A 57671-nucleotide genomic window follows, 5' to 3' on the forward strand; every position below is an offset into this window, starting at 1 on the left:
GGCGGTGTCGATGATGACCACGTCGTGCTGCGCGCGGGTGGCGTGCGCGACGCCGTCCTTCGCGACCTTGACCGGGTCGCCGACCCCGTTGCCGGGCTCGGGCGCGTAGACGGGCACGCCCGCCTGGCCGCCGACGACCTGGAGCTGGTTCACGGCGTTCGGGCGTTGGAGGTCGCTCGCGACGAGGATCGGGGTGTGCCCCTCCTTCACGAGGTGCTTCGCGAGCTTGCCCGCGAGCGTGGTCTTGCCCGCCCCCTGGAGGCCGGCGAGCATGATGACCGTCGGCGGGTTCTTCGCGAACTGGAGGCGCCGCTGCTGACCGCCGAGGATGCCGACAAGCTCCTCGTTCACGATCTGGACGACCTGCTGCGCGGGGTTCAGCGCCTTGTTGACCTCGTCGCCGAGCGCCCGCTCGCGCACGCGAGCGGTGAACTGCTTGACGACGTCGAGCGAGACGTCGGCGTCGAGCAGCGCCCGACGGATCTCCCGAACGGTGCCGTCGACGTCGGAGGCCGACAGCTTGCCCTTCGTGCGGAGGTGCTTGAAGGTGTCGGCGAGGCGGTCAGACAGGGTTCCGAAGGTAGCCATAACAGGCCGATTCTATCGGGATGCCCTGAGGCTCGCGGGCCGGTGGCGCGGTGCGGCCGTCTCAGCCCTCGAAACGGACGTCGACGATCTCGCGAGCGACGTCGATGACGGCGACGAGCCGCTCATCGGTTTCGTCGGGAGCGAGACCGTACTCGAACTCGGCGAACGGCTCGCCGTCGCCATCGGCCTCCGGGCGGAGATCGACCCGCACGAGGCTCAGCGAGCGCAGCGCGTCGACCTGGCGGTCGCCGGACTCGCGGCCGATCGCGGCCTCGATGTCCTCCGCCTGCTCGAGGTCGGCGTCGAGCAGGGTGTCGAGGAACCGCACCACGGGCGAGGAGGACGAGTCGAGCTGGCCGACGAACGCACCGCGCAGCTCGTCGTCGACGAGCTCGAGCTCGCCGACGAGCGTGGCCGCCGCATCGAGGGCCGCCGTCGAGGCGGACTCGCCCTCGGCATCCAGGACGACCTCGACCCGCTGGTCGGCGTACTCGACGTCTTCCGACCAGTAATCTCCGACGACGCCGAAGTAGTCGTGCTCGGTGGCCATGTCGCGCCCCTCTTCTCTGCCTGCTCTGCTGCGCTTATCCGACGAGCTTCTGCGCGAAGACGTGCGGGGTGAATCCGGTCAGGTCGGCGATGCCCTCGCCCTGCCCGATGAGCTTGATCGGCAGGCCGGTCTTCTCCTGCACCGCGAGCACGAAGCCCCCCTTGGCGCTGCCGTCGAGCTTCGTCAGGACGAGCCCCGTGACCCCGCCGTGCTCGATGAACGCCTCGGCCTGCGCGAGCCCGTTCTGCCCGGTCGTGGCGTCGAGCACCAGCAGCACCTCGCTGATCGGCGCCTGCTTCTCGACGACGCGCCGGATCTTACCGAGCTCGTCCATGAGCCCGCCCTTCGTGTGCAGCCGGCCCGCGGTGTCGATGACGACGATCTCGGTGCCATCGCGCTTGGCCTGCTCGACGGTCTGGAACGCGACGGATGCCGGGTCCTGCCCCTCGCGCTCCGGGCGGACGATGCCGACGCCGGCGCGCTCGGCCCAGGTCGCGAGCTGGTCGACGGCCGCCGCGCGGAAGGTGTCGGCGGCGCCCACCACGACGCTGCGGTCGTAGCTGCGGAGGAAGCGGGCGAACTTGCCGATGGTGGTCGTCTTGCCGACGCCGTTGACGCCGACGACGAGGACGACCGCCGGTCGCTCGGTGAGCCGGAGGGTCGGGTCGTACTTCGCGAGGCGCTCCTCGACGACCTCGCGGAGCATCCGCTGGACATCGCGCGGATCGGTCGTGCGGTAGCGCTCGACCTGCGACTTGATCTGCTCGACGATCTCCTCGGTCACGCCCGGGCCGAAGTCCGCGGTGATGAGCGCCGCCTCGAGGTCGTCCCAGGTGTCGTCGTCGATCGTCTTCGCACCGAAGATGCCTCGGAGCGCCGAACCGAGCGACCAGGATGCGCGTTCTGCCATGCTTCGAGCTTATTCGTTCAGCGACGCCCGGCGGCGCACGCGCGGCGTCCGCTCAGGGCACCACCGCGATAGCGGAGAGCTCGTTGAGCCCGTCGAGCACGGCCTCGGGGTCCTGCCCCGTGCAGTCGATCGTGAGGGTGAAGCCGAGGCCGGGCTGCACGAGCGCACGGCCCGCGACGACCCACTGGACCGTGCCGTCGTCGCCGACGACGTAGCGGGTGGCGACGTCGTCGTTGCCCGGCACGCCGAGCGCGAAGCCGCCGTCGACGGCGACCTCGCCGACCTCGTCCGCCGTGGCGCCGAACACCACGGCGAGCATCTCGTCCGTGGCGATCCGGTCGTCGCCCGAGCTCGTGTCCACGTCGCCGATGAAGCCCTGCCGGTAGGCGGCCGTGCACGCCCCGTCGGCCGAGGTGTAGCCCCAGTTGCCGTTGCCGTCGTCCGGGCTCGTGAGCGTCCAGCCGTCGTCGAACATGAGCCCGTCGGCCCACTCGGCGGTCGAAGCGGAGGTGAGCAGCGCGCCGTCCTCGAAGGAGAGCCCGTCGAGCTCGGCGCCGTCGGTCTCGACGATCGGGTCGTCGCCCTCGCTCGTGCCGCCGCCGTCGATGCGCTGGGCGTTCGTCACGTCGATCGGGAAGCAGCCGCCGAGTGCGAGCGGCGCCGCGACGGCGGCGACGATCGCGAGGGCGCGGAGCGCGGAACGAGGTGCGGTGCTGACGGTGCTCATGCGGCCAGCCTAGCCATCCGCCGGGATGCGGCAATGGGGAGCGCTCCCCGTCGCAGCCTGCCGTTCAGCTCGCCGCGCGCTCCTCGCGGACGCGCTGCCCGACGACGGCGGAGACGCCGTCCTGACGCATCGAGACGCCGTAGAGGGCGTCGGCGATCTCCATCGTGCGCTTCTGGTGCGTGATGACGATGAGCTGGGATGCTTCGCGGAGCGATTCGAAGGTGGTCAGCAGCCGGCCGAGGTTCGCATCGTCGAGGGCCGCCTCGACCTCGTCCATGATGTAGAACGGGCTGGGACGCGCCTTGAAGATCGCCATCAGCAGCGCGACCGCGGCGAGCGAGCGCTCACCGCCGGACAGCAGCGAGAGGCGCTCGATCTTCTTGCCGGCCGGCTTCACGCTGACCTCGATGCCGGTGCTCAGCAGGTCGTCGGGGTTCGTCAGGAAGATGCTGCCGGTGCCGCCGGGGAAGAGCACCGGGAAGACCTCGGCGAACGCGTCCCTGGTGTCCTCGAAGGCGGCCCGGAAGATCGCCTCCATCTTGCCGTCGATCTCCTCGATGATCGTCAGCAGGTCCTTCCGGGTGTTCGCGAGGTCGGTGAGCTGCTCGGTGAGGAACTGGTGGCGCTGCTCGAGCGCCGCGAACTCCTCGAGCGCGAGCGGGTTCACCCGGCCGAGCTGGGCGAGCTTCCGCTCCGCCTGCGCGAGCCGCCGCTGCTGGACGTCGCGGGAGTACGGCGTCGCCTCGCCGTCCTCAGTGTCCGGGGGCACCTCCTGCTCGGGGCCGTACTCGGCGACGAGGACCTCCTCGGTGAGGCCGAGCTCGGACTCGGCGCGCTCGGCGAGCGAGGCCGCGTGCAGCTTCTTCTCGTAGATCCGCAGCTCGAGGCCGTGCACGTCCTCGGTGACCGACTGCAGGCGCTCGCGCACCTGAGCCTCCTCGCGGCGCACGGCCTGCAGCTGCTCGTTGCGGCTGGCCCGCTCGGCCTCGGCCCGGCCGAGCGCGACGCGCGCCTCGGCCACGGAGGCGTCGACGGACGCGAGCACCGCGGGCAGCGCCTCGGCGACCCGGCTCGCCGCCTCGAGCTGTGCCCGGCGGATGACGGCGCGGCGAGCGGCCTCGACGGCCTGCTGCTGCTCGGTGTCGAACTGCCGCTCGAGCTGGGCGATGCGCGCCTCCTCGGAGCGCACCCGCTCTCGGATCGTCTCCAGTGCGAGCTTGGCCTCGACCTCCCGCTCCCGCGCGGCGTCGAGCGCCGCCACCGCGCCGTCCCGCATCGAGGCGTCGAGCACGGGCCGCGGCACCGCCCGCGCGGCCTCGTACGCCGCCTTGCCGGCCTCGGCGGCGGCCTCGGCCTCGCCGACGCGACCCTCGGCGCTCGCGGCCGCCTGCCGCAGCCGCTCGAGCTCGGCATCGGCCGCTTCGAGCTGAACCCGGGCCCGGTTCAACCGTTCGGTGCGCTGGGCGAGCTGAGCGTCGAACTCGCGGAGCGCGGTGAGCGCCTGCTTGGAGACCTGCTTCGCCTGCTCGTGCGTCGTCCGCTCCTCGGCGAGGGCGGTGCGGCTGCGCTCGAGTGCGCCGCGCAGCTCGTCGAGGGCGTTCTGAGCTTCGTCGCGCTCGGCGACGAGCTCGATGCGACTCTGTTTGCGACCTGAGCCCCCGCGCAGCACGAAGCGGCCGACGACGGTTCCGTCGCGGGTGATGACCGTCACCGGACGATCGAGCGTCGCGAGGGCGGGCTCCGCGGCGCGGACCGCGTCGAGGTCGTCGGCCACGAGCACCTCCGCGAGCAGCGCGCGCACGCCCGACGGCGCCGTGACGACCTCGGCGGCCGGCGTGAGCCCCGGCACCTCGGGCGCCGCAGCGGCGGCCGGAACGCCGCCCGCGTCGGCGAGGGTGATCGACACGCGGCCGAGATCGCCGTCCGCCGCGGCGGCGACGGCGCGGAACGCGGCATCCCGGTCGTCCACCAGCACCGAGTCGGCGAGCGAGCCCAGCGCCGCGGCGATCGCGGCCTCGAAGCCGGGCCGCACCTGCATGCCCTCGGCGAGCAGCCCTCGCACACCGGGAACGCCGGCGGCCACGAGGGCGGCCGAGCCGTCGCGCTGATCGAGGGCGAGGGAGAGCGCCTGCGTGCGCGCCTGCAGGGCGCCCTGCTCGCGCTCGAGCCCGTGCAGCTCCTCGCGGAGGCGCTCGATCTCGGCTTCGGACTCGAACACGGCCGCCTGGGCGAGCTCGTACGCCTCATCGAGGTCGGTCTCGCCGGCGTCGTCGCTCGCGGCCTGCTGCTCGGCCTCGGCGAGCGCGGCGGCGGCCGCAGTGCGTCGGGCGTCGGCCGCCTCGAGGGCGTTGCCGTGCCTGAGGACCTCGCCGCGGGCGGAGGCGAGCTTCGACGCGGCCGCGTCGGCCTGGCCGGCGAGCTTGGAGAGCTCGAGATCGTAGGCGGAGACGAGGGCGCTCTGTTTCGCGATCTCGGCGTCGACCTCGTCGAGCGCGGCGCGGGCGACGCCCGTGGCCTCGTGGGCGAGATCGAGTTCGGCGGCGGCGGCGCCGATGCCGTCGCGGAGCGCCTCGAGGGCGTCGGTCGCCTGCACGATGTCCTGGCGGCTGACCGTCGGCACCGCGTCCTGGGTCTCGCCCTGACCGCCGAGCAGGGCGATGCGCTGCCTGGCGAGCGTGTCGACGGCGCGCAGCGCGCTCTGCGCCTGTTCGAGCTCGAAGCCGAGCGAGCGCGCCCGGTCGACCTCGTCGCCCTCGAAGGTCTGCTCGAGCGCGGCGACCCGGGCCTGGTGCTGCTCGAGCTTCTCCTGCAGGACGAGCCGCTCGGCGTGGCGCTCGTGCTCGCTGCGGCCGTGCTCCTCGAGCGCCCGGCGGAGGCCGGTGAGCTCGTCGGCGAGCAGGCGCGCCTTGGCGTCGCGGACGACGGCGGCGATGCCGGCGGCCTCGCGCGCGACCTCGGCCTGGCGCCCGAGCGGTTTCAGCTGCCGGCGGATCTCGCCCGCGAGGTCGGAGAGCCTGGTGAGGTTGGTCTGCATCGCCTCGAGCTTGCGGAGGGTCTTCTCCTTCCGGCGGCGGTGCTTCAGGATGCCGGCCGCCTCCTCGATGAAGCCGCGGCGGTCCTCCGGGCTGGCGTGCAGCACGGAGTCGAGTCGCCCCTGGCCGACGATGACGTGCATCTCGCGGCCGAGTCCCGAGTCGCTCAGCAGTTCCTGCACGTCGAGGAGTCGGCACTGCTCGCCGTTGATGGCGTACTCCGACTGCCCGCTGCGGAACAGGGTGCGCGAGATCGTGACCTCGCTGTATTCGATCGGCAGGGCGCCGTCGGCGTTGTCGATCGTGAGGCTCACCTCGGCGCGGCCGAGCGGGCCGCGGGTCGAGGTGCCGGCGAAGATGACGTCTTCCATCTTGCCGCCGCGGAGGGTCTTGGCCCCCTGCTCCCCCATCACCCAGGCCAGGGCGTCGACGACGTTGGACTTGCCCGAACCGTTCGGCCCGACGATGCAGGTCACCCCCGGCTCGAACGCGAAGCTCGTGGGCTGGGCGAAGGACTTGAAGCCTTTGAGCGTGAGGCTCTTGAGGTACACGTCCCACCTTCCTGCTCCGGGCGCTGCGGACTACCGTAGCCGAGTTCTCCCCCGCTGGCGCGGCGGAGCGCCGCAGGACGCGGGACGGGCGGGCCCCGCCCGAGGCCGCCCCGTACGCTGAAGTCATGGAGATCCGTCAGATCCCGGTGCCCGAGCGCCTCGGCGTCCCCGCCGCCCGCGACTTCGAGCAGGCGGCGCTGCTGCTCGCCGCGATCGAGCGCGAGACCTGGGGCGACGACGACTTCGCGCTCAGCGCGGCCGAGCTGCTCGCCGCCGCGCGCGGAACGCACCTGCGCCGCGTCGCGTTCGGCGCGTGGGACGGCGACGAGCTGCTCGGCCGCTCGTCGGCCGTGTGGGACGAGGATCCGGAGGCCGAGTCCGCCGAGGTGCACGTCGTCGTCGCCGCCGGGCACCGCCGTCGCGGCATCGCCCGCGCCCTCCTCGCGGTCGCGGAGCGCGCCGCCCTCGACGCCGGCAAGCTCGCGCTCGACTCCTTCTCCGACCACCCCGAGGCGAGCCTCGGCGAACGGGGCACCGGGCTCACGGCGCCCGCCGCGACGGCCGGCGACGCTGAGATCCCCGCGGACTCGGCCGCGGCCGGCTTCGCCGCCGCGACCGGCTACGCACTCGCCCAGATCGAGCGGGTGAGCCTGCTGGACACGCGCGGCCGCACCGGCGCGTTCCGGGCGCAGCTCGTCGAGGCCGAAGCCTCCGCGACCGCGGCCGGCTACCGGGTCGTCGGCTGGCGGGATGCCGCTCCGGATGCCCTCGTCGACGCCTACGCCGCGGCGCGGGAGCACATGAGCCGCGACATCCCGGCCGGGGCGCTGCAGATCGACGCCGAGCGCTGGGACCGCGCCCGCGTGCGCGCCTGGGAGTCGGAGCTGCTCGCGGGAGGGACGACGCTGCTGAGCTGCGCGGTGGTCGACGCCGCCGGGGATGTCGCCGGCTACACCGTGCTCGAACTGCCGCCCGGGCGCCCCGTCGCCTACCAGGACGACACCATCGTGCTCCGCGCGCACCGGGGCCACCGGCTCGGTCTGCTGCTGAAGCTCGCGAACCTCGTGGCGCTGCACGAGGCGGCGCCCGAACGCACCCGGGTGCACACCTGGAACGCCGACGAGAACGCGCACATGCTGCGCATCAACCTCGGACTCGGTTTCCGCCCCTCCGGGCTGTCGGCCGCGTGGGAGCGACGGGTGGCAGCAGACCACCGTCCCCCGTCGCTCAGCTGACGCGCGGCGGCGGTGGACGCGGCCGGTTCCCTGGGTAGAGTTGCGGACGTGACCGGAGCCCCCGACGACGAGGTGAACCCCGGCTTCGCGCAGACGCAGAACGCCGCTCCGTCCGCCTTCGGTGTTCCGCCCCATGCTGGCGCACCGCACTTGGGCGGGCCGGCCGCGCCACCCGCCCCACCGGGCCGCAGCGGACTCGGCTGGATCTTCGCCGGCTGCGGGTGCGTGACCCTCGTCGCGGTCATCGTGATCGCCGCCGTCGCGATCACCGGGTTCGCCACCTCGGTCGCAGCGGGTGGAGGGTCAGGCGGGAGCCGCCCCACCGCCTCGACGTTCGAGGACCAGCTCGCCGTCATCCGCACCGAGAGCGCGGAGTACGAGAAGCTCGCCGCCCAGCTCGACGGCAACCCCGTCGCTCCCCTCGTCACTCAGCCCACGAGGTTCCAGCGACTCCAGGCCGATCTGGAAGCGCTCACGGCGAGCACCGCCCTCGAATCGGTGAGAGCGGGGCAAGCACGGGTGCTCGCCGAGCGCGCAGCGCAGTACCGCTCCGATCTGCAGGCCCGCATCACGGCCGCGGAGGGTCGTCGCGCGAACGCATCCGGGACCGACGAGGAGCAGCTCGTCGACAGCGCGGGGAACGGCTTCATCGACATCCAGTGGAATGCGGACTCGAAGTGCAGCGCGTCGAAGAACCCGGAGCGCACCACGGCGGGCTGCGTGACCAACACCCCGGAGCAGCTGATCGTGCACATCCTCCCGCCGGAGCACCGACTCGGCGGCGGCGAGGCCGCCCGACTCACCACGCTGCACGAGCTGGCGCACCTGTACCAGAGCATCGACACGGCGACCACCTCCGGCGGCGAGGACGGGCCGGCGATGACGCTGAAGAACGCCGGGCTGTTCCGGGGCAGCAGCGAGGTCATGTCGGACTGCTACGCGCTGACCTACCTCGACCTGCACTCCCTCACCGTCGGAGACGCCACACTCGGGTACGGCTATGTCTGCAACGACACCGAGCGGCAGGCGATCCGGGACTGGGCGAAGGAGGTCCAGGCCCCGATGCCGGGCTGAGCAACGCGGTCAGCGCAGCCGTTGGCAGCGCGGGCAGCGGTGCGAGGAGCGGTTCATGAAGGGCTCGCGCACCATGAGCGTGCCGCAGCGCGGACAGGCCTTGCCCTCGCGCCCGTACGCGTTCAGCGAGTGCGCGAAGTAGCCGGAGGCGCCGTTGACGTTCACGTACTGGGCGTCGAAGCTCGTGCCGCCCTCGGCGAGGGCCTTCTGCAGCACTCCGCGCACGGCCGCGAGGAGCTCGCGCGCGCGCCGTGAGCTCACGCTCGACGCCGGCTGCTCGCCGTGCAGGCGCACCGCCCAGAGCGACTCGTCGGCGTAGATGTTGCCGATGCCGCTCACGAGGGTCTGGTCGAGCAGGACGCGCTTGACCGCGGAGTGCCGCTTCGCGAAGGCCGCAAGGAACGCCCGCTCGTCGAACGCCGGATCGAGCGGATCGCGCGCGATGTGGGCGACCTGGCCGGGCACGAAGCCGGCCCACTCCCCCGTGACGTCGGCCGAGAACCCGGCGGGGCGGCCGTCGGGCGTCGGGGTCATGCGGTCGATCGCCATCGAGCCGAAGATGCGCTGATCGACGAAGTCGACGCGGAGCTCGTCGTGCGCCTCGTGCTCGAGGTGGATGCGGATCCGGGCGTGCGCGTCACCGCCCGGATGGTCCGGGGTGCGCAGCAGCACCTGGCCGCTCATGCCGAGGTGCGCGACGAGCGCGCGCGGGGTGCTCGTCGCGGACGGCGCAGCCGGCTGGGCCGACTGGGCCGACTTCGCGGGCAGGATCGGCAGCCAGAGGAACTTGCCACGCCGCACTGCGGCGGCGAGACGGGCCCCGACGAGGCCGCGCTCGAAGTCGCCGCTCGCCGGGTCGTGGCGCTTCAGCGAGCGCTGGTCGAGCACCTCGACGCCGGTGACGAGGGCGCCGGTGACGGCGGGAGCGAGGCCGGCGCGGACGACCTCGACCTCGGGGAGCTCGGGCATCTCAGCCCGCGTTCAGCGAGGTCCAGGCCTCGAGCGCCGCGGCCATCTCGGCCTGCTTCTTGCTCGACCCTTCGCCGGATGCGCGGACGAGCTCGCCGACGGACACGGTGGCGAGGAAGTGCTTGCTGTGATCGGGGCCGCTCTCGGCGACCTCGTACACCGGCGGCGGGGCGCCGAGCCGGGCCGCGGCCTCCTGCAGACTCGTCTTCGGGTCCATCGCGGCGCCGAAGCGCGCGGGGTCGCTCATGAGGGGGCTGACGAGGCGCAGCACGAGGTCCGTCGCCGCGTCGTCGCCGGCGTCGAGATAGGTCGCGCCGATGATCGCCTCGACCGTGTCGGCGAGGATCGACGGCTTGTCGGCACCGCCGGTCATGGTCTCACCGCGGCCGAGCCGGATGAACGGGCCAAGGCCGATCGCCCGGCCGACCTCGGCGAGTGCCGCGCTCGAGACGAGGCTCGCCCGGCGCTTGGCCAGCTCGCCCTCGTCGAGCTCGGGGTGATCGCGGAACAACCGCACCGTGACCGCCTGCCCGAGGATGGAGTCGCCGAGGAACTCGAGCCGCTCGTTGGTCGGGATGCCGCCGTTCTCGTACGCGAACGACCGGTGCGTGAGCGCGAGCAGCAGCAGTTCGGGGTCGATCTCGATCTGGAGCGTCTCCTGGAGCGCTCCGAGGTCTCGATCCGCAGGTCCCGTCTGCCGCGTGCGCGCCACGACCGGTCGTTCGGAGTCCGAGGGCCGACTAGACGTCGGCGACCTTCCGGCCCTTGTACTCGAGGAAGAGCGGGGTGCCCGCCGAGTCCTCGACCACGCGAGCGCGGTGCGGGAGGCTGTAGGTCACCTTGCCGTTCTCGACGGTCTTGACGAGCGTGGGGACCTCGGCCTTCCACTGCGAACGGCGCGCGTGGGTGTTGGCGCGTGACTTCTTCCGCTTGGGAACAGCCATGTCTCTCTCTCAATCTCTCTCAGAATCAGCACTGCCCGCGGCAGCGCCCTGGTCTTCGGAAGCCTCGAACCCGGCGAGCGCGGCCCATCGCGGGTCGTGCTGCTCGGGGGTGACGAGTTCCGGATGATCAGCCAGACGCTGCCCGGTCACAGGGTCGAGACCCGGGCAATCAGGCCGGCACACCGGCTGGAAGGGCAGTGCCAGCACTACCGCATCTCGGATGAGCGGTTCAAGATCCACGTGGTCGTCTTGAACCTCATACTCGAAAGCTTCCCCAGAATGATACGCGAAAAGCTCTTGGAACTCGACTTCGACGGGCACGGCGATGTCGATGAGGCAGCGACTGCACTCGCCGTCGGCCACCGCGTCGAGCTCGACGCTCGTGAGAATCCCCTCGTGCACGGACTCGAGCCGGATATCGAGCTCGATCACGGAGCCTTCGCGGACGGCGACCAGGCCCTCGCCGAGCTGGGCGGGGGCGGCGACGTCGAGCTCGACCTCGCGCATCTCGCCCGGGCGGTGCATGAGGTCGCGCACGGTGATGCGGAACGGGGAATCGTGATGGGCCACGATCGGCCATTCTACGCGCGTGCAGCGGCCCGGCGGCCCGCCCGCGCCGTGTCGAGCAATGAGCGCGGCACGAGCCGGGCGCGCCATCTCGCGGCGGGCGTGGCCCCGGCGCGGAGCGCGGCGACGAGCTCGGCGAGCGCGGCCTCGGAGGCCGGAGCCGCGGCCCCCGGCGGGCCGTACCTCGCCCGCTCCACCGAGTCCCGCAGCGCGTGCAGGGCGCCGCGCGCCGCGTCGTCGAGACCTCCGACCTCTTCGAGGAGCGCGTCGGCGGCCTCCCTGGGGGTGAGCGCGTCCGCAGACCCGGCCGGGTAGCCGAGGTCGCTCGCGGTGGCCATGGCCTCCCGCCACGCGGCATCCGCCCCGCGATCGCCGCGGCGGATCCTGCGGATGCGCACCCGGCGCACCCAGATCCGAGCGGCCGCCGGCAGGAGCAGGATCAGCAGGAGCACGAGGGTGACGAGCGGCCAGACCGCCGGGTCCTCCGTCGCCGTGGCCGTCCGGCCGCTCGAGAGCTGGCGCTCCGGGTCGAGGTCGGGCCGGGCGCCGGGGGTCGGTGCGGGCGTCCCCGGCGCGCGCTCGGGAGTCGGGGCGGTCTCGCTCGCCCCCGGTCGCGAGTAGTCCGGCACCGTCCCGCGACCCGGCGTCGGCTCGAAGGGCACCCAGCCGATGCCCTGGAAGTAGAGCTCGGGCCAGGCGTGGAGGTCCTGGCTGTCGACCTGGACGACGGAGACGTTCTCGACCCGCTTCGTCGTCGGCGTGCCCGCGGTGTAGCCGACGGAGATGCGCGAGGGGATGCCGAGCTCTCGGGCGAGGACCGCCATCGTCGAGGCGAAGTGCACGCAGTAGCCTTCGCGCTGCTCCAGGAACTCCGCGATGACGTCGAGGCCGCCGCCGTCGTACCCCTCTTCCACCGGGGCCTCGACGGAGTACGTGAAATCCGAGCCGCGCAAGTACTCCTGGATGGCGACGGCCCGGTCGTAGGCCGTGCCGCCGCGCGCGCCGAGCTCGGCGGCGAGCTCGCGGACCGACTCGGGGACGCCCTCGGGCAGCTCGGTGAACTCCTGGATCGACTCGGGGATGCGGCCGCCCGCGGCCCGCAGCTGCTCGGCGGTGGGATCGATCTGGAGCATCGTCGCCCGGTACCGCTGTCCGCTCGTGTCGCTGTCGGCACTGCGCACCGTGAGGGCGCCGCGGTCCCAGAACCAGGACCCTTCGAGCCCCTCGACCGAGGACACCGGGTACGGCAGCGGCAGCCAGGTGGTGCGGAGCTGCTGCACGGTGACGTCGATCGGATGCTGCGAGCGCGCCACCTCGTCGCCGAGGCCCGTCGGCGTGGGGAACTCAGCGACCGCGTTGTCGCCGTCGATCCGCCGCTCGCCCGGCCCCCACACCTCGCCGTCGAACCGATCGATCGTGAGCAGTCGGAAGTACGGCCGGTCGCCGTCGCGCGCGACGTAGCTGAACGCGGGGACCGCGTCGGGTCGGCGCAGGTCCCGGCCGAGGTCGAGGAACGGACTCACGCCGCGCGCGAACAGGGCCCCCTGCCCGCCCGTCCCGAGCAGCAGGCTCGACGAGACGCTCGGCGTGGCGGCGGTGAGCACCGAGGCGGCGAGGAGGCCGGCCACGGCGAGCCCGACCGTCGGCAGCACGGTCGAGCCGACCGGCATCCGCCGCGGTGCGGTGATGCGCACCTCGTCGTCGTCCCGATGCGCGAGCGCGGCCCGTCGGCGCACCCGCACATCGATGCGGAGCAGCAGCAGGAAGGCGGCCGCCGTGAGCACGAGTGTGCCGACCTCGGCGCCGTCCTCGATGAGGAAGCCGGGAACAAGAATCGGCACCATGGCCGGCGCCGCAGCGAGCGCCGGCAGGCGGAGGCTCAGCACCAGCACGTCGGTGAGCACCGCGAGCAGGCCGGTGCCGAGCGCGAGCGCGAAGGCGAGCGCGGGCACGACGACCGCCGGCACGGACTGCTGCGCGATCGTGCGCTGGGCGCCGCCGAGCAGCTCGCCGAAGACCCCGAACGTCTCGGCGGTCGGGACGAACAGCAGGAGCGAGCTGGTGCCGCCGAAGAAAAGCGTCAGCACCGCGACGAGGATGGCCAGCTCCCCCACCGGCATCAAGGAGGCGGGCAGGCGGATGGCTCGGAGCCCGGCTCCGCCGAACAGGACGGCCGCCGCGGTGGCGGCGCAGAGCCACCACCACCCGCTGCCGGCGAGCAGCGGGCCGAGCGCCATCACGGCGACGACGAGGAGCAGGAACGCGGCCCCGCTCAGGGCGAGCGCCTGCAGCCGGCTGAGCGGGGCACGGTCACGGCGCATCGCGTTCACCCGCCAGGAATTCAGCCCAGCCCGGCTCCCGAGCCGCGGCGGCACCGGTGGTCATCGGGCGGGCCCCGAACGCCGTCGTCAGCTCGGTTGCGCGTCGGATGCGGACGATGCGCCAGTCCGCGTGCTCGAGCGTCTCGATCCAGCGTTCGGCGACGGTGGGCAGCACCACCGCGACGGCCGGGGCGAACGTCGCCCGGAGGGCCGCGAGCTCGGCGAGCCGTTCGTCGGACGGGCGCACCAGCACCGCGAAGCCCGGCATCGGCGCCCGCCGTTCCCGCGCCGCCGTCAGCCGGCCCGGGCTGCCCCCAGCCTCGCCGCGGCCCTGCTCGTCGCCGCGGTCGCGACGACGCCACGTGCCCGGCGTCGGCAGCCGGGCGAGGTCGTCGAGCAGGAGCGCTGCGCCGCCGCCCGGCTCGCGGTACTCGCCGCGTCCCGGCGCCCCCGCTTCGAGCGGTTGCAGCCGCACCCGGTAGCCGCGCTCGAGGAGATGCACGCCGAGCGAGGCGGCCGCCTCGACGGCGAGCTCGAACTCGAAGTCCGGGGCGTCGCCTCGATGGGCCTCGTCGCCTCGGCGGCCGGGCACGCTGTCGAGGAAGAGCCGCGCCTCGGGATCGCCGCGCTGCTCCTCTTCGCGGACCATCAGCTCGCCGCGGCGGGCGGTCGCCGCCCAGTTGACCCGCCGCAGCGGGTCGCCGTAGCGGTACTCGCGCGCGATCAGCTCGTCGGAGTTCGGCTGCATGCGACGCTGCAGACTGTGCCGGGTGCCGTCGACCGCCGCGGTGCGCGCGAGCGCGCCGTCGATGGCCGTCACCCGCGGCGTCACGAGCAGTTCGCGCTCGCCGCCGACCGCGCGGCGCATGACGGCGAGCCCGAACGGGTCGCCGAGCGAGAGCTGCAGCGGCCCGATCGGGTACGCGCCGCGGCGCGGAGTGCGCAGCAGATAGTCGAGTCGCACGGTGTCGTCGCCGCTCGGCAGCGCCCGCTCCCAGGGGCCGATGCCGGGGAGCACCTGCTCGGCGGGGACGAACAGCGGCGAGGGCACCTCGTCGCGCCACCTGGCCCCGTCGAACGGTCGCCGGGAACGGTTCTGCACGGTGAGCCGCACCCGGGTCGAGCCGCCGGCCGCGACCGTCACGGGAGCGAAGGCCCGGGTCACGGCGAGCTTCGGCATCCGCAGGGCCGCGTAGCCGAGCCCCACGACGGGCATCGCGATCGCGACGAAGGCGAGCAGCAGCACGTCGCGGAGGTCGAACCAGAGGCTCACCGCGGCGAGCACCACGCCGATGACGACGAGCGCGGCCCCACGTCGCGTCAGCCGCGGAACGGTGCGCGGCTGGCGGCGGGTGGATGCCGGCACGACTAGTCCCTTCGCGCGCTGCCGATCGGCACCGGCGTGTCTGCGACGATGCGGCGCACGATGGTGTCGATGAGCGGCCCGCTGTCGTGGTCGTGCGAACCGAGCGCGCGGCTCGTGGGCACGAGCCGGTGGGCGAGCACGGGCACGGCCAGGGCGTCGATGTCGTCGGGCAGCACGAAATCGCGGCCGTGCATCGCCGCGTGCGCCTTCGCGGCGCGCACGAGCTGCAGCGTCGCCCGGGGGCTCGCCCCGAGCCGCAGCTGCCGGTCCTCGCGCGTCGCCCGGGCGAGCTCGACGGCGTACTCCTTGACGGGGGCCGAGGTGAACACGCGCGACACGGTGCGGATCATGCCCTGCAGCTCGTCGAGCCCGACGACGGGATCGACGAGCTCGATGGGGCTCGCCGTCTCGCGCGTGGAGAGCATGGCGAGCTCGTCGGCCTGCGCCGGATAGCCCATCGAGATGCGCGCCATGAAGCGGTCGCGCTGCGCCTCGGGCAACGGGTAGGTGCCCTCCATCTCGACCGGGTTCTGCGTGGCGACGACGACGAAGGGGCGGCCGAGTCGGTGCGTGACGCCGTCGGCGGTGACCTGCCGCTCCTCCATGCACTCGAGGAGCGCGGACTGGGTCTTCGGGCTGGCGCGGTTGATCTCGTCGCCGATGACGAGGTTCGCGAACACCGGCCCGGGCTTGAAGGTGAAGCTCCGCGTGGACTGGTCGAACACCGAGACGCCGGTGACGTCGCTCGGCAGCAGGTCGGGGGTGAACTGGATGCGGCTCACCGTGAGGTCGACGGAGCGCGCGAGCGAGCGCGCCAGCATCGTCTTGCCGACGCCGGGCACGTCCTCGATCAGCAGGTGCCCCTCGGCGAGCAGCACGGTGAGCGCCGAGACGACCGCTTCACGCTTGCCGCTGATGACCGTCTCGACGTTGGCGACGATGGCCGCGGCGCGGGCGCCGACCTCGTCGATGCCCGGTTCCGGCATCCCCGTCATGGTCGCTGCGCCCGCCTCGCTCACGGGGTCATCGCCCCCGCGAGATACTCCGCGACGGAGGCCGGCACGTAGGGGCCGACGTCACCGCCGAGGGAGGCCACCTGACGCACGAGCGAGCTCGAGACGTGGGCGTTCGCCGGGTCGGGCAGGAGGAACACCGTCTCGACGCCGGCCAGGTGGCGGTTCACGATCGCCATCGGGGTCTCGTAGGCCACGTCGAGCTGGGAGCGGATGCCCTTCACGAGCACGCTCGCCCCGACGTCGGTGCAGTAGTCGACGAGCAGGCCCATGCTCCAGCTCGCCACCACGATGTCGCCCTGGATCCCCGCGTCGGAGATCGACTGCTCGATCAGCGAGACCCGCTGGGCGATCGGCAGGAGCGCGCTCTTGTCGGGGTTGTGGACCACGACCACGTGGAGCTGGTCGTAGAGGCCGGCGGCACGCCCGATGACATCGAGGTGTCCGAGGGTGACGGGGTCGAACGAGCCGGGAACGACGGCGATCCGCTGCATGACTCCAGCGTAGTGCCCGGCGGAGCCGCGGGCTCGGCCGCCTCAGCTCTTGCTCAGGAACTCGCTGGCCTCGTCGTCGAGGCGCCGGCGCACGGCCTCCGCGAGCGCGGCGTGCTGGGTGAGCCCGGGGTCGGCCTCGAGCACGGCCGCGGCGTGCCCGCGCGCCTCGCCGATGAGCTCGGCGTCGCGCACCACCCGCAGCAGCTTCAGGGAGGAGCGCCCGCCCGACTGGCGCGCGCCGAGCACGTCGCCCTCCTGACGGAGCTCCAGGTCGACCTGCGCGAGCTCGAAGCCGTCGAGCGTCGCGGCGACCGCCTCGACCCGCTGCAGCGCCACCGAGCCGGGCATCGCCCGGGTCACGAGCAGGCACAGCCCGGGCACCCCGCCACGACCGACCCGGCCGCGCAACTGGTGGAGCTGCGAGACGCCGAAGCGATCGGCGTCGACGACCACCATGGCGCTCGCGTTCGGCACGTCGACGCCGACCTCGATGACCGTGGTGGCGACGAGTACGTCGATCTCGCCCGCGGCGAACGCGCGCATGACCCGGTCCTTCTCGTCGGCGGCCATGCGGCCGTGCAGCGGCTCGATGCGCGCGGAGCCGAGCTGCGGGTGCTCGCGGAGCTCGGCGAGCGTCGCGATGACGGTGGCCGCCGGCGCGGCATCCGCCTCGATGGGCTCGACCGGCTCGCCGTCGTCCTCCGCCTGCTTCTGATCGATCGCCGGGCAGACGACGAAGGCCTGCCGGCCCTGGGCGAGCTCCTCGGCGAGCCGCTCCCAGATGCGCGAGCGCCAGGCCGGACGGATGGCGAGCGGCACCACCTGGGAGGTGATGCCCGCGCGGCCGGCGGGGAGCTGCCGGATCGTGGAGACGTCGAGGTCGCCGAAGACCGTCATGGCGACGGTGCGCGGGATCGGGGTCGCCGTCAGCACGAGCACGTGCGGCGCCGTGCGCCCCTTCAACCGCAGGGCCTCGCGCTGCTCGACGCCGAAGCGGTGCTGCTCGTCGACGACGACGAGCCCGAGGTCGGCGAACGTCACCCGGTCGCCCATCAGGGCGTGCGTGCCGACGACGATGCGGGCCTGCCCCGCGGCGACCCGCAGGAGCGCCTTGCGCCGCTCGGCCGCGGGCAGCTGCCCGGTGACGAGGGTCGGCATGAGCTCGGCGGAGAGTTCGGGGCCGAGGACCTTCGCGATGGAGCGCACGTGCTGGGCGGCGAGCACCTCGGTGGGCGCGAGCAGCGCCGCCTGCCCGCCCGAGTCGGCCACCGCGAGCATCGCCCGCAGCGCGACGAGGGTCTTACCCGAGCCGACCTCGCCCTGGACGAGCCGGTTCATGGGGGCGGCGCTCGCGAGGTCGTCGGCGATCTCGCGGCCGACCTCGTGCTGATCGTCGGTGAGCTCGAAGCCGAGCGCCGCGTCGAAGCGCTCGAGCAGGCCGCCGGGCTTCGGCCGGCGCTCGATCGCCGCGTGCGAACGGAGCGCCGCACGCCGCTGCAGGAGCGCGGTCTGCAGCACGAAGGCCTCGGTGAAGCGCAGCGTGCGCCGCGCCCCCTTCCAGTCGCCCTCGGTCGAGGGCCGATGGATGAGCTCGAGCGCCCGTCGGTGGCCCTCGAGGCCGCGGGCCTCGCGCACCTCGGCGGGCAGCGGGTCGTCGACCCGGCCGAGCCCGTCGAGCACGAGCGCCATCGACTTGGCGAGCTGCCAGCTGGCGATCGTCGAGGTCGCCGGGTAGATCGGGATCGGCGCCTGCGCCCAGCGCACCGCCTCGGCCTCGTCGACCGTGCGGGGGGTCTCCTCGTCGAAGAGCTCGTAGTCGGGATGCGCGAGCTGCCTGGCGCCCTTGTAGGAGCCGACCTTGCCCGCGAAGATGCCCCGCCGCCCGGGCCGCAGCTCGTTCTGCCGCCACGACTGGTTGAAGAAGGTGAGGACGAGCACGCCGTTGCCGTCGGAGATCTTCGCCTCGACGATGGAGCCGCGCCGCTGCCGCATGGGCCGCTCGCGCACCTCGAGCACCTCGGCCACGATGGTCACGTTCTCGTCGAGCGGCAGCGAGTCGAGCGCCGTCAGCTCGCCGCGCATCGCGTAGCGGCGCGGGTAGTGGGCGAGGAACTCGCCCACGGTGCGGTACCCGAACGCGCGCTCGATCGCCTGCGCCGTGCGCGAGCCGAGGGCCGTCGCGAGCTTCGACTCCAAGGAGAAGGAGCCGGGCTCGACGCTCGGCTCGGCTGCTGCGACGGTCATGCCTCGATCGTAGGCCGTCCCCCCGTCAACGCCTCGATCTCGGCCGTCACGAACGGGTCGTCGGCGCGCTCGGCGTCGAGCGCGCGCTGGATGGCCAGGGCCTCTTCGGTGCGGCCGAGCGTGCGCAGCGCCCGCGCCATCGACCAGCGCGCGACGCGGAGCTGCTCGGCGCTGCCGTACTGCTCGGCCGCCTCAGCGGCGAGCGTGAAGTGATGCAGCGCCGCGACGGCGTCGTCGGCGTCGTGCTTCGTCCAGCCGAGGTTGTTGTGCAGTGCGATGCCCCAGCGCAGCACGCGCGGGTCGCGGGAGCCGGCGAGCACATCGAAGCCCTCCGCGGCCCACTCCTCCTCGTGACCGCCGTCGGTGAGCGCGAGCATGTGCAGGCCGTCGAGCACCAGGAACGCGGCGCCGGCGGCGGCGGCCTCGCGGACAGCGAGGGTGAGCTCCGGCAGCGCGTCCTCCGGCCGTCCGGCGGCCGCGTGCAGGCGTCCGCGCTCGAGCGCGACCCGGGCGCGCAGCTCGGCGGCCTCCGGTCCGGACTCCGATCCGGGCGCCGCGGCGGCCACGCCGTCGAGCACCGCGAGCGCCTCCTCGGTGCGGCCCTGCAGGCCCACGGCGCGCGCGAGCTGCGCCGCCATCACCGCACGCTTGTGCGGGGTGCGCTCCGGGTCGGCGGATGCCGCGCGGAAGCGCTGCTCGCTCGCCACCGGATCGGCGAAGTCCCACAGCCGGTCGATCTCGCGCTGTTCCGTGCCCCGATGGGACGAACTGGCTGAAAGTTCGGTCGAATCGTCCACGACCCCATCATGGCAGCGCCACCCCCGAACGGGCGACCCCTTGACGGCGGACGACGGCCCGGGCAGACGGTCCGCCGCTAAGCTGCGTGGAGCATGACGCGCATCATCGCCGGGTTCGCCGGCTCCCAGACCCTCGCCGTCCCCCGCACGGGCACCCGGCCGACGAGCGACCGCGTGCGCGAGGCGATCTTCTCCGCGCTCGAGGCGCGCGACGCCATCGCCGGCGCGCGAGTGCTCGACCTCTACGCCGGCTCCGGCGCCCTCGGGCTCGAGGCCGCGAGCCGCGGCGCGGCCGAGGTCGTGCTCGTGGAGCGCGCCAAGCCCGCCGCGGACATCTGCCGCAGGAACGCCGACGCCGTGCGCCGCGCGGCGCCCCGCGGCGCTGCCCCCGCCATCCGGGTCGCTCAGCGCAGTGTCGCGGCGTTCCTCGAGCCCGGTGCAGCGCCCGGCCCGTGGGACCTCGTCTTCATCGATCCGCCGTACGAGCTGGGCGAGGCCGAGCTGGCCCGTGAGCTCGCCGCGCTCGCCCCGGCGCTCGCCGACGGCGCGCTCGTCGTCGTCGAGCGCAGCGCCCGCTCCGCCGAGCCGAGCTGGCCCGCCGGCATCGAGCTCGAGCGTCGCCGCGATTACGGCGAGACCACCCTGTGGTGGGCCGGAGCCGCGGATCAGCCCGAGCGCCCGTCCCAGCCCGAGTAGGGATCCCAGCCGAGCGCCTCGACGGGCTCGCCGTCGAGCGAGAGCCGGCCCGGGGCGTCGACGACCCATCCGATCGCCTCGAAGGGCGCGGGCAGCACCGCGCCTGCGGGGAACGTCGCGAGCAGTCCGTGGTCCTCCGCGCCCGCGAGGGCGAGCCGCGGATCCGGACCGAGCGCGCCGCCGTCGAAGTCGAGGCCGACCCCGCTCGCGACCGCGATGCGCCGGGCGTCGCGCGCGAGCCCGTCGGACACGTCGAGCATGGCGGTCGCCCCGGCGACGGCCGCATCGACGCCCGCGGCGACGGGCGGCCGGGGGGCGAGCTGCGCCGCGAGCAGCTCCGGCTCGCGCCGGCGCAGCAGGGCGGCGAGCGAGGCATCCGGTTCCCCCGTGGCGTCGCGCGCCTCGTCGAACAGCAGCGCCAGACCGCGTGCCGCATCCCCCCTGGCCCCCGCGTGCGCCAGCACGTCGCCGACGCGGGCGCCGGAGCGCAGCACGGGCGCCCGCCCCTCGAGGTCGCCGAAGGCGGTCACCGCGAGCGTCAGCGCCGTCGAGACGGAGAGGTCGCCGCCGACGACCCCGGCACCCGGGGCGAGGGCGGCGAGCGCCTCGCGGAGCCCGTCGGCGATGCCCTCGAGCACGGCGACGTCGAGCTCGGGCGGGGCCGCGATCGCGACTGTGAGCGCCGTCGGCCGGGCTCCCATCGCGGCGACGTCGGTCAGGTTCGTCGCCGCCGCCTTCCAGCCGAGCTCGAACGGCGTCGACCAGGCGAGCCGGAAGTCCGGCCCGTGCACCATGAGGTCGGTCGTAACGACGAAGCGCCCGTCGGCCGCGGCGACGACCGCGGCGTCGTCGCCGGCGCCGAGGAGCGCCGACTCCCCGGGGGCGAGCCGGGGCAGCACCCTGGCCAGCACCGCGTCCTCACCGAGCCGTCCGATCGAGGTCGCGGCGCTCAGAGCCTCTTCCATGGCTCCCACGCTAGCCTGGCCTGGATGTCTCTCCGCCCCGCCCGGCTCCGCCGCGCTCTGCGCGCCGCCGCCGTGATCGCCCCCGCCGCCCTGCTGCTCGCCGCCTGCGCCCCGATCGTGCCCTTCGAGGCCGCCCCCGACGCCGCGGACGCCGACTGCGCCTCGCTCGTCGTGCGGCTGCCCGACACCGTGGCCGAGCTGCCGAAGCGGGAGACGAACGCGCAGGGCACCGGGGCGTGGGGCGAGCCGGCCTCGGTCCTGCTGCGCTGCGGGGTCCCCGTCCCCGGGCCGACGACCGAGCGCTGCGTGAGCGTCGACGGGATCGACTGGATCATCGACGAGTCCGATGCCCCGCGTTACTTGTTCACGACGTACGGCCGAACCCCGGCCGTCGAGGTGCTCGTCGACAACGACGTCGTCGGCGGCACCACGGCGATCGCCGATCTCTCGAACGCGGTCGGCGTCATCCCGGCCGACGGCGGGTGCACCTCGGTCGACGACCTCGGCGAGGTGCCGAGCGAGGGCTGAGCCCGGTTCCGGGCGTGTACGGCGCCCGCTCGATCCCGGTGAACCGCCCACCGCGGTGACCTCGTCGACGAGGCCGCCCGGTGCTCGGCTCCCCCGTCCCCGCGCCGATTCCGCGACGGGCGCGCTCTGAGACGAGCGCGCGCCGGCGCGGCACGGGTGCGCCGGAATTGCCGCCGACCTCTTGCGAAGTTCCTCGTTCCTTGCTTTGATGTCAACGGTAGATAACCGGGCGTCAATACATAGTTGACGTGATGGCGAAAGGCGCAGTGCAGCGTGACACACATCGATACCCTCTTCGACCCCGACGTCGTCATGGATCCGCGGAATCTCAGCGCGATGCAGCCGAACCGGCTCTCGGCGTCGCGCAGCTTCCTGGCGAAGATGATCCGCGAGCAGTGGCACATCGAACGCGAGGTCTTCGAACTCGACCGCCGGGGCGTGGGCCAGGCCCGCTACGTCGTCACCACGCCCGCCGGTGCGATCACCTTCCTCGCCTTCTTGCGCGAGCCCTCCGACAAGAACCGGACGGGTCGCATCATCGGCACCAGCTGGGACATGATCGGCGCGCTGCTCGACGGCGTCGCGACCCCGGAGCAGGTGCGGAGCACGGAAGAGGAGATCCCCCGCCTCTACGAGGGGCGGGCCACGAGCAACACGCTCGTCTGGTTCCGCTCCAACCAGAGCCTGCGGCTCTTCCGCTCGGTCCGCGACGCCCTCGCTCGCGGCGAGCAGCCCGACACCAAGGAGCTTCGCCGAGTCGGCTACGTGATGCGCAACACCGGTCTCGACGGCAACGGCACCTTCGGCACCATCCCCTTCGCCGCCATCCCCGCGGGCCACCCGCTCAAGACCTCGTACCACGCGCAGATGCTCTCCGCCTACCTGATGCGCGAGCTCTCGGTCGACGTCGTCGAAGAGCTCGCCCGCCTCGACGCCCCGGAGACCGCCGTGCGACTCGACCCGTCCGTCCGACGGCTCATCGGCGTCGGCAACGGCTCCGCGCTCGGCCTCGTGATGTTCTTCTTCAACCGGCCCGTGCTCGTGAACGCCTACATCACCGCGTACCTCAAGGTGATCGAGCACGTCGTCACGAACCCCGACCTCGGCTCGGACGACGACCTCGAACTGCTCGAGGGGCTGCTGAGCCGCACCATCCGCTACCGTGCGTTCCTCCCCACGTCGTACCGCTTCTTCACGAGCAACATGGAGATCGCCGCGGACCTCCGCCGCATCCGGGCGAAGGTGCGCGCGGCGCGGCGCGGCGAGGTGATCCCCCTTGAGGGCGAGACCGTCCTCGGCGCGATCCACCGGGAGGCCACCGCGCAGCTCAGCAAGGACGCCCTGCACTCCTTCAACGCGCTGCTGATGGAGCTCGCGCCCGACTACTGCCAGGCCATGTCGGACCAGTACCTCGAGTTCGACGAGGAGCTCGCCCTCGACCCCACCACGCCGCTCGGCGACGTCGCCGAGGTGATCACCTCGCGGTACGGGTGGGCGCTCCACCTGCCGCTCAACGCCGACGAGTACCGCGATCGCGTGTGGTACCAGGCGCGCGCGGCCGAGGAGCCGCGCTCCGGCCCCCGCGAGGAGGTTCCCGACGCCCACGAGCTGGTGCAGAACTACCCCGTGCAGATCCGCGCGCTGCTCGCGGCGATCGAGGACGGCGAGCCGGGTGCTCCCATCGGCGAACTCGTGGCGCGTCGGCCCGAACTCGAGTACATCGCCCGGCTGGTGCTCGCGCTCCAGGACAAGCCGTACGCCCTGGCCCACGCCGATCCGCACGACACGGACTTCGTGCCGGTCTGGGTGATCCGCTTCATGAACGCCTTCGTGCACGGGCTCGATCGCACCGAGGACCATCTCGGTCGCGACGTTCGCGGAATCATCTTCGAAGCAGCCCCCTATCGGGACGAACTCGCCACCGCGGACCCCTCCAACTGGTGGTGGGCCTACGAAGAGCCGGTTGCGGCGGCACCGGCCGCGCCCGCGAGCGGCACGGCGCCCGTGCGCATCCTGCCGCAGCCTCCGGCGGCCATCCGCCCGAAGGCGCTGCTGACCCCCAGCGACTCCCCGATCACGCCCCCGTCCGAACACGCGACCGAGACGATCGACGTCAAGTACCGCGAGCTCAGGCTGATGTCCGGGCGCGCCTACCAGGCGCTCAACATGCCCGAGGGCGCCTGGCACGGCGCGCGCGAGTTCCTCGTCACCGCGGTGGCCGCAGACCTCGACGCCGCGACGGCGTTCGGAGCGCTCCTGATCGCGGCGATCGACCCGGACACCGCCCGGGCCGCGGCCTGGGTGGCGCCCACGAGCCGCGAGGAGGACGGCACGCTGCTGGTCGACAACCACGGCCAGAGCCTGCTCGTCACCGGGCATGTGCTCGTGAACCTCCTCGGCGCGCACGCCGCGGGCGCGGACCGCCCTCGGCGCTTCGCGATCGGCGGAGCCATCGAGGACCACGCCCTGGCCGGCGTGCGCTTGGAGCTCCGCCGCTACGGCATCGAGCTCGAGCCCGAGTCGGCCGGGGGCGCCGGGCGCACGCCGGCGACGATCACCGGCACGGTCCGGCTCAGCACGGACCCCGCCGCCTCGAAGGCGGCCCACCGGGAGACAATGCGCGACTTCCTCGAGCACGGCCGCACCGTCTCGTCCGACACGTTCTGGAAGATCTACTACCGCGGCAACGCGGGCCTCGACGCCGACACCCCCATCTCGCGCCAGCACACCGGCGGCACCGTCCTCGACGTGATCAAGAGCGGCGAGCGGATCACCAAGCAGTTCACGAAGGAGGAGCTCTTCCTGCTCACCGACCCGGACGAGCTCGACAACCACCACTTCTCCGCGCTCATCGACTCGCACTGAACCGACCCCCGCCCGCGGGATGCGGGCATGCTCCCCCGACCCCCACCAGAAGGAACACGCACAATGCTGTACGTCGACAGTCTGCTCTGCACGCCGCTCGAGCGTGAGACACCGAACCACCGACCCGCGCTCGAGGCGATCGCCGCAGGCAACGTCGGCTGCGTCACCGTGACCGTGGGCTTCTGGGAGGATGCCACCGAGTCCATGGACCAGCTGGTGAAGTGGCGCTACATGGCCGAGGACAACGCCGATCTCGTGGAGATCGCCTACACGGCCGACGACATCGTCCGCATCGCCGACTCCGGGCGCTGCGCCATCGTGCTGGGGTTCCAGAACGTCTCCTTCCTGCAGGGGCGACTCGGCTACGTCGAGCACTTCGCCCGCATGGGGACGCGCGTCGGCCAGCTCACCTACAACATCCAGTCCGACATCGGCGGGTCCTGCTACGACCCGAGCGATTCCGGGCTCTCCCGCTACGGCCGCTACGTCGTCCGCGAGATGAACCGCTGCGGCATGGTCATCGACCTCTCGCACGTCGGCAACCGGACGAGCCTCGACGCCATCGAGCACTCGAGCGAACCGGTCGCGATCACGCACGCCAACCCCGCCGAGCTCGCTCCGCACCCGCGCAACAAGCCGAGCGAGGTGCTCGACGCGCTGAAGGACCGCGGCGGCATGATCGGTCTCTCCGTGTACCGGAACCTCGTCGGCGACTACGTGAGCGCCGAGCGGTGGTCCGAGCTCGTGGCCTGGACGGTCGATCGGATGGGGATCGAGCACGTCGGCATCGGCACGGACTTCGACCAGACCGGCGGGATGCCGTACCTCGAATGGATGCGCCAGGGACGCTGGGCGCGCGAGATCCAGTACGGGGCCGGGTCCAAGGAGAACTCCGGGCCGCAGCACGGCACCGGCTGGTTCGACGACCCCTCGCAGTTCCCGAACGCCGAGACCTGCCTCCGTCGTCGCGGCTTCGACGACCGCGAGGTGGCTCTGATCATGGGCGAGAACTGGCTGAACTTCTACCGACGGACCTTCAAGGCGCTCTGAGAGGGATGGTCATGTCCGAACTGTCAGAAACCGTCCTCGAAGCCGGCGAGACCTCGGCCCCGCACTTCGTCTCCGCCCGCTCCATCACGAAGGCGTTCGGTGAGCACCTCGCCGTCGACGACGTCTCGCTGGACGTCGCGAAGGGCGAGGTCATCTCGATCATCGGGCCGTCCGGGGCGGGCAAATCGAGCTTCATCCGCTGCCTGAACCTCCTCGAGGTGCCCGACCGCGGCGCGCTCGAGATCGGCGGCTCGCGCATCGAGTTCACCGGCTCGGCCCCGCAGAAGGCGCAGGTCCGTGCGCTGCGCGCGCACACCGGCATGGTCTTCCAGTCCTTCAACCTGTTCCCGCACTTCACGGCGCTGAAGAACGTGGCGCTCCCGCAGATGCGCGTCCACGGGCGCTCCAAGGCCGAGGCCGAGGAGCGGGCGATGGCGGAGCTGAAGCGGGTCGGCCTCGCGCAGAAGGCGAACGCCTACCCCGCCGAGTGCTCCGGCGGCCAGCAGCAGCGCATCGCCATCGCGCGTGCGCTCGCGATGGACCCGGAGCTCATGCTCTTCGACGAGCCGACCTCCGGTCTCGATCCCGAGATCGGCGCAGAGATCCTGCAGGTCATGCGGGCGCTCGCCGCCGACGACATGACGATGCTCATCGTGACGCACGAGATGGAGTTCGCCCGGCACGTGTCGAACCGCATCGCCGTCATGGTCGACGGGGCGATGATCGAGCAGGGCCCGCCCGAGCAGATCATGTCGCAGCCCTCGCACCTGCGCACCCAGAAGTTCCTCTCCGCGGTGCTCGGACGCTGACATGTGGGAGATCCTGGGTTACATCGCCCTCGGCACCACCTGGACGCTGGGCATCACCCTCGCCGCCGCCGCGATCGGCATCGCGTTCGGCGTGCCGCTGCTCGCCCTGGCGCGCAGTCGGGTGGCCGTGGTCCGAGGGGCCTACGAGCTGTTCGTCCACGTCGTCCGGGGCGTGCCGACGCTCGTCTGGCTGTTCATCACCTACTTCGGGGTGGCGCAGCTGGGCCTCACCCTCTCGCCCGTGACGGCGTCGATGCTCTGCCTGTCCGTACTGGCGGCGGCGCACATGTCCGAGATCTACCGCGGCGGGCTGCAGGCGATCCGGGTCGGGCAGTGGGAGGCGGCGGGCGCACTCAACCTCAGCCGCCTCGACACGCTGAAGGACGTGATCGCCCCGCAACTGTTCCGCGCCGTGAGCCCCTCGGTCGCCACGCAGGTCATCGGCCTGCTCAAGGACTCCTCGCTCGTCTCGACCATCGGCGTGACCGACCTCGTGTTCCGCGCCGGCGTCATGACCTCGTCGTACGGGAACGGGCTGTACATGTTCGGCTTCGCCGGGCTCATCTACCTGGCGCTGAGCCTGCTGATCGCGGCGTTCTCCCGCCGGATCCACGCCCGACTCTCGAGGAAGTACGCGATCGCATGAACGAGCTGAACTGGATCGTCGACTGGCCGCAGTACATCCCCGAGCTGCTACCCGGCCTGTGGATCGCGCTCGGGCTCACCGCGGTCTCGTGCACCCTCGGCTACCTGCTCGGCTTCGTCCTCGCCCTGCTCGCCGAGGCGCGTTCGAAAACGCTGCGACTCATCTCGCTCGTCATCGTCGAACTCGGGCGGGGCATCCCCGTGCTGGTGCTGCTCTTCATCATCTACCAGGGCCTCCCCCAGTTCGGGATCCTGCTCTCCTCCACGCCCTCCGCGATCCTCGCGATCACGTTCTCGGCCGCGGGGTACTCGTCGGAGATGATCCGCGCCGGCCTGAACGCCGTGCCGAAGGGGCAGTTCGAGGCGGCGAGCTCGCTGTCGATGTCGATGCGCGACACGTACCGCTTCATCATCGTGCCGCAGGCGGCGCGCATCTCCATCCCGCCGCTCGTGAACCTCACGATCATCATGTTCCAGATCACCTCGCTCACCACGTTGATCGCGGTGCCGGAGATCATGCAGCGCGCGAACATCATCGGCTCGGCGACGTTCGAGTACATGTCCGTCTACACCGCGGCGGCGGTGCTCTACCTCGCGCTCACCCTGCCGGGCGCCTACCTCAGCAGCCGCCTCGAGCGCCGCATCGGCGGCGCGAGGCGGCGGGCGAAGAAGCCGGCGCCGCCGGCGCTGTCCACCGCATCCTCCGGTTCCTTCGGGTGAGCTCCCGAGCGAGCCGGCGTCAGTTCCTCCCCCCACCAGCCGACAACATGATGAAGGAGTCATGGATGAACCTCACGAAGAAGGGGCTGCTCGCCATCGCAGTCACCGCGACCGCCCTGCTGGCCCTCACCGGCTGCGACAGCACGCCGCCCGGCGCCGCGGAGTCCGCGGCGAGCGGCGACTGCACGCCCCGCGATCCCGGGCTGCAGGTGCTCACCGACGGCACCCTGACCGTCGCGCAGTACGAGTACCCGCCGTTCTCGATGTCGGACGGCCCGAGCAATCTGACCGGGCTCGAGGGCGATGTGCTGACGAAGTTCGCCGAGGCGCAGTGCCTCACCCTGACCGTCGACAAGGGCGACTCCTCGGCGATGATCACCGCGGTCGCCACCGGGCGGGCGGACACGACCCTCGGATCGTGGTACCGCACGAAGGAGCGCGCCGAGAAGGTGCGCCTCTCGGCGCCCGTGGTCGTCTCGCCGTTCTCCACCGTCACGGAGACCGGCGCCAGCACCCTCGACGAACTCGCGGGGATGAAGATCGGCGCCGGCCAGGGCCTCGTCGGCATCGACAAGCTCAAGGAGGTGCTCGGCGACAACCTGAGCACCTACCCGAACGACGACGCCGTCTACGACGACATCGAGGCCGGCCGGATCGACGGCACGGTGCAGGGGTTCATCGCCGGTCACCAGTACCTCGAGAAGCACGGCATCACCGGCTACCAGGTGACGATGCTCGAACCGGACGACCGCCTGCCCGCGACGCTCGACCCGGGGCAGACCAACTTCCCGGTGAATCAGGGCAACGAGGCCCTCGGCGAGGCGCTCGACCGCTTCATCGCTGAGCTGCGCGAGTCGGGCGAACTCGACGAGATCGCCGAGAAGTACGGGCTCGATCCGAAGGTGATGCACCCGGGCGAGCCGAATCTGCTGTGACGCCGCGAGGCTCGTCGCAGTGACGTACAGGCGGGATGCCCGACGGCGCCGTGTCGTCGGGCATCCCGGCCTGGGATCGGGAATCGGGAATGATGGGGCAACATGGGCCTGCAATCGGTGAGTAAGACGATCAACGTGCTCGAGACGTTCCTCGAGTTCGAGGGCGGCAGGTCGAGCGTCTCGAACCTCGCTCGACGGCTGGGCTGGTCGCGCGCCGCGACGCATCAGTACGTCGCCACACTGGCGGAGTGCGGATGGCTCGTGCAGAACGAGAAGCGCGAGTACCTGCTGTCGTCGCGGGCCGCCGTGTTCGGCCGCTTCGCCATCGAGTACTCCGGCGTTCCCCCCGAGGTCACGCGCGCCATGATCGCGCTCGTCGACGAGCTGAACGAGCCCATCTCCTACGCGGTGCTGAACGGCAGCGAAGCGATCATCATCGAGCGCCACGAGCCCAAGCGCCCCTTCGCCATCAGCAAGGCCATGGAGCCCCACCTGGTCCTGGAGACCTCGGCCTCGGGGCTCGCCCTGCTGGCCTTCGACGCGCACGTCGACCGGAGCCGCTGGCAGAGCATCGAGTCGGAGCTCGAGGAGGTGCGCCGCCGCGGCTACGCCGAGTCGCACTCCGCCTGGCTGGGCGACCTGATCGACGCGATCGCGGTGCCGATCATGTCGAACGGCGAGTGCCTGGGCGCGGTCAGCGTGATCGCGCCGATGGGACGCATGGACCTGCAGCTGGCGCGCGACGCCCTCCTCGCGGCGCGAGCGGACGTCGAGCGAGAGCTCGCCGGCGCCGCCTCGCTGGAGTCCCCCTCGGCACCGTGAATTCGACCCCGCGAACACGACCCCATGAACTCGACCCTATGAAGGAGTCCACGACGATGAGTGCGGTCCACCGCATCCCCGAGCCCGTGGCCGGGGCCCTCTCGGCCGAGCTGACCGTGCTGAACGGCACGGCGTACGTCACGGTGATCCCCACCGATGCCGACGGCGTGCTCGTCGACGGCATCGAGGCGCAGTCGGAGCGGGTGATCGACGCGCTGGCGGAAACGCTCGCGACCGTCGGCGCCACCCTCGCCGACGTCGCGCACCTCACGATCTACCTGCGTGAGCTCTCGACCAACCGCCCGGCGTTCAACGCGGTCTACGCGCGGAAGTTCGGCGACACCGTCCCAGTGCGCTGCGCCGTCGGCGTCGCCGAACTCGCCCGGCCGACCATGCTCGTCGAACTCACCGCGATCGCGGCGGTGCCCGCGGTGTGAGCCGTGGCGCCGCGAGCGTTCCGCTCGGAGCGGCGTCCGCGGCTCAGCGGGCGCCGCGGGCCGCGCCGACCTCGATGAGACGGGTGATGAGCTCGGGGTAGCTGAGGCCGGAGTTCAGCCAGCACGTCGGGAACATCGAGATCGGCGTGAAGCCGGGCATCGTGTTCACCTCGTTCACGACGTAGCCCTCGTCGGTCAGGAAGACGTCGACCCGGGCGAGCCCTTCGGCGCCGAGCGCCTCGAAGGCGCGCCGCGCGATGCGCTGCAGCTCGAACAGCTCGCCGTCGCCCAGCTTCGCCGGGCAGACGAGTTCGATACCGGGCGCGTCCAGGTACTTCGCCTCGAAGTCGTAGAAGTCGCGACCGGTCACGACGACCTCGCCGGCGACACTGACGCCGATCTCGCCCGGCTCCGGCCCCTCGAGCACCGCGATCTCGATCTCCCGACCCTCCACGGCGGATTCGACGAGCACGCTGCGGTCCTCGGCGAACGCGACGTCGAGCGCCGCGTCGAGCCCCGCCCACTCGCTCACCTTCGTGACGCCCACCGAGCTACCGGCCCGGGCCGGCTTCACGAACACCGGCAGACCGAGCGCCTGCACGCGACGCTGCCACAGCACCGGGTCGGCCGCGAGCGCCTGGCGCGTGAGCGTCACCCAGGGGGCGACCTGGATGCCGGCGCCCTCGAGCAGCGTCTTCGTCGCGTGCTTGTCCATGCCGGCCGCCGAGGCGAGCACGCCGTTGCCCACGTAGGGCAGACCGAGCAGCTCCAAGAGGCCTTGGATCGTGCCGTCCTCGCCGAAGCGGCCGTGCAGGATCGGGAACACCACGTCGACCTCGCCGAGGGAGCGAGTGTCCGATCCGCCGTCCGCGGACGCCGTCGTCACCCGCAGCTCGCGCGAGACGGCGCTGTCGGGCCAGCTCACCCGGGTGCCGTTGTCGACGACCTCGGGCAGCTGCGCCGGGTCGAGGGCGAAGCGCGCCGGGTCGTCCGACTCGAGCACGAACGCGCCGTCGCGGGTGATCCCGACCGGGATCACCTCGAAGCGGTCACGGTCGATCGCGCCCAGCACTCCCCCCGCCGTAGCGCAGCTGATCGAATGCTCGCTTGAACGCCCGCCGAAGAGCAGAACCACCCTGAGCTTGTCCATCGTTCGTCCTTTCGCCCTGGGGCTCGTCGTCGGTCGTGAGATGCGGGGCGATGTCGCGCGGGGCCAGCGTGCCGGCGAGCACCTGCCGGACCTGCTCGACGATGGGCATCGCGACGCCCTTCGCCTTCGCCAGCTCGAGGATCGGGCCGACCGAGGCCAGCCCCTCCGTCGTCTGCTGCATGCGCTCGACGACGTCCTTCAGGTGGTACCCCTGCCCGAGCAGCCGGCCCGCGGTGTTGTTGCGCGACAGCGGCGACTGGCAGGTCGCGATGAGGTCGCCGAGGCCCGCGAGGCCGGACAGCGTCTCGGCCTGCGCCCCGTAGGCGACCGAGAAGTCGGTCATCTCGACGAGGCCGCGAGTGAGGATGGAGGCCTTCGTGTTCTCGCCGTAGCCGGCGCCGTCGACGATGCCGATCGCCACGGCGATCAGATTCTTCAGCACGCCGCCGAACTCGGTGCCCGGCACATCGGTGTTCACGAAGGAGTGGAAGTAGCGGTTGCGCGACACCGAGGCGACGGCCTGCGCGGTCTCGAGGCTCGACGAGGAGACGACGGCCGCCGTGGGCTGCTCCTTCGCGATCTCGAGCGCGAGGTTCGGGCCGGAGATGACCGCGATGCGCGACTCGTCGATCGGTAGTACCTCGGCGATGACCTGGCTCATGCGCAGGCCGCTCGCCTTCTCGACGCCCTTCATCAGCGAGACGACGATCGCGTCGGCGTGGAGGTGCGGGGTGATGGCCTCGAGGTTGTCGCGGAGCGACTGGCTCGGCACCGAGATGTACACCTGCTCGGCCCCCGCCAGGGCGAGATCGAGCCGGCTCGTCGCGCGGAGCCCCCGCGGCAGGTTGATGCCGGGGAGGTAGTCGCTGTTGCGCTGCGCCTCCTGGATCTCGCGGGCGAGCTCCGGCCGCCTCGCCCACAGCATGACGTCGGCGCCGCCGTCGGCGAGGATCTTCGCGAAGGTCGTGCCCCAGCTGCCCGCCCCCAGCACCGCCACGCGGGTGCCGTGGGGCTTGCGGGGGCCGCTCCTAGTCTTCAAGGCGGCCCGTCTCCTTCTGCCCGTGCACGACGGGGTCCCAGCGCTCGGCTGGTGCCGGCTCGCCGCGCAGCTCGGCGAGCAGCTCGGCGATCGCGTCCATGAGGTCGGCGGTCGCCGCGACCATCGTCGCCTGGTCGAGCGGCCGGCCGCGGTAGGGCGTGAGATCGACGGGCTCGCCGATGGCGACGTCGATGGTCTTGCGCGGGAACAGGCTGAGCTTCTTGCCGTAGCGCGGCATGAGGGCCTGCGTGCCCCAGTGGGCGGCGGGGACGAGCGGGATGCCGCGCTCGAGCGCGATGCGGACCGCGCCCGTCTTGCCGCGCATGGGCCAGAGATCCGGGTCGCGCGTCAACGAGCCCTCGGGGTAGACGATGACCATCCGCCCCTTCTCGACGAGCTCCTCGGCGGCGCGGAGGGCGTCGTGCCCCCGGCTGCCGCTGCGCTCGACGGGGATCTGGCCCGAGGCGCGAAGCGCCCAGCCGACGACCGGCACCTTGAACAGCGAGGCCTTGGCGAGGAAGCGCGGCGCGCGACCCAGCTTCCAGCTCGCCGCGCCCATCACGACCGGGTCGATCTCGCTGTAGTGGTTCGGCGCGAGCACGAAGGCGCCCGACTGCGGCATGCGCTCGCGGTGGTGGAAGCGGTACTTCACCCCGAGGTTGATGATCGGCAGGATGATCGCCGCGAGGAACCAGAAGAAGGAGGGCCGCCGGGTCTCCGACCGCGGTTTCGCCCCCGCCGCCGGAGGCGGGTCGCTCACCGGCTTCGACTCATCCGCACCGTCGTCGTTCGCCACCTGGCCGTTCACCCTTCGAGTTCGAAGTCCGCCCCGAGCAGCTCGAGCTTCCCGATGAAGTTCTCGTAGCCGCGGGCGATGATCCCGACGTTCGACACGGTCGATCGGCCCTCGGCCGTCAGCGCCGCGATGAGGTGGCTGAACCCGCCGCGCAGGTCGGGCACCTCGATGTCGGCACCGGTCAGCTTCGCGGGCCCGGAGATGACCGCCGAGTGCTTGAAGTTGCGCTGGCCGAAGCGGCACGGCTTACCGGTCAGGCACTCCTTGTGCACGTCGATCTTCGCGCCCATCTCGACGAGCGCGTCGACGAAGCCGAAGCGCTGCTCGTACACGGTCTCGTGCACGATCGAGACGCCCTTGGCCTTGGTCAGCGCGATCACGAGCGGCTGCTGCCAGTCGGTCATGAAGCCGGGGTGCACGTCCGTCTCGATGATCGTCGAACGGAGTTCGCCGCCGGGGTGGAAGAAGCGGATGCCGTCCTCTTCGATCTCGAAGGCGCCGCCGACCTTGCGGAAGACGTTCAGGAAGGTGAGCATCTCGGCCTGGCGGGCGCCGCCGACGAAGATGTCGCCGTCGGTGGCGAGCGCCGCGGCCGCCCAGCTCGCGGCCTCGTTGCGGTCGAACAGGGCGCGGTGGCTGTAGCCGGAGAGCCGGTCGACGCCCTCGATGCGGATGACGCGGTCGGTGTCGACCGTGATGATCGCACCCATCTTCTGCAGGATGTTGATGAGATCCATGATCTCGGGCTCGATCGCGGCACCGGTGAGCTCGGTGATGCCGTCGGCGAGCGTCGCCGTGAGCAGCACCTGCTCGGTCGCGCCGACGCTCGGGTACGGCAGTTCGACCTTCGCGCCCTTCAGCCCGTTCGGGGCCGACATGCGGATGCCGCTCGGCAGCTTCTCGACGATGGCGCCGAAGTTGCGCAGCACCTCGAGGTGGTAGTCGATCGGGCGATCGCCGATGCGGCAGCCGCCGAGGTCGGGGATGAACGCCTCGCCGAGGCGGTGCAGCAGCGGCCCGCAGAACAGGATCGGGATGCGGCTCGACCCGGCGTGGGCGTCGATGTCGGCCATGTGCGCCTGGGCGACGCCCGAGGGGTCGAGCACGAGCGCGCCCGGCTCCTCGCCCTCGGTGACGGTCACGCCGTGCACCTCGAGCAGACCGCGGACGATGCGGACGTCGCTGATGTTCGGCACGTCCTTCAGCACGCTGGGCGTGTCGCCGAGGATCGCCGCGACCATCGCCTTGGTGACGAGGTTCTTCGCGCCCTTCAGCTCGATTCGGCCGCGCAGCGGCTTGCCGCCGTTGATCGTGATCTTGTCGACCTCGAGTCCCACTGCGCTCCCGTGCTGCTTCGCGTCATCGACGAGTGTGTTCACTCAGTTCCCTGCTTCCGCCGGCTCCCGGATCGGGAGCGTTGTTGGCCGCCACGCCGCTCGATGCTGTTCGAACTCGGCGATGGCCTCTTCTTCGCGCAGAGTGAGCCCGATGTCGTCGAGTCCCTCCAACAGCCTCCACCGAGTGTAGTCGTCGATCTCGAACGAAACCGTGAGCTCACCTGCGCTCACCGTACGGTCAACGAGATCGACGGTGACCGGCATTCCCGGCTCGGCCTCGACGACCTCCCAGATGCGCTCGATGTCCTCGTAGGCGACGAGTGCGGCGAGCAGGCCCTGCTTGCCCGCGTTGCCGCGGAAGATGTCGCCGAAGCGGCTCGAGATGACCACCCGGAAGCCGTAGTCGCGGAGCGCCCAGACGGCGTGCTCGCGGCTCGAACCGGTGCCGAAGTCGGGGCCGGCGACGAGCACGCTCGCGCCCTGATAGGCGGGCTGGTTGAGGATGAACTCCGGGTCCTGGCGCCAGCCGTGGAACAGGGCGTCGTCGAAGCCGGTCTTCGTGACCCGCTTCAGGAACACCGCGGGGATGATCTGGTCGGTGTCGACGTTCGAGCGGCGCAGCGGGACGGCGACGCCGGTGACGGTGCTGATCTTCTCCATGATTACTTCGCCTCCGCCTCGGTCACGGCCTGTTCGAGATCCCACGGGCTGGAGAGCGTGCCGCGGATCGCGGTCGCCGCCGCCACGAGCGGGGACACCAGGTGGGTGCGGCCGCCCTTGCCCTGCCGGCCCTCGAAGTTGCGGTTCGAGGTGGACGCGCAGCGCTCCCCCGGTGCCAGCTGGTCCGGGTTCATGCCGAGGCACATCGAGCAGCCGGCGAAGCGCCACTCGGCGCCGAACGCCTCGAAGACCTTGTCGAGCCCCTCGGCCTCGGCCTCGAGGCGCACCCGCGCCGAGCCCGGGACGACCATGACGCGGACGCCCTCGGCCTTCTGCTTGCCGGCGACGATGGAGGCGAAGGCGCGCAGGTCCTCGATGCGGCTGTTCGTGCACGAGCCCATGAAGACGGCGTCGACCTTGATCTCCTTCAGCGGCACGCCCGGCTGGAGGTCCATGTACTCGAGCGCGCGCTCGGCGGCGGCGCGCTCGTGCTGGTCCTCGATGGCGGCGGGGTCCGGGACGCGCTCGGAGAGCGAGACGCCCTGGCCGGGGTTCGTGCCCCAGGTGACGAAGGGCTCGAGGGCGTCGGCGTCGATGAAGACCTCGGCGTCGAACTCGGCGCCCTCGTCGCTCGGCAGTGTCTTCCAGTACTCGACCGCGGCATCCCAGTCCGCGCCCTCAGGCGCGTGCGCGCGGCCCTTGAGGTAGGCGAAGGTGGTCTCGTCGGGCGCGACCATGCCGGCGCGGGCGCCCGCCTCGATCGACATGTTGCAGATCGTCATCCGGCCGTCCATCGACAGCGAGCGGATGGCGCTGCCGCGGTACTCGAGCACGTACCCTTGGCCCCCGCCGGTGCCGATCTTCGCGATCACCGCGAGGATGATGTCCTTCGCCGTGACGCCCGGTCGCAGGGTCCCCTCGACGTTGATCGCCATCGTCTTGAACGGCTTCAGCGGCAGCGTCTGCGTCGCGAGCACGTGCTCGACCTCGCTCGTGCCGATGCCGAACGCCATCGCGCCGAACGCGCCGTGCGTCGAGGTGTGCGAGTCGCCGCAGACGACCGTGATGCCGGGCATCGTGAGGCCGAGCTGCGGGCCGACGACGTGGACGATGCCCTGCTCCTTGTCGCCGAGCGAGTGCAGGCGGATGCCGAACTCGGCGGCGTTGCGACGCAGCGTCTCGATCTGCGTGCGGCTCGTGAGGTCGGCGATGGGCTTGTCGATGTCGAGCGTCGGGGTGTTGTGGTCCTCGGTCGCGATCGTGAGGTCGGGGCGGCGCACCGGCCGGCCGGCCATGCGCAGGCCGTCGAAGGCCTGCGGGCTCGTCACCTCGTGCACCAGGTGCAGGTCGATGTAGATGAGATCGGGGGTGCCGTCCTCGCCCTGCTTGACGAGGTGGTCGTCCCACACCTTCTCGGCGAGGGTGCGGGGGCGTTCGCTTGACGCGGTCATGCGGTGGTCTTCCTTCGGTTCTGCTCTGAATCAGCCGTCGACGGACTCCGCGGCGGGGAAGGGCCTAGAACGAGGCCCCGCCGCGGCACCGAAGCAGAAGTCGCCGTGCACGCACCCTGACAGATTACACGTTCGGCGAGGGCAGTCTCGCCACGAGCAGCCGCAGGCGCCCGAGCACGAGCACCTCGCCATCGCCCACGAGTCCGGTCCCGCCCGGCGCGAGTTCTTCCGCCTCCGCTCCCGGCCGCTCGATGCGGACGCCGTTCGTGGAGTACAGGTCCGTGACCGCGAGCGCCGCACCCGCCGGGACGGCCAGCGCGTGGGTCTTCGACACCGTGCGGCTCGGATCGTCGATCGGGACGGCGGCGCTCGCGCCCTCCGCGTCCTCGATGCGCGGCGCCCGGCCGAGCACCGACGGGCCCGTGACGACCGCGTCGGCGCCGCCCGCGGCGGCCAGCCGCCACCGGACGCGCTCCCCCGTCACCTCGTACGCCGGGTCGATCGGCGGCGGCGCCTGCACGACGGGGCCGCCGGGCGTCGGCAGGAGCGGCGGCGGGCCGCTCCGGCCCGGGGCGAACGACGGCAGCGTGCGCTCGACGGGCTTCGAGGCGCGCTCGGGCGCGGCCGGCGGTTCGCCGGGCACGAGCCCCGGCGGCGGCACGATGAAGTCGGACCCGTCCACGTCGCCAGCCTAGCGGCGGCGCCCCCGCTTCCGTCGACGCGAATAGCGGTAGCGGCTCACGATGCGCCGCACGCGGCCGGCGGCAGCCGTCGCGGCGGCGGCCACGGCATCCGCCTCCGTCCAGCGCTGGGTCGCGACGTCCTCGTCGAGCTCGCGGCCCTCGAAGACGTCCCGGTCGACGGCGGCGGCGAGCGTCGCCAGCGACTCGGCCCCCGCGAGGCCCTGCTCACCGGACTGGCCGGCGAGCGCGAGCGCCGTCTGCCGGCGCGTCGCCCGCTCCGGCGGTTCGAGCCCGAGCTCCGCATAGCGGTCGACGAGCTCGTCCCAGGCGCCGGCCGAGCTGCGATCGGGGCGTTCGCGGAGCCGGCGCGCCCGCCGCCGACGCTTCGCGAGCGTGACGAAGAGCAGCGGCAGGAAGACGATCGCGAGCGGAATGCCGACCGAGCCGGCGAGCACCCAGACCCAGACGGGCACCTCGAAGGGACGATCCCGCTTCTCGTCCTCGGTGTCGTCGATCTCGACCGTCGTGAGCAGTTCGTCGTCGGTGGACTCGTTGCGCGGCGGCTGGCGCACCTGCGGCTGCGGCTCGCTCTTCGGCCGCGGGGTCTGCTCCTGAGGCACGTCGACCTGGTCGGGAGTCGGGCGGAAGCTCACCCAGCCGATGCCCTCGAACGGGACCTCGACCCAGGCGGTCACGTCCTCGCCGCGGACCTCGACCTCTTCGGCGCCCTCCTGCACCTCGGGGGCGAAGCCCATCACGACCCGGGCCGGATAGCCGAGCTGACGGACCATGAGCGCCATCGCGGCGGCGTACTGCTCCTCGTCGCCCACCATCTGGGACCGCGTGAACAGCTCGATGAGCCGGTCCGCGCCGTGTCCCGCGCGGGAGGCCACGGAATCGGAGGCGAGGCCATGGCTGAGGAAGCCGTTGGTCTTCAGGCCCGTCTCGATCGCCCGGATACGCCCGATCGCGCTCTCCTCGTCTCCCGCATACTCCTCGGCCTTCGCCGCGACGACGTCGGGCAGCTGCTCGACGGGCGGCAGCTCGAGCCGCGCGACCGGGACGTCGGCGAGGGCGTCGGGGTCGGGCTGCACCTGGATGCGGGCGTCGAGCGCGTAGCTGCCGCCCACTTGGAGCCCGCTCGTGAGCACGGCGGTGCCCGCGTCCGCGTTGTACCGGAGGTCGCCCGCCCGCTCGGCGGTGCCGTCGTCGATCAGCCGCAGCTGGGAGCCGTAGCCGATCGTCGGCAGCCAGACGTCGCGGTACGCGAGCGACTCGACCTCGAGGTGCCGTTCGCTGCCGAGCTCGGCGAGCGTCGGCTCCGGGAGCGTCTCGCCGACGATGGCGTAGCCCCCGTCGACCGCGGACTCCGGCCCGGCCACCGTGAAGAGGCGGCCGGTGTAGGCGTCCATCGAGGCGAGCCGGAGCACATCGCCCGGCTGCATCCCACGCACGCGGAGCACCGGCTCCTCGGCGAGGTCCTTCGTGTAGCTCCGGAACCCGGCGAGCGGGCTCGAGAACTCGCGCGCGTCGAACGGCGGCACGATCTCGTCGCGGAGCACGAAGCGCTCGGCGGCGGCCGGGGCGAAGGCGAGCCCGGCCACCGTGCCGACGACGACCGCGCCGCCGACGACCGCGGCCGCGCCGCCCGCGCGCCGGAGCAGCGTCCGCCCGTCGGTCCCGCCCTGCTCGATGCCCGTGCTGCGCCGCCATGCGAGCCAGACGAGCGCGAGCGCGCCGAACGTCACGCCCCGCACCGCGGCGAGGAACGCCTCGTCGGTGCCGAGCAGGATGCCGGAGACGTAGAGCAGCACGGGGCCGATCAGCAGCACCGCGGCGCGCAGCACCGTGCGGCGGGCGGGCAGCCAGCGCAGCACGAGGAGGCCGCCGACGAGCGAGACGAGCCAGGTCGCGACGTACGGCACGGCGGCGACGTAGTAGGGCGCCTCGACCGGCGCGGCGATGGTCACGAGATCGGCCCAGCCGTAGACCGCGCCGATCGCGAGGCCGGCGAGCGAGTCGAGGCTCGGCAGCACCACGGCGATCCCCTGGCCCGGCATCGCGAACGGCGTGCCGAGCAGGAAGTAGGCCGCGAGCGCGAGCAGCACGGTGTTCAGCACCCCGAGGCGCAGCAGCGAGCCGAGCAGCGCGGCGCCGGTGCCGACGACGAGTCCGCCGACCGCGGCGAGCAGGAAGTCCATGCCGCCGAAGCTCGTCTCGTAGCCGGCGACGGCGAGCAGGCAGAGGGCCGCGAGCACGCCGAGGTCGACGAGCTGCGTGGCGGTCACCGTCCCGGCGAGGCGGGACGGTGCGGCGGGCGCCTGGGCGGCGGGGCGTGCTGCGGTCACGGCCGGACCCTCCGCATCACCGCGGCGAGCTCGCCGAGCTCACCGATCGTCGCGACCGTGCTGCGGCCGACCTTCGCGATGCGCGACTCGGCGCCGCGCTGCACCCGGACGGCGACGAGCGGGGTCTCGGGCGGGAGGACGGTCTGCACCGCGCGGACCTCGCTGAGCGGCTGCGCGCCGCCCGTGACGAGGACGACGACGCTCGCCGCCGGCGCCAGCCGGATCCGGTCGCGCACGAGCTCGCGCAGTCCGCCGAGGGCCGGGCCGCCGCGCCGTGCGTACGGCGCGATCCGGCAGGTGTCGTCGAGCAGGCTCGTCGTGCTCGTCGTGCGCAGCCGCATCCGCTCGGTGGCGCAGACCGTCTTGGTGGCGTCGTGGATCAGCTGCACCCCGATCGAGGCGAACACCGAGACGCCCAGCTCGAACTCGGCCTCGTCGTCGTAGTGCGCCTCCTCGGTGGACTGCAGGAGCACGAGCTCGGAGCGCCGGGTCTCCTCGTACTGCCGCACCATGAGCCGGCCGGTGCGGGCCGAGCTGCGCCAGTGCACGTTGCGCAGCGGGTCGCCCGGCTCGTAGGCGCGGAGCGCGTGGAAGGAGAGGTCGTGATCGGTGATGACCTTCGTCACCTCGCCCTCGAGGTCGCGCACGAGGCCGGCGGCGGACGGGCGGAGGCGGGCGGTGACGGGGTGCACGAAGAGCTCGACCGGGTCGTTCCAGCGCACCGTGCGGCGGAGCAGGCCGAGCTCGTCGCCACGCACCGAGATGGCGGGGCCGGCGACGATCACCGCCCGCCGGTTCGTCGGCACGGCGAACAGTTCCTCGTGCTCGGCCCGAGGCTCCAGCGCCGGGATCCGGAACACCGCCGAGCCCTCGCCGACGGGCAGCTCGATGCGCGAGGAGACCGAGTTGGCGGTGCCGTCGTTCACGACGGTCAGGCGGCCGAGCGCCCGCTCCCCCGCGACCACGCGGCGCGGCTCGAGCTCGACGCCGACGCGATAGCGCAGCCGGCCGAAGACGAAGGGCACGGCGACGAGGATCGCGCCGGCGAGCGTCGCGGCGAGGAAGCCGAACTCCACCCAGTCGAAGACGAGCGCGATGAGCGCCGCGACGAGCGCGGCGACCAGGACGAGCCATCCCGTCGTGGAGACGAGGCTCGTGACCGGGCGGACGAAGGCCGCGACGGCCGTCCAGGCCCGGCCGACCCCGTCGCCGAGCGAGCCGGCCGTGCGCACGACGGAGCGCCCGACGGCCTGGAAGGCCAGTCGGGACTGCGAAGGCTGCGGCGCGGGGCCGGCGTCCTGCGTCATGCCGCCCGGTAGGCGGGCGGCGCCACGTCGGCGAGGGCGCGGGCCACGATGTCGGTCGCCGTGACGCCGGTGAACTCCGCCTCCGGGTCGACGATGATGCGGTGCGCGAGCACGGGCACGGCGAGCTCGCGGATGTCGTCGGGCGTGACGTAGCCGCGCCCCTGGGCGATCGCCCACGTCTTGGCGGCGCGGGCGAGCGCGAGGGCGCCGCGCATGCTGACGCCGAGGGCGGAGTCCGGGTGCTCCCGGGTCGCCGTGACGACCTCGTTCAGGTACGACACGACCGACTCGTCGACGTAGACCTCGGCGGCGAGGGCCGACATCGCGGAGATCGAGCTCGCGGCGATGATCGGCGTGATCCCGTCGGCGCGTGCCCGGTTCGCCGAGTCGAGGAGCACGGCGACGGCCGCGGCGTGGTCGGGGTAGCCGAGGGAGGTCTTGATGAGGAAGCGGTCGAGCTGGGCCTCGGGCAGCGCGTAGGTGCCCGCCTGTTCGACGGGGTTCTGGGTCGCGATCACCATGAAGGGGCGCTCGACCTCGTAGCCGACGCCGTCGACGGTGACCCGGCCCTCCTCCATCACCTCGAGCAGCGCCGACTGTGTCTTCGGGCTCGCGCGGTTGATCTCGTCGGCGAGCACGACCGAGGCGAAGATCGGGCCGCGGTGGAACTCGAACCGCCCCTTCGTCTGGTCGAAGATCGTGACGCCGGTGACGTCGGAGGGCAGCAGGTCGGGCGTGAACTGGATCCGCGAGTTCGTGCCGTCGAGGGTGTTCGCGAGCGCCTTGGCGAGCACGGTCTTGCCGGTGCCCGGCACGTCCTCGAGCAGCACGTGCCCCTCGGAGAGCATGGCCGTCAGCACGAGCGCGATGATGTCGCGCTTGCCGAGGATGGCCCGGTCGATGTTCTCGACGAGTCGCCCGAAGGCGTCGCGGAACCACTCCGCCTGCTCCTGCGTCACTGCCATGTCGTTCGTACCTCCACGGTGGGAATCATCAGAGCGCGCCCCAGTTCGCGACGCCGCTGTAGAACGTGCCGCCCGGCCCCTCGAAGCGGATTCGGACCGCCGGGAACTCGGCCGGGTTCACCTCGCCCAGGTAGCTGAGGGTCTGGAAGCTGCCGCCGCTGTTCAGGCCGATGCGCTGGGGCGACATCGAGGTCCAGCCGGCGCTCGTGCTCCAGTGCTTGTACTCGACGGTCACCGTGTACGAGCCGGGCGTGAAGTCGGAGTACCTGGCCGCGACGTAGCGGCAGCAGCCGCTGTCGCCGCCCTTGTACACGGACGCGCTCGGCGAGGGCGGGGGCGGGTTGTTCACGGTGACGCGACCGGAGGCGCCGGGGCCCTCGTTGTTACCGCCGTTGATCGCGCGGACCTCGACCGTGTGGGTGCCGGCGCCCTGACCGGGGAAGCTCGCCGAGCGTCCGCCGACGTTCTGCCAGCCGCCGCCGTCGTAGCGCACCTGGTAGCGGAGCTGTCCGCCGCCGTCCTGCGCGGGCGGGTCCCAGCTCGCCCGCACCGTCGTCGTGGCGTTGCCGTCGGCGCTGACGCTGACGTTCCGGGGGGCGCTCGGCGTGCCCCACGGGGTGACCGCGCGCGACGCCTCGGAGTCGGCGCTCGTGCCGACCACGTTGATCGCGCGCACCTTGAAGCTGTACGCCTGGCCGTTCGTCAGGCCGTCGATCGTCACGACCGTGCCGGCCGCATCGGCGCCGAACGGGCGATAGCCCGAGCCCGTCCAGGTGACCTCGTAGCCCGTGATCGCCGCGTTGTTGTTGGCGGGCGCGTTCCACTTGAGGGAGACCTGCCCGCTGCCGCTGCCCGTGATCTCCGGCGCACCCGGCGCGTCCGGGGCATCCCGCACGATCACCGTCACCTGGCCCTGCGCCTGACGGGCCGGATCCTTCGTGCCGTCCTCGATGCGGTAGTTCACCGTCACCGTGCCGACGAACGCCGAGCCGGTGTTGATCGTCACGTCCTCGGCGGTGAAGCTCGTCGTGGCGTTCGCCCCGACGCTCGCGACCTCGGCGCCGACGACGCGCAGCGGCACGCCGTCCTGGGCGAAGGGGTTGAAGTCGTTCTCGAGCACCGGGACCGTGATCGACTCGCCCCGTTCCACGTAGAGCTCGCCCGTGTCGGGGTCGGCGACCGCCCGCGGCTTGGCGCGGGTGGACGACACGACCTGCACGTCGACGTAGCCGGGCACGGTGAACTCGTTGAAGCCGAGCTGGAAGGAGAGCCGCGCCGAGGTGCCCGGCTGCACGCCGAGCGGCGCCTGCATGCGCAGGATCGAGCCGTCGACGATCTCCGCCTGGATCTCCTCCGTCTGGCCGCTGAGGCCGGTGTAGCTGACCTTCGCGATGTTGTCGGGGTTCGGCTGATCCGTCATCTCCCGGAGGTCGACCTCGAGCGGTCCCTCGCCCGCCTCGATGGTCTCGCTGCGCGGCGTGAACGTCGGGGCGACGTCGTTGAAGCCGGGATCGCCGACCGTGATCGGGAAGCTCAGGATGGCCCGCCGGCCGACCGGGTCGTCGGCGCCCTTGCCGTCGGTCACCTCGAAGGTCATCGTCGCGGGGCCGCGGTAGTCCTGCTCGGGCTCGAAGCGCAGCTCCGTGCCGCTCACCATGGGCGAGGAGGCCGAGTTCGTCGCCGAGGCGGAGAGGATCGTCGCGGGCTGGCCCGAGGGCACCTCGACGAGCTCGCCGACGTTCCACTCGATGCTGCCGTTCATCGGCACGATGATTTCGCCGAGGTTCTTCAGGTACGGCGCGGGGAACTTCGCCCGCTCCTCGGCCGCGATCTCCTCGGGCGTCTTCGGGCGCTGGGTCTCCTCGGGCACCGCGTCGCCGTCGGGCACCGGGGGCACGACGACGAAGGCCATCGCGGACAGCTCGTCGAGTTCGTTCGTGAGCCGGAACGCCACCGCGTAGCGCTCCTGCGCGGGACGCACGGAGATCGTGCCGTCCGCGGCGACCTCGGCGCGGCCCGCATTCGGGCCCTCGACGGTGACGACGAGATCCTCCACGAGGCCGCCCGGGTTCGTCGCGTCCTTCAGCGGATCGACGACGGCGTCCTCGCCGGCCACGAGCCGTTCGGGCTCGAGCACCTGATCCTCGGCCGTCGGCGGGTCGATCACGGCGTCCTCGCTCACGGCGAGCTGCAGGAAGGCGGTGTCCGTGCCGCCGTGCCCGTTCGAGATCGAGTAGCGGATCGTGTAGGCGCCCTCGCCCTCCGGGGCGGTCACCACGACCCGGCGCCGGTCGCGGATCTCGGCCTCGATGCCCTCGTCGACCTCCGGGAGGTCCGCGACGTGCAGGCTGTAGCCGTTCGGGTCGGAGTCGTTCAGCAGCACGTCGACGCCGACCGTGCGGCCCGGCTTCATCTCGATCGCGTCGTCGACCGCGGTCGGCGGCGCCTGCACCTCGGCGCGCGGGATGACGCCGATCCGGATGGTGCCGACGGCCTCCTCGCCCTGCGTGTCCCGCAGCACGTAGCGGAATTCGTCGGTGCCGCTGCCGCCGGCGAAGGCCTCGTAGGTGAACGAGGTGCTCGTGCGCTCGAGGATGCGGCCGAGGGCCGGCGCCTGGTCGATGCCGGTCAGCACGACGGAGTCGCCGTCGGGGTCGATGCCGTCGAGCGGCACGTCGATGGTCACCGAGGAGCCGGCGAAGGTGCGCGAGGTGAGGGGCGTCGGCAGGGGCGCGCGGTTCTCAGCGTCCCTCCCGATGACGGTGATGGTGACCGTGGCGCGCGCGAGCTGCTCGAAGTCGTCGAGCACCGTGTAGACGATGGTGTGCACGCCCGCCTCGTCCGGCGCCTGGAAGCGCACCGACTCGCCGTCCGTGAAGGCGAGGGCGCCCGGGGCGCCGCTGAGGTCGAGCTCGGGGTCGAGCCGCATCGTCGCCGCGTCGGGGTGGTAGTCGTTCTCGAGCACGGGCACGGTGACGATGTCGCCCGCGCGCACGATCGCCGAGTCGTCGAGCGCGACCGGCGGCTGATGCTTCACGAGCGGCGGCACCGGCACGACCGTCACCGTTGAGGTGGCGGTGTTCACGCCGTCGGAGACGGTGTACGAGAACTGCAGCTGCCGGTCGAGCGCCTCCGACGCGCTCACCCGGGCGACGGTGTTGGTGAGGAGCTCGACCGAGACGAGGCCGTCGGTGCCGGTGTCGTCGATCGACTGCACGGCGAGCACGCGCCCGGACGGCGACACGTCGTTCGCGAGCACCGAGACCGAGGTCGGCTCGCCGGGACGCAGGTACGCCGTGTCCTTGACGGCGATCGGGGCGGGCGCGTCGGCGGGCGGCTCGACGACCTGCACCCGCACGAGCCCGACGCTCACATTGGCGCCGGCGCCGAGGTCGTACAGGAAGACGTACTCCCCCGGCGTGTTGCTGGAGAAGGCGATGGTGCCGCGCTCGGGGTTGGGCGTGATGCTCGCCCCCTCCGGCGGCTCGGGCACGCCCAGGAGCTCGATCGGCGCACCCGACGGCGAGAGGTCGTTCACGAGCGGCTGGATCAGCACGTTCTCGCCGACGAAGGCCTGGGCGAAGTCCGGCGTGCCGATCGGGTTCAGCGCACCGCTCGGCTTCACGTCGACCGTGAGCTTGCCCGTCGCGGAGGTCTGGCCGTCGGAGACCGTGTACGAGACCTCCTTCAGCCCGAGCTCCGCCGACTTGTGCTCGAAGGTCACGAAGCCGTCGGGGCTCGCGCGCACGAGGTCGCCGCTCGTCGGCGAGGCGTCCACGAGGAACAGATCGTCGCCGTCGGGATCGATCCAGTCCGCGAGCAGGTTGTACGAGATCTGCTGCCCCTGCTCGACGCTCGTCGCACCGTTGCGGATGGGCTTCGGCGCGCTGTTCTCGCTCTCGGGGACGATGCGCAGGTTGACGCTCGCCTCGGCGACGCCGCCGCGGCCGTCGTCGGCCGTGTACCGGAAGCTGACGGTGCCGGCCGCCCCGTCCGCCGGGGTGAACTGCAGGGCGCGGCCGCCGTCGATGACGTCGAGCCGGCCGGCCTCCTCGGCGATCTCGCTCGTGCGCGCGATCGTCAGCACGTCGCCGTCGGGGTCGGTGTCGTTCGCCAGCACGTCCACGATGGTCGTGCGTCCCGGGCGCACTCCCACGTCGTCGTTCCGCGCGACCGGCGGGCGGTTCTGCTCGGTGCGCTCGGCGAGCGTGTCCTCGAAAGTCTGCTGGGCGCTCTTCTCGTCGCCCTCGAGCTCGTCGGTCTCCTCGGGCGGCGTCACCTCTTCCCAGTTGTCGACGAGGCGGAGCTCGGAGTCGAGGAGCCAGGCGTCTCCGTTGGCGAGGTTGTTGAGCACCACGACATCGCGGTTGACCCGGAACTCGAGCCGGCCGCCCGCCGTGGACTGCTCGAGGTCGACACCCCGGGGCTTCGACCCGTCGCACACGGCGAGGTAGCGCCCGGCCTCGGCCCACGCGCCGTGCACGCAGTCGCCGACCCGGACGGGAGCGGCGACGCCGGGCCGCTTCTCGTTCGTCGACGCGCCCTCGCGCGGCACCTCACGCACCTCACCGCCGCCGAGCGGGGCGAAGACGAGGGCGTCACCGGTCGCGACGACCGCCTCGGATGCCTCGGGGCCGGACTGCTGCAGCCGCAGGGCCCCCTCGGGCAGCTCGATGCGCCGGTCGTCGACGCGCAGTTCGTCGGCATCGAAATCGAGCACGACGGCCCGTTCGCCCACCGCGGCGAGCTCGTGCTCGCCGAGCTTGCCGATCGAGCGGAGCGAGGGGGTCTCCGAGCCCCGCTCGAGGCTCAGCAGCTCGCCCGACTTCGGGTCGCTCGCGAACACGGTGCCCCGCTCGCTGACCGCGAGCTTCGCGCCGGAGCCCAGCGTCGCGACCGGCTCGGTGCCGCGCCAGTCGAAGGAGAGCGAGCCCGCGGCCGGCACGGTCCACAGCTCGCCCTTCGGCGAGAGCACGGCGAGCACCTCGCCGCCGTACGCGACGGACGAGGCCGGCGGGACGTCGATCCGTTCGACGAGCGTGGTGAACGCGGGGTCCACCCGCTCGATCGACCCGGCCGAGGCGTCGTAGGCGAAGACGTCCTGCCCGTGCTGGAACACGTCGGTCTCGCTCGCGGCGGTCGCGACCGCCGCGTCGAGCTCGTCGATCTGGCGGTTGAGCCTGCCGAGCTGCAGCTCCTCGGCGTTCGTGACCCAGACCTCGCGCACCCGGAGGTCGGGGTCGGTCACCGGGAAGCCCTGGTGCAGGACCGCGAAGCCGATCGGCACTCCCGCGAGCACCGCGAGGGCGGTGACCGAGGCGATCGTGCGGCGGCGGGCGCCGAAGAACCCCATGGCGCTCCCCCCTCGGTGCCGTCGTCGGGTCGTCGTCGAACGGCCCGGGCACCTCGGGTGGAGTGTGCCGGGCCGGGCATCAACCTAACATGCGCGGCATGACCCCCCAAACGGGGAGGACTCCCCATGCCCGAGGCATCCCGCCCCCGGTCAGCCCTCGGCGGCGCGCGCCTCCTCGGACTCCTCGCGCGCCCGGTCGAGCAGCGGGAGCTCGTCCGCGCTCACGAGCCGCGTCGCCACGGCGTACTCCACGAGCCGGGCCCGTCGATTCGTGGCGAGCTTGCCTCGCCCGCCCCGCAGGCCGTCGACCCCGATCTTGTCGAGCTTCTCGCACACGTTGTCGAGCTTGCGGTTGAACGTCGTCATGCTCCAGCCGAGGCGCTCGGCGGCTTCGGCCGAGCTCGGCACGGTCGCCCGTCCCGCCGGCTGCACGAGCACCTGCTCCGCGAGCGCGAGCACGAGCAGCCGCTGGCTCGGGGTGAGCGTCACCGGCATGATCGTCGTGCCGGCCGTGGAGGTCTCCGCCGTCAGCGAGGTGTTGTAGAAGTCGTCTTCCGCGTGCACGGTGAAGTCGTAGGCGGTGGACCCGGCGCTGAACATCACGTGCATCGTCTGGAACACGATCGGCAGCCGGGCGCCCGGGGCGAGCCAGGCCTGCACGCTTCCCGTGGCGTCGGACACGGTCGCCGAGAGCAGCTGGCCGACGTTGTCGAGCCACCAGAGCCCGTACTCGGCACGCAGGGTCAGGAACACCCGGTGCAGGTAGGGGTTCTCGTCGATCACCAGATCGGCCTCCCGGCCGATGCCGAACGGCGCGCCCTCCTCGACGGTGTACCACTCACCGCAGAACTCGATCCGCAACGGTCTCATGCTGTGCACCCCCGCACGCTCTCGCTCGTCTTGCTCCCCCGTTGCACCTGCACGTCGATGCAGATGCGCTGCCCCGGCGTCACCGGGGAGACCACGATCTCCGGGCCGTCGGCCACGGCGGGCGAACCGGAGCCGTCGGCGAGGCGCCAGCGGTAGCGGTCGCCGTCGGCCGCGTCGTCGTGCGAGACCTCGAAGGTGACCGCGGTGCCGTCGGCCGAGACGACGCCGTCGCCGACGACGGGCGACGGCACCTGGGCGCCGGCGATCGCGTCCTCGGTGTCGACGGCCGGCGGTGCGCTCGCCTCCGGCGGTCCGGCGAGCTGGCCGGAGAGCGCCACCGCGACGCCCACGGCGGCCACCACCACGAGCGTGGCCGCGATGCCGATCACGAGGCCGAGCCGTGAACGTCGGGGTTGCTCGGAGGGCGCGGCCGGCGCCGCGGTGGACGCGGGCGGGCCGGGGAAAGGCGCGGCGGACGGCGCAGGGCGGTGCGAGGCATCGGCCTGCTGCACGCCCCTGGGGCGGATGAGCGTCTGCTCCTCGGCGGGCGCAGCGGGCCCCGGCATGGACGGCGTCCGCGGCTGCGGCTGCGGCTGCGGCTGCGGCTGCACGGTGACCGGGCCGCGTGCACGGGTCGCATCGGGATCGGGGGCGGTGGGCTGCGCCTGGATGGAGGCGACCCGGGCGCGGGTCGCGTCCGCGCCGTCGTCGACCGGTTCCGGCTCCGCCGCGGCCGCAGCGAGCAACTGCGTCGGCACCTCGATCGCGGTGGCGGCGTAGCCGAGCTCGAGCTCGACCCGCTGCAGGGCCCTGGCGAACTCGACCGCGCTCGCGTACCGCTCCTCGCGACGGACCGCCATGCCCCTGCGGAGCACGGACTGCAGCGTCTGCGGCACGTCGTCGCGATCGATCGGGGTGATCGCGCCGCGCTCGATGCGACCGATCAGGTCGAGCGACCCGTTGGGTCGCCCGGGGAGCTCGAACGGCGAGCGGCCGGCGAGGAGGGTGTGCACCGTCGCGGCCAGTGCGTAGACGTCGCTCCGCGTGTCCGGGCGAGGATCGTCGTCGAACAGCTCGGGCGGCGACCAGGGCACGCTGAGCCCGATCGCGGACTGCGCACCGCCGGTCGAGCCGCTGTCGGCGCCCCCGCCGAGGAACGTCATGGTGTGCACCGGCAATTCGCCCTCGAGCGTCGAGGAGATGCCGAAGTCCGTGAGCGCCGGCCAGCCGTAGTCGTTGGTGAGCACGTTGGCGGGCTTGATGTCGCGGTGCAGGATGCCGGCCGCGTGCGCCGTCGCGACCGCGCTGGCGAGCCGGATGCCGGTGCGCAGCGCAGCGTCGACCTGGAACGGCTCCCGCTTCAGCTGCGCGGCGAGGCTCGGCCCCGAGCAGTACTCCATCACGAAGTACGGCCGGCCGTCGGCCGCGACGTCCGCGTGGAAGATCGTCACGATGTAGGGGTGCGCCGAGAGCTGGGCCATCAGGTTCGCCTCGGCGACGAACTGCGCCCGCGTGTCCCGCGAAAGCTCATCGGCGACGAGCACCTTGACGGCGACCCGGCGACGCGGCAGCCGCTGCTCGTACAGGAAGACGTCGGCGAAGCCGCCCGAGCCGAGAAGGTCGACGTACTGGTACCCGGGAAGCTCCGGCGGCGTGCTGGGCTGCCGCCGCATCAGTCGGCCACCACCCGCATGGTGCAGCCGCCGCCGAGGTCGATCAGGGTACCGGCGAGCACCGGGGTCGGCTCGCCCGCCCGCAGTTTCACCGGTGCGCGGTCGGGCTGCACCACCGTCGTGCCGTTGCGGGACTGCAGGTCCGTGACGACGACGGTGCCGCCCTCGACCGCGAGCCGCAGGTGCGAGCGGGAGATGTCGGGATCGCCCACGCCGATCTGCACGAGCTTCGGCAGCGACGCGCCGCTCGAGCGGCCGGCGCTCGGTGAGCGGCCGAGCACGATCTCGCCGGTCAGCGCCTCCTCCCGGCCGTCGGCGAGCACGAGACGGAGCCGGGCCGGCTCGGGCTCCGGGCCCGACGGCGCGGCGTGGGCCTCGGCGAGCGGGCCGGTGCCGCGCTCGCGGCGGAGCCGTTGCAGCTTCGTGACCGCGACGGTGAGCCCGTCGTGGTCGCCCGTGACCGGTGTCTCCTCGGGCGCCCGCGCCGCATCGGCCGCCGCAGCGAGGCCGTGGCCTGCTCCGGTGCCGATCACGATCGTCTCGTCGTCCGCCGGCACGAGGGTGTGCTCTGGGGCGGACGGAGCGGGCTCCGGTTCCGGCTCGGGCGCGGGCTCCGGCGGCGCGCTCGGCCGTTCCGGGGCGGCGGGTGCCGGAGCGGGCTCCGGCACCGCGACCTCGTCCGCCGGCTCGGCGGGCGCGGCCTTGGCGGCCTCGGCGGGCTCGGCATCGGCGGGCTCGCCTCGGCTGAGCGTGTGCGCGGGCACGACGCCCTCGAGCAGCGGCAGCGGCCCGACGCCGCCGCCCGCCCTCGCGAACGGGGCGAGCACCTCGAACACGGGCTCGGTCTCCAGCGCCCGCTCGTGCCAGGTCGACACACCGGCCGCGGTCACCGTCTCGCCCGCCGTGCGCACGCGGAACCCGCCGCGGACGACGACGCGTACCCGGCCTGGTACGGCCACGACGAGCGCGAAGTCGGGCAGCGCCGTGATGCCGTCGCGAGCGAGCTCGCCGAGCACCGCCTCGACGGGGTCGGCGGCGGCGAGCGCGTCCCAGAGCCCGGGGTGGGCCGGCCAGGCCGCCACGGGGACGAGCAGCGCGGCATCCCCGCGCACGAGGGCGAGCGTCTTCGCCGCCGAATCGGGCACGTAGCGGATCATGCGGCGTCGCCCTTTCTGGGCAGGGTGTCCTCCGGCGCCGGGGCCCGGTCCCTGGTCGTCTCCTCGTCGAGCTCGTGCTCGCCGCTCTCGGCTTCGACGACGACCACGGTGACGTTGTCCCGGCCGCCGCGGGCGAGCGCCTCGTCGACGAGCTCGCCGGCGAGTCCCTGCGCGTGCCCGCCTCCCGTAGCGAGCACCTGCGAAATGGCGTGGTCGTCGAGCTCCTTCGTCAGCCCGTCCGAGCAGATGAGGAAGACCTGGCGCCCCTCGGCGGGCAGCAGCCACACATCGGGCTCGACGATCTCCTCCGCCCCGAGCGCGCGGGTGATGACGTTCCGTTCGGGATGCCGCTCCGCCTCCTCGGGCCGGATGACCCCCGCATCGACGAGCTCCTGCACGGCCGAGTGGTCGACGCTCACCTGGCGCAGGCGCCGGCCGTCCCAGTTGTAGACCCGCGAGTCGCCGACGTTGAACACCATCCAGCGCAGGCCTTCGGCCGGCCCCGCGTCGACGAGCGCGACGCCGGCGAGCGTCGTGCCGGCGACCGCGGTGCCGAGCTCGCCGTCGTCGCTCAGCGCGCGGACGGCCTCGTTCGAGGAGTGGATCGCGTCGAGGATCTGCTCCGGCGTCGACGATCGGCCGAACTCCAGGTGCCGGCGGAAGGTGTCGAGCACGGCACGGCTCGCGGCATCGCCCCTGGCGTGGCCGCCCATGCCGTCCGCGACGAGGTAGACGGGGGCCTCGGCGAGGTACGCGTCCTCGTTCATCTGCCGCACCCGGCCGACGTCGCTCGACGCACTGTGGGCGATCACCGCCCCGCCGTGCGGCAGTGCCGTGCGCCCCTCGTCGTCGATCGCCACGCTCGCCTCCCCTTGGCCGGCTCGATCACGCCGGTCGCGGGCGAGCCGGAGACCACGCTACCAAGAGGAACGGGCCGGGCCGCGCGGCCCGGCCCGTTCGGCTCGGTCGAGATGACGCCTGCGCGTCAGTCCTCGGTGAAGTGCGGCACCTCTTCCATCAGCGTGTGACCACGACGGCGCGCATCGATCCGCGCCTTGACGAGGCTCGCGATGGTCGCGACGAGCATGGCCGCCAGGATGACACCGAGCGACATCCAGGTGGAGATCTCCGGCGCCCACTCGATGTGCTCGCCGCCGTTGATGAACGGCAGCTCGTTCACGTGCATGGCGTGCAGCACGAGCTTGACCCCGATGAACGCGAGGATGAAGGCGATGCCGTACTTGAGGTACTCGAGGCGCTCCAGCAGTCCGCCGAGCAGGAAGTAGAGCTGGCGCAGGCCCATCAGCGCGAACACGTTCGCCGTGAAGACGATGAACGGGCTCTGCGTGATGCCGAAGATCGCCGGGATGGAGTCGAGCGCGAACAGCAGGTCGGTCGTGCCGATCGCGACGAACACGATGAGCATCGGGGTGAAGAAGCGCCGGCCGTCGATCGTGGTGCGCAGCTTCACGCCGTCGAAGTCGTCGGTGAGGCGCACCCGGCGGCGGAGGGTGCGGATGAGGAACGAGTCCTTCTGCTCCTCGTCGTCGTGGCCGCCGCGGATCTGCCCGATCGCGGTCCAGACGAGCCAGGCGCCGAAGAGGTAGAAGATCCAGCTGAAGTTCTCGATGAGCGAGGCGCCCAGCAGGATGAAGATGCCGCGCAGCACGAGGGCGAGGATGATGCCCACCATGAGCACCTCCTGCTGAAGCTTCCGCGGCACCTGGAACCTCGCCATGATGATGACGAAGACGAACAGGTTGTCGATCGAGAGGCTGTACTCCGTCAACCAGCCGGCGAGGAACTGCCCGCCGTGCTCGGCGTCGCCGAGGAGGAACATCAGGCCGGCGAAGATCAGCGCGAGCACGACGTAGAAGACGACCCAGAGGGTGGACTCCTTGAACGAGGGCACGTGCGGACGCTTCACGACCAGCAGCAGGTCGGCGACGAGGATCAGGGTCAGGACCACAAGGGATCCGACTTCGAACCAGATGGGGAGCTCGAGCACAGGCGGCCTTTCGGGGAGTTGTGGGGTTGACGGAACCCGAAAGTCTCTCCTCCGCACTCTCGCGCTGCCACGCCCGGAACGTCTTCATCGGCGTTCGTACTGACGATCGTGGCTCACGGCGCTCACGCACCGCGGGATACTCCCCTTCGCTCCGGGAAGTCTAGCGGAATCGCGGACATAGACTCGTACCCCCGGAAATCGAGGAGACCGATGAGCGCCCAGACGACGCCGCCCACCTACCGAACCGCCCCGTGGTCGAAAGCCATCGGGCTCTTGATCTTCACTAGCCGCTGGCTGCAGGCCCCGCTGTACCTCGGCCTGATCGTCGCCCAGGGCATCTACGTCTGGGTGTTCCTGAAGGAGCTCTGGCACCTGCTCGAGGGCGTCTTCAACGTCGAGCACGCCCTCACCGAGGCGCAGATCATGCTCGTCGTCCTCGGCCTCATCGACGTGGTGATGATCGCGAACCTGCTGATCATGGTCATCATCGGCGGCTACGAGACCTTCGTGTCCCGCATCAAGGTCGACGGGCACCCCGACCAGCCCGAGTGGCTCTCGCACGTGAATGCGAACGTGCTCAAGGTGAAGCTCGCGATGGCCATCATCGGCATCTCATCCATCCACCTGCTGAAGACCTTCATCGGGGTCGGGGCGATCACCGAGCAGGGCGCGGTCGAGAACGGCGAGAAGTACACCTCGACCGGCGTGATGTGGCAGGTCATCATCCACTGCGTGTTCATCCTCTCGGCGCTCGCGCTCGCGTGGATCGACCGCATGTCGTACCACCGCGGCCACCCCGGCGAGACCCACGACGGCGTGCCCGTCCCCGTCATCGCCGCGGAGCAGGGCGCGGTCGCCGCAGGCCAGTCGGCCGTGCCTGCGCCGCACGACACCGCACCGTCGCGGGGCTGAGCCCCACCGAGGCAGCGGGCGGATGCCCCGGAGCAACTTCTGCGCCGGGGCATCCGTCGTTTCGAGCGCGGCGCGAACACCGCCGTGAACCGCGGCCGAAACGACGAAAGCCCCCGCTTTCGCGGGGGCTTTGCGCCGTGTTGCCGATCGTGACCCCAGCGGGATTTGAACCCGCGCTACCGCCGTGAGAGGGCGGCGTCCTAGGCCGCTAAACGATGGGGCCGTGTCTTCGGAATCTCGTTCCGTTTCCGGCAACTCGAAGAGTATGACACACCTTCGGAGCACATTCCAAATCGAGCGGGGCCTGCCGTCGGGGCGCTCGCTCCGACCGCGATCCGAGGCCGGAACCGCGCCCGTCCGGCCCCTGCTTGCGCCCCGCGCCGCCCGGGTGTTGGCTCGAAGCATGCGCCTCACGAAGCTCGAACACGCCGCCCTCATCGTCGAGGACTCCGGGGACCGGCTCTTCATCGATCCGGGAAAGTTCACGACGCCGATCACCGAGGCGCACGGCGCCCTCGCGATCGTCATCACCCACGAGCACGATGACCATTGGACGCCCGCGCAGCTCGACCGCATCCTGGAGCAGAGCCCCGAGGTGCGCATCTTCGGACCGGCCGGCGTCGCGGCCGCGGTGTCCGGCTACCCCGTCGAGACGGTGACGGCCGGCGAGACGCGGGAGCTCGGCCCGTTCCGGCTCCGCTTCTTCGGCGGGCGGCACGCGGTGATCCACCCGTCCATCCCGGTCATCGACAATCTCGGCGTGCTGGTCAACGACGCCCTGTACTACGGGGGCGACGCCTTCAGCGCCCCGGAGGGCGTCGCCGTCGAGGTGCTCGCCGCACCGGCGGCTGCGCCCTGGATGAAGCTCAGCGAAGCCATGGACTACGTGGAGCGGGTCGCGCCGAAGCGCGCGTTCCCCACCCACGAGATGCTGCTCTCTCGCGCCGGCAAGGATCTGTCGAACGCGCGGCTCGCCTGGGCCGTCCAGCAGGGCGGCGGCGAGTACCTCGCCCTCGAGCCGGGCGACACCCTGGACTTCTGAGGCGTATTCGCCCGGTCAGCGCCCGTCGTCGGGCGGCTCGGTCTCACCGGCCCGCGGGCGAACCGCCTCCGGCCCCGCCATCGTGAACTCTCCCCCGCCGTACTTCGACGCCGCGACCGACATGACCTTCGGCCACATCCGGTGTCTCGCCTCGGCGGCGCGACCGCTGTCGAAGTAGATGCCGCGTTGGTTCGCGTCGCCGTTCACGCTGACGACCGCCGCAGCGGTGGCCACCTTCGTGCTCGCGCCGACCATCCAGGTGTCCTTGTTCCCGTCGGTGGTGCCCGTCTTGCCGATGAGGGGCACGTACGGCTGCACCGCTCTGTTCGACGCCTCTGCCGTGCCGCTAGTCATGACCCGGCTCATCGCGTAGTGCATCGCCGCCGCGACCTCGGGGGCGACCGAGGCCTGGCAGGTCGACTTCGGCACCGGCACCTCCTCGCCGTTGCGGTCCACGATCCGGTCGATGGCGATGGGCGAGCAGGTGACGCCGTTGTTCGCGATGCCCGCGTAGGCGACCGCCATCGTGAGGGGCGCGACCTCGTTCGTGCCGAGGATGGTCGAGGGGAACTGCTGCAGCGGTCCGCCGTCGGCGCGGTGGACGCCGAAGGCCTCCGCCGTCTTGCGGATGCCGCAGAGGTCGAGCTGCTTCGCCATGCCGACGAAGCCCGTGTTGATCGAGCCGATCGTCGATTCGAGCGCCGTGTACGCCGAGCCCGACTCGTTGGCGTCGTTCTTCGGGTTCCAGCCCTCGTCGCCGTAGCCGCCGACGCAGCTGTCCTGGAAGGAGCCCCAGTTCGCCTTCGGCCGGGAGTCCACTCGCTCGGTCAGCGCGTGCCCCTCGTTCAACCACTGCGCGAGCGTGAAGACCTTGTACGACGATCCCGGCTGGAAGCCGCTCGATCCGCCGTGGTCGTAGTCGGTGTTGTAGTTGATGCTCGTGTACTGGGGCCCCTGTGCGAGCACGGCCGGGTCCTGGCTGTAGATCTTGTTCTGCGCCATCGCCAGCACGCGGCCCGTGCCGACTTCGACGCTCGAGATCACGCCGCCGAGATCCCAGCCGGGATACGTCTGCGGCACGTTCTCGTTGATCGCGGCGATGGCCGCTGCCTGCAGATCAAGGTCGAGGGTGGTGTACACCTGGTAGCCGCCGCGCCGGAAGTTCGCGAGGCGCTCCTCGCTGTCCTCGCCGAAGGTGGGGTCGGTCTGCAGGATCGTCTTCACGTAGTCGCAGAAGTAGGCGTGCGGGCCGGCGGTCTGGCAACCGGTGCTCGGCTCGACGATGTTGGGGGTCACGGGCGTCGCGATCGCCTCGTCGTACTGGGCCTGGGTGATCTTCTTCAACTCGAGCATCTGGCGCAGGATGTAGTTCCGGCGATCGGTGTTGGTGCGGTACTCGTTGGCGGCGCCGTTGCGCTCGTCGTCGGGCTGATCGATGCGGAACTTCTCGGGATTGTTCACGATCGCCACGAGCGAGGCGGCCTGCGCGAGCGTGACCTTCGCCGCGGTCGTGCCGTAGTAGTAGTTCGCGGCGGCTTCGATGCCGTACACCGTGCCGCCGAAACCGGCGATGTTCAGGTACGCGAGCAGGATCTGGTCCTTCGAGTACCGCTTCTCCACACCGATCGCGTAGCGGGCCTCCTTGAGCTTTCGATCGAGGCTGGTCTCGGTGACCTTCTCGTAACAGCTCTCCTTCGCCTCGGCGACGAGTTCACTGCGCTCTTCGGGAGTCAGCTCGCGGCCCTCGGCCGCCGCCTGTTCTTCGGCCTTCGCGGTCGCCGCATCGCCGGATTCGGTCTCGCACTCCTGCACCCGCACGTTCTTCACGTACTGCTGGGCGATCGACGAACCGCCCTGCGTGTTCCCGCCGCTCACGGTCTTCACCGCGGCTCGGAGTGTGCCTTGGACGTCGACCCCGCCGTGATCGTAGAAGCGCGGGTCCTCACCCGCGACCGTCGCGTCCTTCACGAACTGGCTGACCTGGCCCCATTCCACCTCGACACGGTTCTGCTCGTAGAAGGAGGCCATGAGACTCGGGACCCCGGCTGCCGTGACGGCGTAGATGTTGCTCTTCTCGGAGGGTTCGTCGATCTCCAGGTAGCCGGGCAGGTTCTCGAACATGCCGATCGATTGGGTGGCGCTCGCCCCGACCAAGCCGATCGCGGGGGTGATGCCGGCGACGACGAGCGCGCCGGCGGCGGCAGAGGCGCAGATCAGCCCGAGGAAGCCGCCCAGCACGCCGAGCGGTGTGCGCCGATCGACGAAGTCGCGATTGCGGAGATTCCGATCCATCCGTGCTGTCTCCCCGATGCTGCGTCGCGGCCGTGCCGCCGTCCCCTCGAACGAGGGCCCCTCGTCCCATGGAACCCCAGGGCCTGCCGCATGTCCAGCCTCTGGCGCCCGCGGCGTGTCCGTGAGCTTCGCTCGCCTCGGCCCGTACTCAGCCGCGATCCCGTCACCCGGCCTGAGGGAAGCTCCCCGGGAACAGCGGACCGTCGCCGGGGCGCACGTCCCGTTCGGCGTAGGCGGCGCGCAGCTGCTCGAAGATCCGCTGTCCCTCGCGGCCGAGCTCCTCCAGGTCGACGCCGGGCAGGGTGCCGTCGACGACGACCGCTCGTCCGGCGACCATGCTGAACCTCGTGTCCCGGGCTGTGCCGGAGAGGATGAGCGCTCGGAGCGGGTCGTCCACGGGGCCCGTCCGGAACTCGTCCAACGCGAAGGCGACGAGGTCGGCGCTCGCGCCCGGGGCGATCCGGCCGAGGTCGGGGCGGCCGAAGGCGCGGGCGCCTCCCAGGGTGGCGGCCTCGACGTACTCGGCGAGCAGTCCCCGCGAGAGATCGCCGTGCTGCACCTTCGCGAGATGGACGCCGGCGTCGATGCCGCGGATCAGGTCCGGCGGGAACGAGTCGGTGCCGAGGGCGATCGTGATCCCCGCGTCGAGGTAGTCGGACAGCCGTTCGAGGAGGAAGGCGTATCTGGCGTTCGTGAGCGGGCAGTGGATGATGCTGGCCCCCGCTCCGGCGAGCGCGGCGAGGTCGCCGAGGTCTTCGCCCGCGACGTCGGGAT

The 57671-nt window shown here is 72.1% G+C and carries 48 protein-coding genes and 1 tRNA gene (2 of these 49 running past the window's edge); 14 read left to right on the plus strand and 35 right to left on the minus strand.

The window, feature by feature from the left end; all coding sequences use genetic code 11:
• From ffh to smc, 5 genes are all read right to left on the minus strand, one after another.
• Positions 1-588, minus strand: the beginning of a protein-coding gene (gene ffh, locus ACFWE1_RS01370; protein ID WP_376931765.1) for a signal recognition particle protein. 996 nt of this gene lie to the left of the window's left edge; 588 of the gene's 1584 nt are visible here — the first part of the coding sequence; it begins with the start codon at positions 586-588; the stop codon falls past the left edge of the window.
• Between the two features lie 61 nt (positions 589-649).
• Entirely contained in the window at positions 650-1138 is a 489-nt protein-coding gene (locus ACFWE1_RS01375; RefSeq protein ID WP_376931766.1) for a hypothetical protein, read from the minus strand.
• Positions 1139-1172: 34 nt separating this feature from the next.
• The gene (gene ftsY, locus ACFWE1_RS01380) at positions 1173-2048 is read right to left on the minus strand and encodes a signal recognition particle-docking protein FtsY (RefSeq protein ID WP_376931767.1); all 876 of its coding nucleotides are present in this window, start codon (positions 2046-2048) and stop codon (positions 1173-1175) included.
• Between the two features lie 52 nt (positions 2049-2100).
• Entirely contained in the window at positions 2101-2775 is a 675-nt protein-coding gene (locus ACFWE1_RS01385; RefSeq protein WP_376931768.1) for a hypothetical protein, read from the minus strand.
• 64 nt (positions 2776-2839) lie between these two features.
• The gene (gene smc, locus ACFWE1_RS01390) at positions 2840-6358 is read right to left on the minus strand and encodes a chromosome segregation protein SMC (protein WP_376931769.1); all 3519 of its coding nucleotides are present in this window, start codon (positions 6356-6358) and stop codon (positions 2840-2842) included.
• A 125-nt stretch (positions 6359-6483) separates the two neighbouring features.
• On the opposite strand from smc, the gene ACFWE1_RS01395 reads away from it, so the two are divergent.
• Together ACFWE1_RS01395 and ACFWE1_RS01400 are read left to right on the plus strand one after the other, a co-directional pair.
• Positions 6484-7593 (plus strand): GNAT family N-acetyltransferase, encoded by a 1110-nt coding sequence (locus ACFWE1_RS01395; RefSeq protein WP_376931770.1) that lies wholly within the window; start codon positions 6484-6486, stop codon positions 7591-7593.
• Positions 7594-7641: 48 nt separating this feature from the next.
• On the plus strand, positions 7642-8667 hold the full coding sequence (locus ACFWE1_RS01400; RefSeq protein ID WP_376931771.1) for a hypothetical protein: 1026 nt from the start codon (positions 7642-7644) through the stop codon (positions 8665-8667).
• 9 nt (positions 8668-8676) lie between these two features.
• Here ACFWE1_RS01400 and mutM read toward each other — a convergent pair whose 3' ends face one another.
• The 10 genes from mutM to ACFWE1_RS01450 are packed head-to-tail and all read right to left on the minus strand — an operon-like array spanning position 8677 to position 19382.
• On the minus strand, positions 8677-9636 hold the full coding sequence (mutM, locus tag ACFWE1_RS01405; protein ID WP_376931772.1) for a bifunctional DNA-formamidopyrimidine glycosylase/DNA-(apurinic or apyrimidinic site) lyase: 960 nt from the start codon (positions 9634-9636) through the stop codon (positions 8677-8679).
• Position 9637: 1 nt separating this feature from the next.
• Complete coding sequence (gene rnc, locus ACFWE1_RS01410) at positions 9638-10348, minus strand: ribonuclease III (RefSeq protein WP_376931773.1); 711 nt, start codon at positions 10346-10348, stop codon at positions 9638-9640.
• Between the two features lie 28 nt (positions 10349-10376).
• Complete coding sequence (rpmF, locus tag ACFWE1_RS01415) at positions 10377-10580, minus strand: 50S ribosomal protein L32 (protein ID WP_067950558.1); 204 nt, start codon at positions 10578-10580, stop codon at positions 10377-10379.
• Positions 10581-10589: 9 nt separating this feature from the next.
• The gene (locus ACFWE1_RS01420; RefSeq protein ID WP_376931774.1) at positions 10590-11150 is read right to left on the minus strand and encodes a YceD family protein; all 561 of its coding nucleotides are present in this window, start codon (positions 11148-11150) and stop codon (positions 10590-10592) included.
• Positions 11151-11161: 11 nt separating this feature from the next.
• Positions 11162-13468, minus strand: a complete 2307-nt coding sequence (locus tag ACFWE1_RS01425) for a transglutaminaseTgpA domain-containing protein (protein ID WP_376931775.1) — start codon at positions 13466-13468, stop codon at positions 11162-11164.
• A complete protein-coding gene (locus tag ACFWE1_RS01430; RefSeq protein WP_376931776.1) occupies positions 13458-14834 on the minus strand; it encodes a DUF58 domain-containing protein in 1377 nt (458 codons plus the stop codon). Before ACFWE1_RS01430 ends, ACFWE1_RS01425 begins: the two co-directional genes overlap by 11 nt.
• A gap of 2 nt (positions 14835-14836) precedes the next feature.
• Entirely contained in the window at positions 14837-15820 is a 984-nt protein-coding gene (locus tag ACFWE1_RS01435) for a MoxR family ATPase (RefSeq protein WP_243568105.1), read from the minus strand.
• 29 nt (positions 15821-15849) lie between these two features.
• The gene (coaD, locus tag ACFWE1_RS01440; protein ID WP_376931777.1) at positions 15850-16341 is read right to left on the minus strand and encodes a pantetheine-phosphate adenylyltransferase; all 492 of its coding nucleotides are present in this window, start codon (positions 16339-16341) and stop codon (positions 15850-15852) included.
• 42 nt (positions 16342-16383) lie between these two features.
• Complete coding sequence (locus tag ACFWE1_RS01445) at positions 16384-18585, minus strand: ATP-dependent DNA helicase RecG (protein ID WP_376931778.1); 2202 nt, start codon at positions 18583-18585, stop codon at positions 16384-16386.
• On the minus strand, positions 18582-19382 hold the full coding sequence (locus ACFWE1_RS01450; protein WP_376931779.1) for a hypothetical protein: 801 nt from the start codon (positions 19380-19382) through the stop codon (positions 18582-18584). The genes ACFWE1_RS01445 and ACFWE1_RS01450 overlap by 4 nt, the downstream gene beginning before the upstream one ends.
• Positions 19383-19475: 93 nt before the next feature.
• On the opposite strand from ACFWE1_RS01450, the gene rsmD reads away from it, so the two are divergent.
• Positions 19476-20078 (plus strand): 16S rRNA (guanine(966)-N(2))-methyltransferase RsmD, encoded by a 603-nt coding sequence (gene rsmD, locus ACFWE1_RS01455; protein WP_376931780.1) that lies wholly within the window; start codon positions 19476-19478, stop codon positions 20076-20078.
• Here rsmD and thiL read toward each other — a convergent pair.
• Positions 20048-21043 (minus strand): thiamine-phosphate kinase, encoded by a 996-nt coding sequence (gene thiL / locus ACFWE1_RS01460; RefSeq protein ID WP_376931781.1) that lies wholly within the window; start codon positions 21041-21043, stop codon positions 20048-20050. The two genes, rsmD and thiL, sit on opposite strands and share 31 nt — an antisense overlap.
• 24 nt (positions 21044-21067) lie before the next feature.
• Here thiL and ACFWE1_RS01465 point away from each other — a divergent pair, with 24 nt between their 5' ends.
• The 9 genes from ACFWE1_RS01465 (at position 21068) to ACFWE1_RS01505 (ending at position 29854) form a co-directional block, all read left to right on the plus strand.
• The gene (locus tag ACFWE1_RS01465; protein ID WP_376931782.1) at positions 21068-21571 is read left to right on the plus strand and encodes a DUF3515 family protein; all 504 of its coding nucleotides are present in this window, start codon (positions 21068-21070) and stop codon (positions 21569-21571) included.
• A 273-nt stretch (positions 21572-21844) separates the two neighbouring features.
• Positions 21845-24436 carry a hypothetical protein gene (locus tag ACFWE1_RS01470; RefSeq protein ID WP_376931783.1) on the plus strand — a complete coding sequence of 864 codons (2592 nt, stop codon included), beginning with the start codon at positions 21845-21847 and terminating at the stop codon, positions 24434-24436.
• A gap of 63 nt (positions 24437-24499) precedes the next feature.
• Positions 24500-25486 carry a dipeptidase gene (locus tag ACFWE1_RS01475; RefSeq protein WP_376931784.1) on the plus strand — a complete coding sequence of 329 codons (987 nt, stop codon included), beginning with the start codon at positions 24500-24502 and terminating at the stop codon, positions 25484-25486.
• 11 nt (positions 25487-25497) lie between these two features.
• A complete protein-coding gene (locus ACFWE1_RS01480) occupies positions 25498-26295 on the plus strand; it encodes an amino acid ABC transporter ATP-binding protein (protein WP_376931785.1) in 798 nt (265 codons plus the stop codon).
• A gap of 1 nt (position 26296) precedes the next feature.
• Positions 26297-26941: an amino acid ABC transporter permease gene (locus ACFWE1_RS01485; RefSeq protein ID WP_376931786.1), complete on the plus strand. Its 645-nt coding sequence runs from the start codon at positions 26297-26299 to the stop codon at positions 26939-26941.
• Positions 26938-27660, plus strand: a complete 723-nt coding sequence (locus ACFWE1_RS01490) for an amino acid ABC transporter permease (protein WP_376931787.1) — start codon at positions 26938-26940, stop codon at positions 27658-27660. The genes ACFWE1_RS01485 and ACFWE1_RS01490 overlap by 4 nt, the downstream gene beginning before the upstream one ends.
• A 65-nt stretch (positions 27661-27725) precedes the next feature.
• Positions 27726-28595, plus strand: coding sequence for a substrate-binding periplasmic protein (locus tag ACFWE1_RS01495; protein WP_376931788.1), 870 nt, complete (start codon positions 27726-27728; stop codon positions 28593-28595).
• A gap of 102 nt (positions 28596-28697) precedes the next feature.
• Positions 28698-29417 (plus strand): IclR family transcriptional regulator, encoded by a 720-nt coding sequence (locus ACFWE1_RS01500; protein ID WP_376931789.1) that lies wholly within the window; start codon positions 28698-28700, stop codon positions 29415-29417.
• 56 nt (positions 29418-29473) lie between these two features.
• Entirely contained in the window at positions 29474-29854 is a 381-nt protein-coding gene (locus ACFWE1_RS01505; protein ID WP_376931790.1) for a RidA family protein, read from the plus strand.
• Between the two features lie 43 nt (positions 29855-29897).
• Here ACFWE1_RS01505 and ACFWE1_RS01510 read toward each other — a convergent pair whose 3' ends face one another.
• The 16 genes from ACFWE1_RS01510 to ACFWE1_RS01585 form a co-directional block, all read right to left on the minus strand.
• A complete protein-coding gene (locus tag ACFWE1_RS01510; RefSeq protein WP_376931791.1) occupies positions 29898-31004 on the minus strand; it encodes a D-alanine--D-alanine ligase family protein in 1107 nt (368 codons plus the stop codon).
• Entirely contained in the window at positions 30904-32043 is a 1140-nt protein-coding gene (locus ACFWE1_RS01515) for an NAD(P)H-dependent glycerol-3-phosphate dehydrogenase (protein ID WP_376931792.1), read from the minus strand. Before ACFWE1_RS01515 ends, ACFWE1_RS01510 begins: the two co-directional genes overlap by 101 nt.
• Positions 32033-32722: a lysophospholipid acyltransferase family protein gene (locus ACFWE1_RS01520; RefSeq protein ID WP_279399774.1), complete on the minus strand. Its 690-nt coding sequence runs from the start codon at positions 32720-32722 to the stop codon at positions 32033-32035. Before ACFWE1_RS01520 ends, ACFWE1_RS01515 begins: the two co-directional genes overlap by 11 nt.
• Before the next feature lie 125 nt (positions 32723-32847).
• Complete coding sequence (murA, locus tag ACFWE1_RS01525; protein WP_376931793.1) at positions 32848-34218, minus strand: UDP-N-acetylglucosamine 1-carboxyvinyltransferase; 1371 nt, start codon at positions 34216-34218, stop codon at positions 32848-32850.
• On the minus strand, positions 34219-34836 hold the full coding sequence (gene leuD / locus ACFWE1_RS01530; protein WP_376931794.1) for a 3-isopropylmalate dehydratase small subunit: 618 nt from the start codon (positions 34834-34836) through the stop codon (positions 34219-34221).
• A gap of 2 nt (positions 34837-34838) precedes the next feature.
• Entirely contained in the window at positions 34839-36287 is a 1449-nt protein-coding gene (gene leuC, locus ACFWE1_RS01535) for a 3-isopropylmalate dehydratase large subunit (protein ID WP_376931795.1), read from the minus strand.
• A 124-nt stretch (positions 36288-36411) separates the two neighbouring features.
• Complete coding sequence (locus ACFWE1_RS01540; protein ID WP_376931796.1) at positions 36412-36969, minus strand: FHA domain-containing protein; 558 nt, start codon at positions 36967-36969, stop codon at positions 36412-36414.
• 9 nt (positions 36970-36978) lie between these two features.
• Positions 36979-39318 carry a transglutaminase family protein gene (locus ACFWE1_RS01545; RefSeq protein WP_376931797.1) on the minus strand — a complete coding sequence of 780 codons (2340 nt, stop codon included), beginning with the start codon at positions 39316-39318 and terminating at the stop codon, positions 36979-36981.
• Complete coding sequence (locus ACFWE1_RS01550; RefSeq protein WP_376931798.1) at positions 39315-40625, minus strand: DUF58 domain-containing protein; 1311 nt, start codon at positions 40623-40625, stop codon at positions 39315-39317. The genes ACFWE1_RS01545 and ACFWE1_RS01550 overlap by 4 nt, the downstream gene beginning before the upstream one ends.
• On the minus strand, positions 40622-41590 hold the full coding sequence (locus ACFWE1_RS01555; protein ID WP_376931799.1) for an AAA family ATPase: 969 nt from the start codon (positions 41588-41590) through the stop codon (positions 40622-40624). The genes ACFWE1_RS01550 and ACFWE1_RS01555 overlap by 4 nt, the downstream gene beginning before the upstream one ends.
• A 28-nt stretch (positions 41591-41618) precedes the next feature.
• The gene (locus ACFWE1_RS01560; protein WP_376931800.1) at positions 41619-46943 is read right to left on the minus strand and encodes an Ig-like domain-containing protein; all 5325 of its coding nucleotides are present in this window, start codon (positions 46941-46943) and stop codon (positions 41619-41621) included.
• Positions 46944-47093: 150 nt separating this feature from the next.
• Positions 47094-47813 (minus strand): hypothetical protein, encoded by a 720-nt coding sequence (locus tag ACFWE1_RS01565; RefSeq protein WP_376933049.1) that lies wholly within the window; start codon positions 47811-47813, stop codon positions 47094-47096.
• Positions 47810-49486, minus strand: a complete 1677-nt coding sequence (locus tag ACFWE1_RS01570; RefSeq protein WP_376931801.1) for a serine/threonine-protein kinase — start codon at positions 49484-49486, stop codon at positions 47810-47812. Before ACFWE1_RS01570 ends, ACFWE1_RS01565 begins: the two co-directional genes overlap by 4 nt.
• The gene (locus ACFWE1_RS01575) at positions 49486-50643 is read right to left on the minus strand and encodes an FHA domain-containing protein (RefSeq protein WP_376931802.1); all 1158 of its coding nucleotides are present in this window, start codon (positions 50641-50643) and stop codon (positions 49486-49488) included. Before ACFWE1_RS01575 ends, ACFWE1_RS01570 begins: the two co-directional genes overlap by 1 nt.
• The gene (locus ACFWE1_RS01580; RefSeq protein WP_376931803.1) at positions 50640-51503 is read right to left on the minus strand and encodes a PP2C family protein-serine/threonine phosphatase; all 864 of its coding nucleotides are present in this window, start codon (positions 51501-51503) and stop codon (positions 50640-50642) included. The genes ACFWE1_RS01575 and ACFWE1_RS01580 overlap by 4 nt, the downstream gene beginning before the upstream one ends.
• 125 nt (positions 51504-51628) lie before the next feature.
• Complete coding sequence (locus ACFWE1_RS01585) at positions 51629-52651, minus strand: TerC/Alx family metal homeostasis membrane protein (protein ID WP_376931804.1); 1023 nt, start codon at positions 52649-52651, stop codon at positions 51629-51631.
• A gap of 210 nt (positions 52652-52861) precedes the next feature.
• On the opposite strand from ACFWE1_RS01585, the gene ACFWE1_RS01590 reads away from it, so the two are divergent.
• The gene (locus tag ACFWE1_RS01590) at positions 52862-53563 is read left to right on the plus strand and encodes a TIGR00645 family protein (protein WP_376931805.1); all 702 of its coding nucleotides are present in this window, start codon (positions 52862-52864) and stop codon (positions 53561-53563) included.
• Positions 53564-53713: 150 nt separating this feature from the next.
• Here the strand turns inward: ACFWE1_RS01590 and ACFWE1_RS01595 are convergent.
• Positions 53714-53786, minus strand: a tRNA-Glu gene (locus tag ACFWE1_RS01595).
• Positions 53787-53966: 180 nt separating this feature from the next.
• Between ACFWE1_RS01595 and ACFWE1_RS01600 the strand changes: the two genes are divergently transcribed.
• Positions 53967-54605, plus strand: a complete 639-nt coding sequence (locus ACFWE1_RS01600) for an MBL fold metallo-hydrolase (protein ID WP_376931806.1) — start codon at positions 53967-53969, stop codon at positions 54603-54605.
• A gap of 15 nt (positions 54606-54620) precedes the next feature.
• On the opposite strand, the gene ACFWE1_RS01605 is transcribed toward ACFWE1_RS01600, so the two are convergent.
• Together ACFWE1_RS01605 and ACFWE1_RS01610 are read right to left on the minus strand one after the other, a co-directional pair.
• Positions 54621-56897, minus strand: a complete 2277-nt coding sequence (locus ACFWE1_RS01605; RefSeq protein WP_376931807.1) for a transglycosylase domain-containing protein — start codon at positions 56895-56897, stop codon at positions 54621-54623.
• A 163-nt stretch (positions 56898-57060) separates the two neighbouring features.
• Positions 57061-57671 carry the 3' portion of a chlorohydrolase family protein gene (locus ACFWE1_RS01610; RefSeq protein WP_376931808.1) on the minus strand. The gene runs 871 nt beyond the window's last position, so the window shows 611 of its 1482 coding nt (coding positions 872-1482); the start codon falls outside the window, past its right edge; its stop codon occupies positions 57061-57063.

Source organism: Agromyces sp. NPDC060279 (assembly GCF_042726785.1).
GTDB lineage: Bacteria > Actinomycetota > Actinomycetes > Actinomycetales > Microbacteriaceae > Agromyces.

Coding starts and splice junctions, on each gene's coding strand:
- ACFWE1_RS01550 (WP_376931798.1), bottom strand. CDS start 40,625: ATGACGCAGGACGCCGGCCCCGCGCCGCAGCCTTCGCAGTCCCGACTG.
- ACFWE1_RS01605 (WP_376931807.1), bottom strand. CDS start 56,897: ATGGATCGGAATCTCCGCAATCGCGACTTCGTCGATCGGCGCACACCG.
- ACFWE1_RS01600 (WP_376931806.1), top strand. CDS start 53,967: ATGCGCCTCACGAAGCTCGAACACGCCGCCCTCATCGTCGAGGACTCC.
- thiL (WP_376931781.1), bottom strand. CDS start 21,043: ATGGAAGAGGCTCTGAGCGCCGCGACCTCGATCGGACGGCTCGGTGAG.
- ACFWE1_RS01505 (WP_376931790.1), top strand. CDS start 29,474: ATGAGTGCGGTCCACCGCATCCCCGAGCCCGTGGCCGGGGCCCTCTCG.
- ACFWE1_RS01445 (WP_376931778.1), bottom strand. CDS start 18,585: ATGACCGTCGCAGCAGCCGAGCCGAGCGTCGAGCCCGGCTCCTTCTCC.
- ACFWE1_RS01480 (WP_376931785.1), top strand. CDS start 25,498: ATGTCCGAACTGTCAGAAACCGTCCTCGAAGCCGGCGAGACCTCGGCC.
- ACFWE1_RS01435 (WP_243568105.1), bottom strand. CDS start 15,820: ATGCCGGAACCGGGCATCGACGAGGTCGGCGCCCGCGCCGCGGCCATC.
- ACFWE1_RS01425 (WP_376931775.1), bottom strand. CDS start 13,468: ATGCGCCGTGACCGTGCCCCGCTCAGCCGGCTGCAGGCGCTCGCCCTG.
- ACFWE1_RS01375 (WP_376931766.1), bottom strand. CDS start 1,138: ATGGCCACCGAGCACGACTACTTCGGCGTCGTCGGAGATTACTGGTCG.
- ACFWE1_RS01490 (WP_376931787.1), top strand. CDS start 26,938: ATGAACGAGCTGAACTGGATCGTCGACTGGCCGCAGTACATCCCCGAG.
- ACFWE1_RS01475 (WP_376931784.1), top strand. CDS start 24,500: ATGCTGTACGTCGACAGTCTGCTCTGCACGCCGCTCGAGCGTGAGACA.
- ACFWE1_RS01385 (WP_376931768.1), bottom strand. CDS start 2,775: ATGAGCACCGTCAGCACCGCACCTCGTTCCGCGCTCCGCGCCCTCGCG.
- ACFWE1_RS01485 (WP_376931786.1), top strand. CDS start 26,297: ATGTGGGAGATCCTGGGTTACATCGCCCTCGGCACCACCTGGACGCTG.
- ACFWE1_RS01510 (WP_376931791.1), bottom strand. CDS start 31,004: ATGGACAAGCTCAGGGTGGTTCTGCTCTTCGGCGGGCGTTCAAGCGAG.
- leuC (WP_376931795.1), bottom strand. CDS start 36,287: ATGACCGCGTCAAGCGAACGCCCCCGCACCCTCGCCGAGAAGGTGTGG.
- ACFWE1_RS01590 (WP_376931805.1), top strand. CDS start 52,862: ATGAGCGCCCAGACGACGCCGCCCACCTACCGAACCGCCCCGTGGTCG.
- ACFWE1_RS01395 (WP_376931770.1), top strand. CDS start 6,484: ATGGAGATCCGTCAGATCCCGGTGCCCGAGCGCCTCGGCGTCCCCGCC.
- mutM (WP_376931772.1), bottom strand. CDS start 9,636: ATGCCCGAGCTCCCCGAGGTCGAGGTCGTCCGCGCCGGCCTCGCTCCC.
- ACFWE1_RS01555 (WP_376931799.1), bottom strand. CDS start 41,590: ATGGCAGTGACGCAGGAGCAGGCGGAGTGGTTCCGCGACGCCTTCGGG.
- coaD (WP_376931777.1), bottom strand. CDS start 16,341: ATGCAGCGGATCGCCGTCGTTCCCGGCTCGTTCGACCCCGTCACCCTC.
- ACFWE1_RS01565 (WP_376933049.1), bottom strand. CDS start 47,813: ATGAGACCGTTGCGGATCGAGTTCTGCGGTGAGTGGTACACCGTCGAG.
- ACFWE1_RS01560 (WP_376931800.1), bottom strand. CDS start 46,943: ATGGGGTTCTTCGGCGCCCGCCGCCGCACGATCGCCTCGGTCACCGCC.
- ACFWE1_RS01500 (WP_376931789.1), top strand. CDS start 28,698: ATGGGCCTGCAATCGGTGAGTAAGACGATCAACGTGCTCGAGACGTTC.
- ACFWE1_RS01575 (WP_376931802.1), bottom strand. CDS start 50,643: ATGATCCGCTACGTGCCCGATTCGGCGGCGAAGACGCTCGCCCTCGTG.
- ACFWE1_RS01495 (WP_376931788.1), top strand. CDS start 27,726: ATGAACCTCACGAAGAAGGGGCTGCTCGCCATCGCAGTCACCGCGACC.
- rpmF (WP_067950558.1), bottom strand. CDS start 10,580: ATGGCTGTTCCCAAGCGGAAGAAGTCACGCGCCAACACCCACGCGCGC.
- ftsY (WP_376931767.1), bottom strand. CDS start 2,048: ATGGCAGAACGCGCATCCTGGTCGCTCGGTTCGGCGCTCCGAGGCATC.
- ACFWE1_RS01465 (WP_376931782.1), top strand. CDS start 21,068: ATGTCTCTCCGCCCCGCCCGGCTCCGCCGCGCTCTGCGCGCCGCCGCC.
- ACFWE1_RS01570 (WP_376931801.1), bottom strand. CDS start 49,486: ATGCGGCGGCAGCCCAGCACGCCGCCGGAGCTTCCCGGGTACCAGTAC.
- rsmD (WP_376931780.1), top strand. CDS start 19,476: ATGACGCGCATCATCGCCGGGTTCGCCGGCTCCCAGACCCTCGCCGTC.
- leuD (WP_376931794.1), bottom strand. CDS start 34,836: ATGGAGAAGATCAGCACCGTCACCGGCGTCGCCGTCCCGCTGCGCCGC.